Source organism: Flavobacterium magnesitis, from assembly GCF_041729735.1.
Classification (GTDB): Bacteria; Bacteroidota; Bacteroidia; order Flavobacteriales; family Flavobacteriaceae; genus Flavobacterium; species Flavobacterium magnesitis.
In genome coordinates, this window is sequence record NZ_JBCFQK010000012.1 from 1 (window position 1) to 57,671 (window position 57,671).

Genomic DNA, 57,671 nt, shown 5'->3' on the forward strand with positions numbered 1-57,671 from the left:
AAAACAGGCCACAGACCTGTCTGCCGACGGGCAGGTAACACTAATCTAACAGATAAAAACGGATTTCTCATAGCTCTTTGTAAATCACAATCTGCGATAATCCGTTAAAATCAGTTTCATCGGTGTGGCATTGGATCAATGCTAAATGTTGTGGAGAAACATAAAAATCGCTCTAATTATTTTTTACCGCAGAGAGTGCAAAGATTTTCATCTAAGAATGCGCTTCTAAAAGCACAAAGTTCGCAAAGCTAAGACAATACAAAACTTTGCAAACTTTGGCTTATTATAAAAGCTAAGGCTAAAAAACTTAGCGCTCTCTGCGGTAATTTTTTTTCCTACTCCACAGTTTTTTATATTAATCCGTGCCATTCTCAATAATTGTTATAAGAAACGGATAGTCATAAAAAGTAAATCTCACTAACTTCAAATAATTAGTGAGATTTACCAAAACAGCTATTGCTAGCTTAATTAATTTGCAATAATTTCAAAACTGTTATCCGCTACCTTAATCATGTGGAGCGCTTTTGAATAATTCAAAAGAAAAGAAACAACTTCTTTTTTAGGTTTCATCGTTGTGGTAACTAGATTTTTTTTAGAGTAAATTTTTGCCATGTTCTATTTCTAAATTTATGTGTTAGAATACAACGGGACAAGTATTTAAATATTGTTTAATTGGTCAAAATAATTTGATGTTTATCAATTACTTTCCTCAAATTCATCAAAGCATAACGCATTCTGCCTAAAGAGGTATTGATGCTTACACCTGTTATTTCTGAGATTTCTTTAAAACTCATGTCTTTGTACATTCGCATAATCAAAACTTCTTTTTGATCTTCTGGAAGTTCTTCAATCAATTTTTGAATGTCTAATTCCACCTGATTGGCAATCAATTGATTTTCGATTGTTAGTGAATCATCCGTCATAATCGAAAACACCGAAAACTCCTCGGTTTCCCGATACATCGGCATTTTTTTATTTTTTCTAAAATAATCAATGACCAGATTGTGGGAAATTCGCATGACCCAAGGAAGAAATTTTCCCTCTTCGTTATACGAATTGGATTTTAAAGTTTTAATTACTTTTATAAAAGTATCCTGAAAAATATCGTTAGAAACATCTCTATCGGAAACTTTTGAATATATAAAACCGTAAATTTTAGATTCGTGTCTTTTAATTAAAGTAGCTAAGGCTTCTTCTTTGCCCGCTATATAATCCTGTACCAACAAAGCGTCGGAAATTTGAATATCAGCTATCATAGTAATACTTTTTAGTATGAGTTAATTAGGGTATTTTTTCTAAAAAGTAGTTTTATACTATAGGCGCTTTTATATTTAAGTCTAATATTGATTTTCCAAATTTAACAAATAATTGTTTCGACAAACAAATAAAAACAACAAAAATTACATAAAAACAGTTATTTATTAAATTTTAAATCATTTACCATCAACTATCCATACCAATATTTCTATATTAAAAAACTAAAATGGTATTGAAATTTATGATTTAATCGAACTCTATTCTCATTTATAAAATGATTACTTTTGTAAAAATCCATTATTTTCTATGAAAGTTGACTTTTCTAAAATAGATCCAAAGAAAAATATAATAATAAAAGGGGCTCAGGTACACAATCTAAAAAACGTTGATGTTGTCATTCCCCGCAATAAATTAGTAGTAATTACAGGGCTTTCGGGTTCTGGAAAATCCAGTTTAGCTTTTGATACTTTGTATGCCGAAGGACAACGTCGCTATGTAGAAAGTTTATCTTCTTATGCAAGACAATTCCTGGGAAGATTAGACAAACCAAAGGTAGAATACATCAAAGGAATTGCTCCTGCCATTGCCATTGAACAAAAAGTAAATACCACAAATGCGCGTTCTACCGTAGGAACTTCGACGGAGATTTACGATTACATGAAATTATTATATGCCCGAATAGGAAGAACATTTTCTCCAGTTTCGGGTCGTGAAGTCAAAAAAAATACGGTTTCCGATGTAGTTTCCGATGTAAAAAATCTAGAACTTAGTAGTAAATGGTTGCTTCTTGCTCCTATCCATCTGGAAGAAGGAAGACAACTAGAAGACAAACTAAAAGTATTGCTTCAGCAAGGTTTTTCCCGAATATTAGTCAATAATGAAACTGTTCGTTTAGACGAAATTGACCAACATTCATTAGACAATAAAGACATTACTTTAATTGTGGATCGAATTGTAGTTAAAGATGATGAAGAATTCTACAATCGTCTTGCCGATGCGGTACAAACTGCATTTTACGAAGGAAAAGGAATCTGTTATTTACAAGAATTAAATTCAGACAAGCGATTTGATTATTCGAATAATTTTGAGATGGACGGAATTAGCTTCTTAGAACCGAATGTCCATTTGTTTAGTTTCAACAATCCTTATGGCGCTTGTCCAAGCTGTGAAGGTTACGGAAATATCATTGGCATTGATGCCGAACTGGTAGTTCCAAACACCAGTTTATCAGTTTTTGAAAACGCCATTTTCCCTTGGCGTGGAGAAAGCATGAGTTGGTTTCGAGACGAATTAGTCAACAAAGCCTATAAATTTGATTTTCCTATTCACAAACCTTTCTTTCAATTAACCGAAGAACAAAAAGAATTAATTTGGACTGGAAATTCTTATTTTCAAGGACTGAATGATTTTTTCAAAGAGTTAGAAGAGAAAAATTATAAGATCCAAAATCGCGTCATGTTGTCGCGTTACCGAGGAAAAACCAAATGTCAAACCTGCAAAGGAAAACGCCTGCGTGTAGAAGCTTCTTACGTTAAAATAAATAACAAAACCGTTTCGGATTTAGTTGATTTACCAATTAAACATTTAGTTGATTTCTTTAAAAATTTAGAATTAGACGAATATGAAAAACAAATTGCCAAAAGACTTTTAGTCGAAATCAACAATCGTTTGTCATTTTTAACTGAAGTGGGTTTGGATTATTTGACGTTGAATCGAAATTCGTCAACACTTTCCGGAGGAGAATCGCAACGTATTAACTTAGCGACTTCATTGGGTAGTAGTTTGGTAGGTTCGATGTATATTCTGGACGAACCGAGTATTGGTTTACACCCAAAAGACAGCGAACGCTTGATAAAAGTATTGTTGTCGCTACGGGATTTAGGCAATACTGTAATCGTTGTTGAACATGACGAAGACATCATGAAAGCCGCCGATATGATTATCGATATTGGTCCTGAAGCAGGAAGTTTTGGAGGGGAATTAGTGGCTCAGGGAAATTTTGACCAAATACTAAAATCGACATCATTAACAGCAAAATATTTAAACGGAGACTTAGAAATTGCGGTTCCCAAAAAACGTCGCCCTTTTAAAAATTTTATCGAAATAAAAGGAGCCCGAGAAAATAACCTTCAAAATATTGATGTCACCTTTCCTCTTGATGTCTTAACCGTGATTACTGGAGTTTCTGGAAGTGGAAAAAGTACGTTGATCAAGAAAATTCTGTTTCCTGCTATGCAGAAGAAACTGGACAATGCTGGAGAAAAAGCAGGTCAATTTACTGAAATATCAGGTTCTTTTTCTCACATCAAACACATTGAATATGTAGATCAAAATCCGATAGGCAGAAGTTCACGTTCTAATCCCGTAACTTATATAAAAGCTTATGATGACATCAGAGATTTATTTGCAAAAGAAAAACTATCCAAAATAAGAGGCTATCAACCCAAACATTTTTCTTTCAATGTAGATGGTGGTCGTTGTGAAACATGTAGTGGTGAAGGAACCATCAATGTAGAAATGGTTTTTATGGCTGATGTCCAATTGCCATGCGAAACCTGTAATGGAAAACGCTTTAAAAAAGAAGTGCTCGAAGTCACTTTTGAAGGCAAAAACATCAATGATATTTTAACAATGACTATTGACGATGCCGTACACTTTTTTGAAACCAACAAGCAAACTAAAATTACTCAAAAACTAAAACCGCTACAAGATGTTGGTTTGGGTTATGTACAATTAGGACAATCTTCTTCTACTCTTTCTGGTGGAGAAGCACAACGTATCAAACTGGCTTCTTTTCTGGTAAAAGGGGCAACCAAAGAAAAAGCTCTATTTGTTTTTGACGAACCTACCACAGGTTTGCATTTTCATGATATCAAAAAATTATTAGCTTCCTTTGATGCTTTGATAGAAAAAGGACATTCTTTATTAGTAATTGAACACAATCTGGACTTGATTAAATGTGCCGATTGGATTATTGATTTAGGTCCAGAAGGAGGAGAAAACGGAGGTCAATTATTAGCCGTAGGAACACCCGAAGAAATTGTAAAAAACAAGAAATCAATTACTGCAAAATACTTAAAAGAAAAGCTGTAAAAAACAGAAAACTCCGTTTAAAGACGGAGTTTTTTTTTTATTATTTTCTTCACTAATTAACCATAACATTTTTCTTCAAAAGGCATTCCGTCTTCATCGATAGCAATTATAATTTTCTTTTCTTTTTTTGATTGATAATATTGAACCATCCACGGTATTGACCACAAGCCGAAAGTAGCACAAGAAATCCAAAAATTTAAATTATGATTAATTTTTGCTGGTTTTTTGGATAAAACTACAAAAGGTAATTTATCATTTACCTCTTCCACAACAAAACCCTTTTTGACTTTCTGGGCTAAAACACGAGATAATTTCTTTGAATTCTCATTGTTAATTAAAGGTACGTTTTTCATATTTGAGGGTATCTAAATTAATCTTTAACTAAAAGATAAAACTTGCCACAAATTTAATACCACAATTCAGAGTGTACAATACCCACTTTTAGTGATTAACACTACCAAAAAAGAGATAATTATAAAATCTATCTTACAATATTGAACTTTTTCAATAAACCGTCTATAACTTCATTGATTTGGAGAGAAATAACAAACTTATAATTCAAGTACACATAAGCTATGGTGACTAAAATAGATTTTAACCCAATAGCAATTATGGGGTGGAAAGGAAAATCCCAAAAGTAGAACACTAAAAATAAAATAGCAGTGAGATAAATTGAATATAATGTTTGCTTGGTAAATGGATACAAATGCAAGCGTTTAACAACAAAAAGCAACTTAGCCACACTGTATAAAGTAATAGACAATAAAGTAGCAAATGCCGACCCAATAATTCCATAAATAGGAATAAAAATCATGTTTAGAACTACTGTCAAGAATACTAAAAGAACTCCCAAAAACAATACTGCACGATAATACTTTGTATTAAAAATAATGGCATTATTATTCCCTAAAATCAAATCAAAATATTTAGAGAGACCAATCATAAAAACAACCGTTATTCCACTAAGATACAATTCTTTTTCGGCAGGATCTTTCAATCCCGCTATGATGATTTCGTATAACATATTGATATTGACAAAAATTCCCAACATTACTAAACCACCTACTACTTGCAAATTAATAGATGTTTTTTTATACAAGGAATTCATTTCGTCATGATTGTTTTCGTGCATTAATCTTGCCGTAATTGGATAGACAATTTGATGCATGGCACGACTTGGTACAGAAATTACCAAAGCAATATAAGTTGCTACCGAATAGAAAGCGATGTTATCAATAATCATGTATTGGTTCAGAATCATTTTATCTCCATCGAGCAGTAAATTAGCAACGCTTCCGGACAAAATAATATAAAAAGAATACACTAAAATATCTTTAGCATTGTCAGGAATGGTTAATTGAAAACTTGGCGGCTGAATACTAAAAGCATAAAACATAGTTACCAAAAGCGCCAAAAAATACACAATAGCCGTAGCATAAACGAATCCTTCTACTGACATCCAGCCATAATAAACGGCAATCAATAAAAATAATGAAGCCAATCGTAATGCTACTTCTTTAATAAAATTACCAAAAACCGAATGCATGTGAACACGCAACCAGGCATAGAAAATTTCGAAATAAGCCATACTCACTCCAATAAATGGAACAAGCCAAATGTAATTTTTAACAATCAGATTCTTTTTCGATAAAAAGAAAACAATATCATCAAAAAAAATAAATCCAATTAAACACAACGGAATAATAAAAAGTAACGGAAAAAGAACCGTAAAAGATAAAAATCGGGAACGTTCTTCGTGAGTTTTATATTGTGAATAGAATTTTACCAGCGTATTTTGCATTCCAATGGCAAATAATGGCATAATAACATTGGCACTCGAAACAATATAATTGGTTAAACCATAATAGGCTGCGCCAAGAAAAACGGGATACAAATAAATGGTATTAAAGCCTCCAATAGCAAAACCAATGTAAGTTATTATAGTATTCTTTAAAGACTGATTTAAAACGATTCCCATTTATGAAATTAGAGGTTTAGAAGTTGTACCAATTGCTCGGTCAAATTTTTTCTTGAATATTTTTGCAAACCTACACCATGAGATTGTAATTCTCCTTCCAGGTATTGATTATAAAAGTCCAAAATTAACTTTTTAAGTTTTACTTTTTCAGAATAATCAAAAAATACTCCTGTATTCGTTTCAGTAATAATTTCGGCAAAATCCGAACCGTTTGGACCAATAGCAATTATGGGTCTATTGGAAACCATATATTCAAATAATTTACCCGGAATAATACTTTTCGTTTCTTCCGAATCAATTTCGATAAGTAATAATACTTGCGATCTTCTTTGATGCACTATAGCTTCTTCATGCGAAACATAACCTAAATTATTCAAATAATCAGTCAAGCCAAAAGAAGTAATCGAATCTAAAACTTCCTGACTAACGGCTCCTATTAATTTAATTTCCAAATGCAATTTAAAATCAGGAATTTCAGCTATTAATTCGATCAAAGATTCCCATAAAAATTGAGGATTTCTAGCCGAAAGAAAAGAACCAATATGCGCCAAAGAAAATTTAGAATCCAGCGGTTGTTTATCTACTTTTTCCACATCAAAACCATTTGTAATTACAGCTATCGGTTTTTGGGTCAACACTTCAAATTCTGATTTTGTAGTTTTGCTGGTAACAATAATCGTATCGGCAGCATTTAAAACTTTGGATTCTAATTCTTTGTGTTTTTGAGCGGCATTATCCGATAAAAGTAACGCTTTATGATAACCAATGGTTGTCCAGGGATCTCTAAAATCAGCAAACCATTTTATATTTAATTTCTGCTTTAATTCCAAACCAATAAGGTGTAAACTATGTGGTGGTCCTGAGGTAACAATGGTATCAATGTTATTTTCAACAATGTATTTTTCTAAATAAGAAACAGAAGGTTTTACCCAAAAAAATCGAGCGTCAGGAATAAATAAATTCCCGCGAATCCATAAAAAGACCTTGTCTAAAAACGATTGTTTCTTTTGGTTAGGAATAATCCCTGAATTCATTTTCTTGGTTTTATTCTTCGATAAAAAAGAAGCCAATTGATACGGTTCGAATATTTTTTGCTTTAAAATTATAGCCTTATCCGAAACTTCTTTAAATAAGTTTTCATCAACAATAGGATAAGTTGGATTTTCAGGAACATAAACCACTGGCTGAACACCAAAATCAGGTAAATATTTAACAAATTTCAACCAACGTTGTACCCCTGGTCCTCCAGCTGGCGGCCAATAATAGGTAATTATTAAAAGTTTTTTTTGTTTCAAGTTTAAGATTTTGTGATATTGAATTATAAATCTCTATTTAATTTTTCAAGTTCTTCAATATCTAAAAGATCCTTGGGTCTGTTGGCTGCTTTTTTTGCAATTATTAGATTTTTATAATCAATAAAGAACACTGGAATTCCATCTATATCAATAACATTTGCTTTTTCTAATAAGGTTGAAAAAGACTGATTTTCTAAGCCTTTGACAGAAGTCATAATATCTAATCTAAAATTAAAATTTAGAGTAAAATCTGTCCAGCCTGGAATAAATTGCATTGTACTAATACTTTCATAATCACCTAAACCCATTTGTTTGATGGCATTTCTTAAATTCTCACGATTAACAATTGTATCTTCTATAAAAATGTCAATATCTCCGGTATTTCTTCCATAACCATAAATATTTACTGCAAATCCACCTATGGTTAGATAATTTACATTATTTTCTGATAAATATTTCCAAACATCTATTATTTGCTCATTCATATTCATTTCAAATTATTTTGATTTTGAATATTTTTTTGCATTTTTCAACATATAAGAAAGTTCGATTATTGCTATCAGCTTTTCAAAACGTTGTTGATAGGTCAATCGTCTCGTCTCTTCTATGTATCTCGCTTCCATTAATTTTGGATGTGCGTGATTTAATTTGACTTTGCCCATTTCATTTAAAAATTAGATTTTTTCTAAATTTATCTTTATCAAATTTACAAATAAATATTATATGTGGGGCGTCCCTTTTTTTCTTTCAAAATAAACTCCTCCTATCAACAACAACAACAGCATTCCTACTCCACTAATAAGCGTAATGGTACTTCCTGTTTTGATAACTTCTGGTTCAAATTTAAATTCAACGGTATGTACACCTTTTGGCAACATCATCGCTCTTAAAACATAATTTACAGGAAAATGGTCTGTTTTTACACCGTCAACATAAGCATTCCATCCGTTTGGATAATAAATTTCAGAAAAAACAGCCAAACCTTCATTTTTACTATCTGAAATGTATTTGATATAATTAGGCTTATGTGTACGCAATTGAATCGATCCTGTGGTATCCATATTGCGTTTTAAACGTGCGTTTTTAAATTTGTCACTATATAAGTTGATATTGAATACTGCTATTTTTTTAGTGTTTATCCTGTCTAGCGCTTTCATTTCGTCATTGGCTTTGTTGACCAATTTTACTTCGTTAACAAACCAGGCATTTCCGTTCGCATCTGGATTGACAACAGGAAATTCTTTTCCTTCTTTATCCGTTTGAATAACATACTTTACATTTAGCATATTCAAAATCTCCAGATTGTTTTTAGCAATTTGGTAATCAAATAATTGTTGCATTCTGCGAGGTTTAGCAGCATGATATCCACCAATTGATTTGTGGAAATAAGAAGTTCTTGCACTAGAGAAATTTCCGCTTACTTCAAAAACACGGTAATCGCTTGTATCTCTTAAAATTTGAGCATCAGCAGGCGTTTCCTGAAAAGGAACTGCAACTTCTCTTCCGCTTACAAAATCTTTAGCCGAAACGTATTTTTTGTCTACCAAAAACAAATCAGAAACCATAAACAAACCAACTAAAATGATGGCTGTGGTTTGAGCTATTCTATTTTTAATAAGCAACCATAAAACGCCAGCTGTCAAAATAACAAAGAAAGCCGAACGCAATAAATCTGCACTATACAGGGTTTTTCTATCTTTTTTAAGGGCATCCACAAAACTAGGCCCGTAACTTTCGTTAAAATAACTATCGCTTGCTCCTGAGAAACTGAACATACTTTTACATAAAAACAAAATCACAATAGTTCCTAAAACAATAGCTCCCGATTGCCATAATCCTTCCCATTGTTTATTTTTATCTGCTTTAAAAAAGGATTGTAATCCCATAACAGCCAAAACAGGAAAACACAATTCTAATATCACTTGAATAGAAGAAACGGCTCTAAACTTATTGTACATCGGCACATAATCAATAAAGAAATCCGTTAAAAGTGCGAAGTTTTTACCCCAGGAAAGTAATAAAGCTACAATTGCTCCCGAGAGAAATACATATTTTATTTTTCTGTCGTCTATAATTAAAGCTAAAATCCCTAAAAAGAAAACCACCACGCCTATGTAAGCTGGAGCAGCAACAATAGGCTGATCGCCCCAATAGGTTGGCATTCCAGTAACAAAATCAGCAGCTTGACCAGCAGGAACTCCTTGGCTAATCATAAAATCATACATGCTACTATCCGTACCTAAGGTTTCGCTGTTAGAACCACCAAAAAGCCTTGGAGCAATCAAATTGAAACTTTCGGCAACACCATAACTATACTCGGTAATATAATCACGAGTCATCGCACTGGTACTGGTACTTCTAGAACCATCTGGGTTAAAAGTCAATTCGCTTTTTCCACGGGTACTAAAATCAGCATATTCGGCTGTGGCCAATAAATTAGTAGCATTCGCTCCAATTGCAAAAATTCCAGCAACAGCTAACACACCAAAAGAAATGAACAGCGATTTAATTTCCTTGTTCTTAAAACTTAAATAACTGTAATACCCTGAAAGAATCAATAAGAAAATCAGCAAATAATAGGTCATTTGAAAGTGATTGGCATTAATTTCTAATGCCGTCGCCAACATGGTTAACAAACCTCCAACAACATATTTTTTATTGTAAACCAATATAAAACCTGCAATAACCATGGGCATATAAGCTATGGCATGTGCCTTAGCATTATGTCCAACTCCCAAAATAATAATGAGATAGGTTGAAAAGCCAAAGGCAACCGCTCCAAAAAATGCTTTTAATGGATCTACTTTTAAAACCAAAAGCAAACCATAAAAACCTAGAAAATAGAGAAATAAATAATCGGCTGGACGAGGTAAAAAACGCAATACATCATCTATTGCTCCAATAAAATCATACGGATATTTAGCGCCTAATTGATACGTTGGCATTCCTCCAAAAGCGGAATTGGTCCAGTAAGGCTCAACATGTTGTGTTGCTCTAAAATCGTTTTGCTCCTTCGCCATTCCGGTATATTGAGCAATATCCGATTGGAAAATTTGTTTTCCCTGAAGTACGGGATAAAAATAAATGAGTGAAACTAATACAAAACCAAAAATGGCAATAGCGTGCGGATATAACTTATTTATTATTTTCAATTTCTGAGAATTTTATTAAATATTGGATTACTATTGTGGCAAATTTAATCTATTTCTTCGTAATCCACATAATCTCCTACTTTTTTGGTTTCTCGAGGTTTCTTATCCTTGGGTGTATTGAAAATTATAGTTTCATCCTTTTGATTGTTTTGCCAAGAATCCTGATAGTGACGTTGTTGTTGCTGATGCATGTTTTGACCCGCTTTTTCCACTACTTTTTTAATTAATAGTGGTAAAAACAACTTAGCCAAAAACCTGAAAATATAATAAAAAGCTATAATGTAAAATAGTGTTTTTATAAATCCTGTAAAAGAAGCAACTTGCATAATCGAAATGTTTTTTAGCAAAATTAACAAATACTAACTTCAAAATTAGAATATCATTCTTAAATAAATAATAAAATATAGTACATTTGGAAAGCCTATTACTTTTAAAATCCAAAACAACATGTCTCAATTTAAAGTTTTATTAGTCTTAGCAATAAGTCTTTTAGCAAATTACAACTACGGACAACATACTGATGAAATCAATTCCAATCGTCCCGGCGAGACCATGTCAGCTTATGCTGTTGGGAAGTCGGTAATTCAAGTAGAAACAGGAATTTATGGTATTCAGGAAAACCATCGTTTATTAGGTTATGATGCTAATGGATATGGTGCCGACCTTACTTTGCGTTACGGTTTTTTACTGGAAAGACTAGAAATCATTGCCGACATTCAATATCAAAATCAAGATTTTGTAAATGGTTTTGACAAATACACTAAATCCAATTTAAAACAGACAGTTTTAGGAGCAAAATACCTCATCTACGATCCTTATAAAAATTACGAAAAAAAAATAAACATTTACAGCTGGAAAGCCAATCATTCCTTTGACTGGCATCAATTAATTCCTGCTGTTTCTGTTTTTGCAGGAGCAAATTTCACAGCAAAAGACAATCCCTATGCTTTTTCTCCTGAGGCTATGATTTCGCCAAAAGTGATGTTAATTACCCAAAATCACTTAGGAGACGGCTCTTGGGTTTTTGTAACCAATATTATTGCCGATTACATCACCACCGACTATCCAAGTTACGGCTACGTTCTGACTTTAACCAAAGGTTTCAGCCGAAAATGGTCTGGTTTTGTAGAAAATCAAGGATACAAAAGCGATTTTTACAGCGATGCCATCGTGCGTGGAGGAGCCGCTTTTTTACTCAATAAAAACATGCAGATAGATGCTTCTGTAAGCCATAATTTAAAAGACACACCTACTATTTTTTATGGTGGTATTGGTTTTTCATGGCGGTATGACAACAATTATAAAGAAGTCCGAATCAACATAGACGATGCTCCTTCTCAACCTAAATCGGTACGAAAAGTAGCCAAAAAAGATCAAAAACGAAAAGACGCAATAGAATAAAGAAACAAAAACATGATTACAGTAAAAGAAGCAAAAACAAAAAAAGAACTGACCGAATATATTAAATTTCCTTTTTCCTTATACAAAGACAATGAGTTTTGGGTTCCACCATTGATTGCTGAAGAATTAGAAACTTTTGACAAAACTAAAAATCCCGCTTTCGAAAATGCCGAAGCTTATTTTTATATAGCTTACAAAGACAATGAAATTGCAGGTAGAATTACAGCCATTATCAATTGGGCAGAAGTAAACGGACAACAAAAGAAAAAAGTGCGTTTTGGTTGGTTTGATGTTATCAATGACATCAATGTAACCGAAGCTTTACTGGAAAAAGTATACGAATTAGGCCGAAAAAACAATTTGGAATATGTTGAAGGTCCAATGGGATTTTCAAACCTGGACAAAGTGGGTGTTTTAACCGAAGGCTTTGATCAACTAGGAACTATGGTTACCTGGTACAACCATCCGTATTATGCTACTCATTTTGAGCAATTAGACTATGTTGTAGAAAAAGAATATGTAGAGAGTAAATTTCCGTTTTCAAACGTAAAACCAGAATTTTTCCAGAAAGCAAATGAGCTGGTCAAAAAAAGATACCAATTGAAACCGCTCAACTTTAAATCCACTAAGGAAGTAATGCCTCATGTAGATAAAATGTTTGATTTATTCAATACTTCTTATGCTAATTTATCTTCATTTGTAGCTATTTCTGATGTTCAAAAGGAGTATTTCAAGAAAAAATACATCAGTTTCATCAATCCTGAATATATTAAATTTGTAGAAGACAAAGACCATAATATTGTGGCTTTTAGTATTGTAATGCCCTCTTTTTCCAGAGCCTTACAAAAAGCCAAAGGAAAGCTTTTCCCTTTTGGATTATTCCATTTGCTTAAAGCAAAAAAACAAAGCAAAGACATGCTTTTCTACTTAATTGGCGTTCATCCTGATTACCAAAACAAAGCGGTAACCGCTATTATTTTTAACGAATATTACGAAACTTTTAAAGAAAAAGGAATCGAAAACTGTTTTAGAACTCCTGAATTAGCAGACAACGTAGCCATTCACAACCTTTGGAAACATTTTGACCCAAAAGTACATTGTCGCAGAAAAACATACCGAAAAGAACTTTAATTCAATGATTTTTGAATGTAGATTAACGATTCTTGATTTTAGATTGGAATTAGCAAATATTTTTTTTGCAAAATAAAAATCTAAAATCAAGAATCGTTAATCAAAAATCTGCAATCCTATTTTTTTGAATTAATTAGGGTTTGCAATCTATTTTAGTATAAACGATGTTTCCATCAAATTTAATTTTGCTTTTATCTTTAAAAGACATTTTATCATTAGTTTCTACCATTTCTCCATAACCTTCAACATAAGTATTGGCATCTTTTTTTAGGAAAGCTAATTCTCGAATAGAGGTTTTTCCTTCTGATTCAAATTTATAATCGGCAAAAATGGTATCTCCTTTTACATTGCCTAAAAGTGTACCAAAGCTTTTATCTTTCTCATAATAAGAATAATCTAATTCACCTGTAAATTCGTTTACACTATTCACATCCACAGACAATGTCAGGGTATCTTTTTCAATTACAGCCTGATAACATTCTTTTTGAGGTGTTTCCAGAGGAGATTTTACTTCAAGAGGCGGAACAACGACCTCCTTTTTTTTACTATCCACACAAGAAAATAAAATTGCAATCAAAACAACATTACTAAGTAAATATACTGCTTTCATAATCATTTAAGGTTTTGGGTTATTCTTGTAAAGGTATTTTAAAGCAAAAAAAATCCACTCATATACTGAATGGATTTTTTTTATATAATTCCCACTAGAGAATTTGATTTTATAAGCTTATGCGTCTAAATCTACTGTAGTTTTAGCAGCAATTTCTTTGTAAGTTCCGTTTACTAATTTCTCACGAATAGCTTCAAAAGCAGTCAATGTTTCATCAATATCAGCCAAAGTATGGGGAGCCGTAGGAATAACACGCAATAGGATCATTCCTTTTGGAATAACAGGATAAATTACAATCGACAAGAAAATACCATAATTCTCTCTTAAGTCATTTACCATTACCATTGCTTCAGGCACACTTCCTTCTAAATAAACTGGCGTAACACACGTATTAGTATCACCTATGTTGAATCCTTTAGCTTTTAAACCACTTTGCAAAGCATTTACATTTTCCCATAATTTATTTTTCAATCCTGGGTTATCACGCAATAATTGCAAACGTTTCAAAGAACCAATAGTTTGAATCATTGGCAATGCTTTGGCAAACATTTGAGAACGTAAGTTGTATTTTAAATAATCAATAACATCTTTGTCAGCGGCTACAAATGCACCAATGTTAGCCATCGATTTTGCAAAAGTCGAAAAGTAAACATCAATTCCGTCCTGACAACCTTGCTCCTCACCTGCTCCGGCACCTGTTTTACCAAGAGTACCAAAACCGTGTGCATCATCAACTAACAAACGGAAATTGTATTTCTTTTTCATTGCTACAATTTCTTTCAACTTTCCTTGTTGCCCACGCATCCCGAAAACACCTTCCGTAATAAAAAGAATTCCTCCACCTGTTTCTTCGGCTAATTTTGTAGCACGTTGCAGGTTTTTCTCCATACTTTCAATGTCGTTGTGTTTGTATGTAAAACGTTTTCCGCTATGCAAACGAACTCCATCAATAATACAAGCATGACCATCAACATCATAAACAATAACATCATTTCTGGTTACTAAAGCATCAATAATAGACACCATTCCCTGGTAACCAAAATTCAACAAGTAAGCTGATTCTTTCATTACAAAAGCAGCCAATTCCTGCTCTAATTGTTCGTGATATTTAGTATGACCACTCATCATACGAGCTCCCATTGGGGCAGCTGCACCAAATTCTAACGCTGCATCCGCATCTGCTTTACGCACTTCTGGATGATTCGCCAGACCTAAATAGTCATTCAAACTCCAGTTCAAAACCTCTTTTCCTTGAAATTTCATTCTTGGACCTAAATCTCCCTCTAATTTTGGAAATACAAAATAACCTTCTGCTTGCGAAGCCCATTTTCCTAAAGGTCCTTTATTGCTCTGAATTCTTTCGAATAAATCTTTTACCATACTATCGTGATGTAATAACATTAATTTTTAACAGTTTGCAAAAATAATTATTTAAATTTTATTAGGGGCTTTTAAGCAAAATTTATTTTTAGGAGCTATTTACGCCAGTTGATCCATTCACTTTTTCACCCGCTGTCCGCTCTATCTCTTGTATCTCGTTAAAGAAACGAGCCACAAGAGGATGCCGCTACCATCGGGGCTAAGAAACAAGAATAGTTTTCCAATTCAACTAATGAGCTGAATGTTTGTAAGAAAAAATGAATATATTTGGAAAACAATATAGCGACGCAAACCTTTTCCAATCTAGCCTATTGTGGGAGTATATAAACTGTGTACAAAAAGAATAATGAATAAAAATATTAAAACCACAAAAAAATCATTAAAAGAGAAAATTTGTATTTTCTTGGTTTTACTTGTATCGATGAGCGGAATATATTTTATAGCAACAGGTTTAGCTGAAAAGAGGGATCAAGAAATTGAATTTATAAATCAAGATTACGTAATTATTCGTGGAATAGTCACCAAAAAATCCACATACAAAGGTAATTCAATTCGAGTGAAATATAATGTAGATGGAAAATATTTCGAAGATAGTGACGGTTTTAATATAAACGACAAAGTTAAAGAAGGCGACAGTATTTTTATAAAATATTCAAAATCGAAACCCGAATTAATGATTACTGAATTTAACGACGAATTTAGTAACTAAATAAGGTAAGCCTATAATAGCTCCCCCGCTGCCGTACGAATCCTTTCGTGTGGCTCGTTTCTAAATCAATAAAGAGTTAAACTTCTCGTAACCCTGTTAGAGTTTAAAACTCTGACAGGGTTCATAAAACCATAAAAGCTAACATGACATTAGAACAACTAAAATATCCAATAGGACAATTCGAGTCGCCAGCAAAAATTACTAAAGACATTTTATCACAATGGATTGCTGCCATTTCATCTTTTCCAACAAGACTAAAAAACGAAGTCAATCATCTAACTAACGAACAGCTAGACACTCCGTACAGAGCTAATGGTTGGACCATTAGACAAGTTATTCATCATTGTGCCGACAGCCACATGAACAGTTTAACTCGTTTCAAGCTCGCACTAACCGAAGACCAACCTACAATAAAACCGTATTACGAAGAACGATGGGCTGAACTTTTAGACAGTAAAAATATGCCAATCGCTCCTTCTTTAAAAATATTAGAAGGCATTCACGAAAGATGGACTGTACTATTAAATCATCTAACAGAAGAACAAAACGGAAGAATATTTATCCATCCCGAACACGGAAAAACCTTTAGATTAGACGAAAATATTGGAGTCTATGCCTGGCATTGCAAGCATCATTTGGCACACATAACCGAAACTAAAAAGCGCAACAACTGGAAATAAAAACAGCCGACTACAAAGTTAAAACTGACAACTAAAATCTTCCAGATGACAACTGCAATGTTGCAAATCTCTTTGAAAAAGTTGCATAAGTCTTTGGAGAAATTACAAATGCCTCTGGAAAAGTTACAAATACCTTTGGAGAAGTTGCAGAAGCCTTTGGAAAAGTTGCAGAAGTCTTTGGAGAAGTTGCAAATGTCTCTGGAAAAGTTACAAATACCTTTGGAGAAGTTGCAAAAGCCTTTGGAAATATTGTAAATACCTTTGGAAAAGTTACAGAAACCAAATTACAATTGAATGAGATATGAATACTTCCGGAATGCATAAAAAAATGATTATCAGAAAAGCAACTTTAAAAGATGCCGGAAATATTGCTACACTACTGTTATTAAGTATGGAGGATATTATTTTCAATTTTATCAATCAAAAGGATTATGATACAGCAAGAGCCTTTTTGCTGCATTTTGTAAAACAAGAAAACAACCAGTATTCTTATCAAAATTGCTTGGTTGCTGAAGAAGAAAACCAAATTATAGCCGCAGTTAATTTGTACGATGGTTCAAAATTAACCGAATTAAGAAATCCGATTATTCAATATGTAAGATTCCATTTTAACCAAAATTTTAATCCTGAAGACGAAACCCAATCGGGAGAGATTTACATTGATTCTTTAGGAGTTGATCCTAACCAACAAGGTAGAGGAATTGGCACAAAACTACTTCGCTTTTTAATCCATGAATATGCAATCCAAAATCAACAAATCTTAGGTTTACTGGTTGAAGAAGGAAATCCTCAAGCAAAAAAATTATATTTAAAACTAGGCTTTAAACCTGTAGGAAAGAAAACTTTGGCTGGAAAAAACTTGGAACATCTTCAATTCAGCAATTCTAAATAATACCACTTGATTACGTTAATATTTCTTTCCCACACTCCTGGTTTACTCTTTTTAGAAGTGGTTGGAATTTATTAAAAAATCAAATCATGTAATAATTCCGTGAAAATCTGTAACATACCGAAGTATAGAAATGATAATTTTGAAGAAACAAATAGAAATTATGATAGCTATACTACCAAATATCCCAAACAATGTTGCCGCTTTTGAAGCAAGTGGAACTGTAACAGAAACTGATTTTGAAAACGTGGTGTTCCCTACTGTAAAACAAAAAGTAAAAGTTTATAAAGAATTAAATTACCTTTTGTATTTAAATACAGGAATAGAAGATTTTACTTTTAAAGCCTGGTTGCAAGATCTACTCCTCGGAATAAAAAACCTCACAAAATGGAACCGTTGCGCTATTGTCACTGACAATAATAAAGTACAAAATTTCACTGAAATATTTAGTGTCTTGATGCCAGGAGAATTTAAATCATTTCCAAAAGATAAGTTGGAAAGTGCTATTTCTTGGTGTGCTAATGGAGAAGAAAAAAATATTTAACTTAAAAAAAACAAGAAGATGTCAATAGAAAATCTAACACAGAAAAAAGCAATAGAGAAATTAAAAGAATTATCAGAAAGTGCCAGAATTTGTATGTTTTGCACTAATTTAACTGAGCTTCCAATGAATTCCCGCCCAATGAGCCTTCAGGAATGCGATCAGGATGGAAATCTTTGGTTTATAAGCAGTGCCGAAAGCAACAAAAATTTTGAAATAGAAGAAGAGAACAAAGTGCAATTGTATTTCATGAACAATGGAAGTGCGGAGTATCTGTCTATTTATGGAAAAGCATTTATTTACAAAGACAAAAACACCATAGAAGAACAATGGAGCTCATTAGCTAACGCATGGTTTGAAGAAGGAAAAGAGGATCCTAAAGTAACCATAATTAGAGTAACTCCCGAAGAAACCTATTATTGGGATACCAAAGCAGGGAAATTTATATCTATGCTAAGTTTTATGGCTGCTGCAATAACTGGAACAAAAACAGACAATAGCGATGGAATTGAAGGAAATTTAAACATTCAATAGTACTTTAGTTACTGATACTTCATAAGAATTTCACTAAATAAAATAAGTTTTAGAAAGTAACTAAAAATCAAACAAAGGAGAAGTTTTTAACTTCTCCTTTTCTATTAAAAAAAAGGAGGCTAAATGAAATAATAATATTTAGAATAAAAACTAAATGAAAATAATTATCTTTAGCTCACTTAAAAAAATACAATGCCACAAAATACAAAAGAACTCAAATTAGCCGTATTGATTGATGCCGACAATGTTCCGTACAGTAATGTAAAAGGAATGATGGAAGAAATCACAAAGTATGGAACACCTACTACCAAACGTATTTATGCCGATTGGACTAAACCTAATGCCAATGGTTGGAAAGCCGTTTTATTAGAACACGCCATTACTCCTATCCAACAATACAGTTACACTACAGGCAAAAATTCTTCTGATTCCGCTTTGATTATAGATGCAATGGATTTATTGTATTCTGGAAAACTAGATGGTTTTTGCATTGTTTCCAGCGATAGCGATTTTACTCGTTTAGCGATTCGTTTAAGAGAATCAGGAATGAAAGTCATTGGAATTGGCGAACAAAAAACACCAAAACCGTTTATTAGCGCCTGTGATAGGTTTATTTTTATCGAAGTTTTAGATGGAGCAATCAACAAGAAAAAAGTAACTAAAGTAGTTGTAGATTCTAAAAAACCAGTTGAAAAAACAACAACAATTACTAAAATTACTGAAAAACCCACACAAAAACCGCTCAATAAAATTGACGAACCTACTATAGAATTAATAGAATCTACTATTGAAGATTTAGGCGATGATGACGGCTGGGCTTTCCTTGGCGATGTAGGAAACCTGATTGTAAAGAAAAAACCAGAATTTGACCCAAGAAATTACGGTTTTTCAAAACTGACTCCTATGCTAAAGTCACTAACTGACATTCTTGAAATTGACGAAAGAGACTCAGATAAAAAGGGAATTAAACATGTTTATGTTCGTTTGTGTTACAGTTAGTCACATCGAAATATTTATCTTTTCGAATAGTACTTTTTTAAACCATATTATCAAATGAGAAAACAAATTTTCATTGTTGGGATTTCATTATTAGCCATTTCATTATTTTTCAACTATTACATGGAAACATCCTATTTGTTTTCTGTAATAATGATTGCTTTTATAAGCATCGGATTTTATAATAGCATTCAAAAAAAACATGCCATCCTACGAAACTTTCCAATTATTGGTTATTTCAGGTATATTTTTGAAAGTATTTCGCCAGAAATTCAACAGTATTTTATCGAACGTTCCACTGACGGAAAACCTTTTTCAAGAAACCAGCGTTCCCTTGTCTATCAAAGAGCTAAAAACATTAGTTCTAATACCCCTTTTGGAACACAATTAGACTTAAACCACAGTAATTACGAAGGAATTAAACATTCTGTGTTTCCTACCAAAGTAAATGAAGAATTATCACGAGTTTTAGTGGGAGGAAAAGATTGCAAACAACCTTATTCGGCTTCCTTATTGAATATTTCAGCAATGAGTTTTGGCTCTTTGAGTGAAAATGCAATTATTGCACTGAACAAAGGAGCTCAAAGAGGTCATTTCTATCACAACACAGGCGAAGGTGGATTGACTGAATTTCATCAAAATGGTGGCGATATTACTTGGCAAATTGGAACGGGATATTTTGGCTGTCGAGATGACCGAGGAGGTTTTGACGGGGTTCGATTTGCCGAAAAAGCAAATCTTCCTGAAGTAAAAATGATTGAAATAAAACTATCACAAGGAGCTAAACCAGGTCACGGTGGTGTTTTACCCGCTGCAAAAAACACGGAGCAAATTGCTAAAATAAGAGGGGTAATCCCGCATACTTTAATTTTATCACCACCAAGTCACAGTGCTTTTTCTAACGCCAAAGAATTGGTAGAATTTATAGATCGTTTGCGTCAATTATCAAACGGAAAGCCTATTGGATTTAAACTCTGCATTGGTCAAACCAGTGAGTTCGAAGCCATTTGTCACGAAATGATTGCTGCCGATTGTTATCCTGATTTTATTACTGTTGATGGTGCCGAAGGTGGAACAGGTGCTGCCCCTTTGGAATTTTCAGATGGTGTTGGAATGCCTTTTGAACCTGCCTTAATTTTTGTCAATAAAACATTAATCAATTTGAATATTCGGGATAAAATACGAATCATTGGCAGTGGAAAAATTATTTCTGGATACTCTATTTTACACGCCATTGCATTAGGTGCAGATATATGTAACAGCGCCAGAGGTTTTATGTTTTCGTTAGGGTGTATTCAGGCTTTACGTTGTCATAATAATCAATGTCCAACTGGAGTTGCTACTCAGGACAAAATGCTGATGAAAGGTCTAGTTGTGACCGATAAATCTGAACGGGTATATCATTTTCATAAAAACACATTGCACGCTGCTAACGAGTTATTGGCGGCAGCAGGAAAATCAAGTTATGAAGAAGTAGATGGCTCTATATTTATGCGTGGGGATGAATTCACTCATCTTTCGGATTTATATTTTCCTAATAATTTAGGCAACATTACCACACACCTCAAAAAAAAGGAGGGCTTTTAAAGCCCTCCAAAATTTGGTTTTGATTTACTATTTTCAACTTATAATTAACTAAATGTACTGATTGTTGTGTTTTTATTCTTCTTCCCAAATTAACATACACAACTAATGAATCAAAACCACAATATAAAGATACAAAGCATTATCTAAAAACACACAACCAATACCATTATTTAATATTTAATTAACTCAAAAACAACAGTTTACAAAAATTAAGTTAAAAAAAACACTCTAATCATTCCAATTTAAATCATAGAAAATGCAACTTGTATTCGCTTCCAATAATAAAAACAAAATCAAAGAAATCCAGCAATTACTTCCAAGTACTATAGAAATTTTAAGTCTGGAATCCATTGGCTGCTACGAAGAAATTCCTGAAACAGCTGATACCATTGAAGGAAATGCTATTCTTAAAGCCAATTATGTAACTGAAAAATACGGTTACAATTGTTTTGCCGATGATACTGGACTAGAAGTAACTGCATTGAATGGAGCACCAGGAGTGTATTCAGCTCGATATGCGGGAGGACAACGCAATGCCGAAGACAACATGAATCTTTTATTAGACAATCTAATCGAAAAAACAGATCGTACGGCTCAATTCAAAACCGTAATTGCACTAAATCTTAACGGACAACAACATTTATTTACTGGAATTGCCAAAGGAAAAATTACAAAGGAAAAATCAGGAAATCAGGGTTTTGGGTACGACCCTATTTTTCAACTCGAAGACTTTGAAGAAACTTTCGCCGAATTATCATTGGAAATTAAAAATAAAATTAGCCATAGAGGAAAAGCAACTCAATTGTTAATTGCTTTTTTAAGTAAAACAAAATAATTGTTTAAAATCCAACATATTTATTCATTTTTATTATAAAGATTTTCATTATTTACTGTAAAAATTCAAAAATTAGAAGCTCCCATTTTAGTTTAAAAAGATAACTTTCTGATAATCAAAAGATATTAAATCATTAAAACTTGGAATAGCATTAGTTTATATCGAATATTAACAGTAATTTTGCACCCTATTTTAAAAATACATAATGAATAAATTTGAACAATTAGGATTGAGTGAATCGTTACTGAAGGCGATTAAAGATCTAGGATTTGAAAATCCGTCAGAAGTACAGGAGAAGGCGATTCCCCTATTATTGGAAAAAGATACAGATATGGTTGCGTTGGCTCAGACTGGGACAGGGAAAACGGCAGCTTTTGGTTTTCCAGTTATCCAAAAAATTGATGCTGACAACAGAAATACGCAGGCGTTAATTTTATCTCCAACACGCGAGCTTTGCTTACAGATTACCAACGAACTTAAAAACTACTCTAAATACGAAAAAGGTATTAATGTGGTAGCAGTTTACGGTGGGGCTAGTATTACCGAACAAGCGAGAGACATTAAGAGAGGAGCACAAATTATTGTGGCTACTCCAGGTAGAATGCAAGACATGATTAACAGAGGATTGGTAAACATTACTCAAATTAATTATTGTATTCTTGACGAAGCAGACGAAATGTTGAACATGGGATTCTACGAAGATATCGTAAACATCCTTTCAACAACCCCAGACGAAAAAAACACATGGTTGTTTTCTGCTACTATGCCAGCAGAGGTTGCAAGAATTGGAAAACAATTCATGACTAATCCTCAGGAAATTACTGTTGGTACTAAAAATTCAGGTTCAGCAACGGTTTCTCATGAATTTTACTTAGTAAATGCTCGTGACCGTTACGAAGCTTTAAAACGTTTAGCTGATGCTAATCCAGACATTTTCTCTGTAGTTTTTTGTAGAACAAAACGTGATACACAAGCTATTGCTGAAAAATTAGTTGAAGATGGATACAGTGCTGCTGCTTTGCACGGAGATTTATCTCAGGCGCAACGTGATGGTGTAATGAAATCCTTTAGAGGTCGTCAAATTCAAATGCTTGTAGCTACTGACGTTGCTGCTCGTGGAATTGACGTTGACAACATTACTCACGTAGTAAACTACCAATTACCAGACGAAATTGAAACCTACAACCACCGTTCAGGTCGTACAGGTCGTGCAGGTAAATTAGGAACTTCTATCGTGATTGTAACTAAAAGTGAATTGCGTAAAATTTCTTCTATCGAAAGAATCATCAAACAAAAATTTGAAGAAAAAACAATTCCTTCTGGAATCGAAATCTGCGAAATTCAATTACTACACTTAGCTACTAAAATTAAAGATACTGAAGTTGATCACGAAATTGACAACTATTTACCAGCTATCAATAATGTATTAGAAGGTTTAACTAAAGAAGAATTGATTAAGAAAATGGTTTCAGTTGAATTTAACCGTTTTATCAATTACTACAAGAAAACCAGAGATATTTCGGCTCAATCTGGAGACAGACGTGAGCGCGGAGACGATCGTGCTCCAAGAGAAAACAACAATGGTGGCGCTACAAGATATTTTGTGAACATTGGTTCAAGAGATAACTTTGACTGGATGACATTGAAAGATTACCTGAAAGAAACATTAGACCTAGGTCGTGATGACGTTTTCAAAGTAGATGTAAAAGAAGGTTTCTCTTTCTTTAATACTGATCCAGAACATACTGATAAAGTAATGGAAGTATTAAACAACGTACAATTAGAAGGACGTCGTATTAATGTTGAAATTTCTAAAAATGATGGTGGCGGAAGACGTGACCATAACGGTAGAAATTCTGGTGGTGGATTTGGTGGAAGAAGTTCTGCTCCAAGAAGAGAAGGAAACTTTGCTCCAAGACGTGAAGGTTCTGGTGGTGGTTTTAGAAGCGACAGAAACTCAGCTCCAAGAGAAGGTGGTTTCAGAAGCGAAAAAAGCAGCGCTGCTCCAAGACGTGAAGGTGGCTCATCAGAAAGACCAGCAAGACGCTCTGAAAGCTTTGGTGATTCACCAAGACCAAGAAGACCAAGAAGAGACTAACACTCTATTGTTAATTTTCTTATAATTAAAAAAGGAAACTACAAAATATTTAAAGCCGATTTATTACTTTTAAAGTCTTAAACCAGTTTATGAAATATTTTGTAGTTTTCTTTTTTTTAATACTATCTGTATCTGCTTTTGCACAAGAAGCATCTTCTTCTCAAAAGGTAACAGGCTATGTCTACAACGACAACGGCAAAACCCCTCTATCTGGAGTTAACATCATCAATATTAATAAAGTAAGAGGTTCAAAAACAGATTCTACCGGATATTTTGAAATTGATGTGCACCCTACTGACACCTTACATTTTTCTCTTTTAGGATTTCAATCGCTAAGAGTGAAAGTAACCAACGACTGGATAAAAAATAAAATGGCGAAAATTTTCCTTACCGAAAGAGCTATTGCCTTAGAAGAAGTAATCATTCGTCCATTTAATTTAACTGGTTATCTTGAAGTAGATTCTAAAACCATCCCTACCAATCAAAATTACCGTTACAGCATTTCAGGCCTAAACAATGGTTATGAAGCAGGAGAATATTCGCCTGGCGCTTTTGGAAAAGTATTGGGTTCTATTTTCAATCCAGCTGATATGTTGTACAATGTATTTGGCAGAAAAGGAAATGAACTCAAAAAAATAAAAGAGATGAAGAAAGACGATACCGTTCGAACACTTCTGGAATCTAAATTTGACAGAGAAACCATTGCTGTTTTATTAGGAATAGACAAAAATGAAATCCCAGAAATATTACAACGTTGCAATTATTCGGAATCTTTTATCCAAACTGCAAACGATTTACAAATTATGGATGCCATAAGTGGATGTTATGAACAGTACAAAGTCCTAAAGAAAAAATAAACTAATAATTTAGATAGTAGATAAGTCCTCAATTACAAAAGTAGTTGGGGATTTTTTTTGAATAAATGACAAAGCAAACACAATAAAATTTACATTTACTGAAACAAAACCATAAAAACCTATTATCATGGCAAAAAGTCAAGACGCTAAAAAAACGGCTAAAAAAGAACCGCTGAAAACAGCAAAAGAGAAGAAAGAAGAAAAGAGAGAAAAGAAAAACAGTCCTAAAAGAGACTAAATTTAAGTCATCAGTATTCAGTTTTTAGTGATCAGCAAAACTGAATACTAAAAACTGTACACTGAACACTTTTTTTATTTTACTGGAATATTCGCCAAAATTTCAACTAAGAATTTCCAGAATTTTTGAGAAGAAGTAATACTCGCTCTTTCATCTGGAGAATGTGCTCCCTGAATGGTTGGCCCAAAAGAAATCATATCTATATCAGGATAATTAGCTCCTAGAATTCCGCATTCTAAACCAGCATGACAAGCCACTACTTTTGGTTTTTCTCCATTTAATTTTTCATAAATTGGAACCAAAACCTCTAAAATCTCCGATTCCGGATTTGGTGTCCAACCTGGATAAGAACCTGAAATTTCTACTTCGCAGCCCATTAGTTCAAAAGCAGAACGCAACTCATTAGCCAAATCAAACTTAGCCGATTCTACAGAAGAACGCGTTAAACATTGCACCGATAATTTTCCTTTTCCAAGAATCACTTTTGCAATATTATTAGAAGTTTCGACCAAATTATCAAAATCGGCACTCATTCTATGCACTCCATTTGCTGCTGTTGCCATTGCTCTTACAAAATAATACTGGGCTATAGATGGCATTACTGTAGCTGGCGTTTGTTTTAATTTTTCGAAAACAATTTCTAAATCAGGTTCAGTTGTTTTTAATTCATTTTTAATTTCGGCAACAATTTGCTGCATATCAAAAACAAAAGCTTCGTCATAAACGGAAGCAATAATTACCTTTGCTACACTCTCACGTGGAATAGCATTACGCAAACTTCCACCTTGAATTTCCGAAATTTGCAAACCAAAATTATCAAAACCATCATACAACAATCGGTTCATGATTTTATTGGCATTTCCTAAACCTTTATGAATATCAATTCCAGAATGCCCTCCTTTAAGACCTTTTACTGTAATGCTATAACCTACTGAATAATCCGGAGTTTCTTCCTCATCAAACTCTGCTTCTGCAGTAACATCAATTCCTCCAGCGCAACCGATGTCAATTTCGTCATCTTCCTCGGTATCCAAATTCAACAGAATTTGTCCTTGAAGTAAACCACCATTTAAGTTCATAGCTCCCGTCATTCCTGTTTCTTCATCAACAGTAAACAAGGCTTCAATAGCTGGATGAGCAAGAGTTTTACTTTCTAAAACAGCCATAATTGCGGCTACTCCTAAACCATTATCTGCTCCTAAAGTCGTTCCTTTAGCACGTACCCAATCGCCATCAACATACATTTCAATTCCTTGTGTATCGAAATCAAAAACAGTATCTGCATTCTTTTGGTGTACCATGTCCAAATGTCCTTGCAAGACAATTGGTTTGCGATTTTCCATTCCTGCCGTGGCTGGTTTCCGGATGATTATATTATGAACTTCATCTTCAAAAACTTCCAAACCTAAGTTTTTACCAAAGTTTTTTATAAAGGCTACCACACGTTCTTCTTTTTTAGAAGGTCGAGGCACAGCATTCAAATTGGCAAAATTATTCCACAACTCCTTAGGTTCTAAATTCCGTATCTCTTGACTCATATTTTGTGTTGTATTTTCGGTTTTAAAAACTCAAAGTTACAAAGTTTAAAATCCTTTTCTAGTATAAAATTGATTATTGTAATTATATTTACGCTAAAAAAAACATCATTTTGAAAAGGAAATATGTACTCCCTTTATTGCTCGTTATTCAAATTTTAATTCTTAAAATAATTCCGTTTTTTCCTGAATCTGTGGAACGTTTTTACAGCAACGGATTGTATTTATTTATTTCTAATTTTCTCAGAATTGTTTTGGGATGGATTCCAGTTTCCATGGGCGATGTGCTTTATTTTATTTTGATTTTACTAGTCATAAAATGGTTTTGGAACAATCGGAAAAATTGGAAGACCAACTGGAAAAAACAACTATTATCCATTTTGAGTATCGTTTCTGTTTTTCATTTCTTCTTTTATTTTCTTTGGGCAATCAACTATTATAGAGTTCCTCTTTTCGAAAAAATGAATATTGAACGCGATTATTCGGATGCTGATTTATTGGATTTTACAAAAAAAATTATTGCTAAAACCAATGAAATTCAAATCAAAATAACTCAGAATGATAGTCTAAAAGTAGTCTTTCCTTACTCACAAGAAGAAACTTTTGCTAAAAACTTGAATGGCTATAAAAACCTCGCCACTCAGTTTCCGTTTTTTACTTATTCGAATTTGAGTGTCAAAAAATCCTTGTTTAGCTTACCGCTTACTTACATGGGATTTAGTGGTTATTTGAATCCTTTTTCCAATGAAGCGCAGCTTAATTATTTGATGCCAATGTACAATTTACCGACCACAAGTTGTCACGAAATGGCGCATCAAATGGGATATGCTAGTGAAAGCGAATGCAATTTCATCGGTTTTTTAGCTTCGGTACAAAATGATGATTTATACTTTAAATATTCAGGTTATAGCTTTGCTTTGCGTTATTGTTTGAACAATTGGCAAATTCGAAACGAAAAAACATATCTCCAATTAGTAAAAACAGTACACCCAGGTATTATCAAAAACTATATTGAAAGTCAAAATTTCTGGATGCAATATCAAACGCCTATAGAAAAAGGTTTTCATGCTTTTTATGACCAGTATCTTAAGTTAAATCAACAAAAAGAAGGTATGGATAGTTACAGTAAATTTATCAATTTAACGGTGAATTATTATAAAAACAAACCTTTATAATTTGCTAAAATTATATTTCATCACTAGTAAAAGAAGTAAAATTTCTCTTTTTATAAGGTCGGATAATCAAACGGCCTTCACGATCAAAACGAATGTAATTATAAGCCCAACTCAAAAAAACAACTGCTTTGTTTTTGAAACCAATTAGAGAAAACAAATGGACAACCATCCAAACAAACCAGGCAAAAACGCCGTGAAAATGGCAGTTTGGTAAATCGACAACAGCCTTATTTCTTCCAATAGTTGCCATCGAGCCTTTGTCTTTATATTCAAAAGCTTGCATTTCTTGCTTTTTTATGTAGCGAATAATATTTTTTCCCAATAATTTCCCTTGTTGCAACGCGGGCTGAGCCATCATAGGATGACCATTTGGAAAAGTTTCGGTTTCCATAGAAGCAATATCACCAATTGCAAAAATAGTATCGTATCCTTTTACCTGATTGTATTGATTGACTCGAATGCGTTCTACCCTTTCCACCAAAGAATCAGCTTTTAAGCCAGAGACGACAGCGCCTTGCACACCAGCTGTCCAAATAACGGTGGCAGTATCAAAACTTAAATCGGAATTTGTTGTTATTGTATGACCGTCATAACTAGTTACTCTTACGTTTTTCCAAATATTTACACCAAGTCCCAGAAGAAATTTTTCGGCTGCAGCTGAGGATTTTTCACTCATTGTGTTAAGGATTCTATCGCCACTTTGAATCAAATTGATTTCCATCTTATCAAGATTCAAATCAGGATAGTCTTTATGCAAAATACCCTTTTTCATTTCAGCCAAAGCTCCTGCTAATTCAACTCCTGTGGGTCCACCGCCAACTATCACAAAATTCATCAGATTTTTTCGTTCTAATGTGTCTTTTACCAATACGGCTTGTTCAAAATTTTCGAGTATTAAACTTCGTATATTAAGGGATTGCGGTATGGTTTTCATTGCCATACTGTTTCGCTTCATTTCTTTATTACCAAAATAATTTGTTTTAGAACCTGTTGCAATAATCAAATAATCATAATGCAAATCTCCTATTTCGGCTATCACTTTTTTATTTTCGGTATCGATTTCCTGAACTGAAGTCAATCTAAAATAGAAATCTTTGTGCTCCTGAATTACTTTTCGAATAGGAAATGCGATAGAACCCGCTTCGAGTCCTCCAGTTGCTACTTGGTATAATAAAGGTTGAAAAGTATTGTAATTGTGTTTATCTAAAAGGACTACCTGAACTTTTTTATTTCTTAATTCTTTGGCTAATGCTATTCCGGCAAAACCGCCTCCAATAATTACAATTCTCGGTAAATGGGTATGGGGAATGTTCATATTTATTGACTTTGTTAAAAATCCCTAATATACAAAGTATAAAGTTTAAAAGAAAATGAATAAAAAAAGAGAGCTATTTTGCTCTCTATCTATTCTATTTCCCATTGACGCAATTTATTCAATTGTTCTTGTTCCTCTAGCTCTTCTACTGGGATTACCTTTAAAAAAGAAGGGTGTTGCTCAATGGCAAATTCTATTTTTTCAACAATTTCGTCAATTGTATCATTATCATAATCAATTTCGAGTGGTTCTTTAATGATAAATGATTGTAGAATTCCTTTCTTTTTCATTCGGATTCCTTTTCTATCAAAAGAACGACGAAATCCATCAATCACAATAGGAACTACAATTGGGCGATGCTGTTTGATAATATGTGCTGTTCCTTTTCGTACGGGCTTAAAAGAACGCGTTGTTCCTTGCGGAAAAGTAATTACCCAGCCATCATTTAATGCTTTTTTAATGTTTTCGGTATCATTAGGATTTACGGCTTTTTTTTCGGCGACATCTACGCCTTCTGAACGCCAGGTTCTTTCCACAGGAATGGCTCCAGCATAAGACAATATTTTAGGTAACAATCCCGAACGCATGGTCTCTTTGGCCGCCACATAATAAATATTCATCTTCGGTTGCCACAAGTATCCAATGTTTTTTATCGAATCGATTCGTCCGCTTAAACTAGCATTAAAAACATGAAACATAGCCACAACATCAGCAAAATAGGTTTGATGATTTGAGATAAAAAGCACGTTGGTTTCGGGTAAATTTCGAATAATTTCCGAACCTTCAATTTGCAAATCATTAAAACCGCGATAGCGCCTATGAGTACAACTTCCAAAAAAACGAATCAACCATTTTTTTAGAAATAAGATATGTCCAAAAGGATTTCTTTTAATAAGTCCCATAAACTCTGATTTGTTTTTAAAATTTGGATTGCAAAATTACAAAAATTTTATTTGAAGAATCTAATAGGTTATATTCGAATTAATTGTTTTCATCTACCAGAATTGCATTTAAAACATCTCTCAATTCACTCAACATCATTGCTGTAGCTCCCCATACAATATGATCGTCAATTTTAAAAGCTGGAACTTCAATAAAAGAGGCATAAGAAGTCGATAAATTTTCGATCGTTAAAATGGAATCATTTCTAAAAACAGCCAAGGGCAATTCGATGACTGAAGCCACTTCTATAGCATCAGGAATAAAATCAATTTCCTCCTTACAAATACCTAAAAAAGGATAGACCATAAAATTACTCGGTGGAATAAACACGGAACTAAATGCTTTTACAATTTTAATTTTATCTCGACTCACCCCTATTTCTTCCTCAGTTTCACGCAATGCCGTTGCACTATAATCCGCATCTTCAGCTTCAATTTTTCCTCCTGGAAAAGCAATTTGAGCCGAATGAATCCCATTGTATGAATTTCGAACAATAAGAACCAAATGCGTTTCATTATTTTTAGGATAAAACAGCATGGTCACCGCTGCTTCTCTTGGTATGTTGTCTTTCAAATTCATTTTTGCCAAAAGCTCCTTTCGCTCTAAAGGCATCATTTTTTCATGAGACACCTCTGCTGAAAGTGGAGCTTGAACCAAATCAGGTATAAATTTTAAAAAATATTGAAAATCCATAATCAAAGTCTATTTTTGCAAATAAAAACATAAATATACTTTAGAAAACAAGTTTGCACAAATTTTCTAAAGCTCAAAGTATCTAAAATGTATAGTAAAGAAGAAACGCAACGATTAAAACGAGAATTCTGGGTAACATTTGCCGAAAAACACCCACGAAAATGGGTCTTATACGATACAAAGATTAAGGATTTCTCTTTTAAGTTTTATGTAGATAATAAAAAAGCCCAAGTTCTTATTGACATTGAGCATCGCAGCAACGAGAAAAGAATAGCTTACTTTGAAAAATTAGAAGCTTTAAAAAACATCTTAGAAGAAGAATTCATCTCTAATTTAGTTTTCGAAAGAGAATATGTTTTAGAAAACGGAAAAACTATTAGCCGTATTTGGGTAGAAAAATTAGGTGTTGGCTTTAGTAACCGTAATTACTGGGATACTATTTTTGATTTTTTTTATGAAAAAATGGATGCTCTGGAGCGTTTTTATCTGGAATATGATGAGTTTATAAAGGATATTGAAAACGAATAAGTTCAACTATTACATCGAAAATATATTATACACAATCACATGGTCACCGTAAGTAATGTATAATTGCTTACGGTTTTGTTGTTTTTTTCGGGTAATAATAGAAACGGTACAATCAATTCCATCATTATCTTTACAGGTAAAAGAATAAACTAAATCATTTTCTGATTCTGATTCTGGTTGATACACTACTATTTGATACAACTGAATATTTTGACAATAAACAACCAACCTATTTTTATCGGTATCTAGGGAAACAAGGATATTCACCAAACTTAAATCAGACCATTTTCCCCATTTTCCATTTTCGTTTTTTTCCAAAACACTAACGCCCGAAGTACGGAATTTATAAGTCTGACTATAGGATTGCTGGATGCCAATTCCTAAAAACAGTAAGCTGATGTAAAAGCATTTTATTTTTGTCATTTTAAGCTCTATTATTATAAAAAATGGGCAACTGCTTTTTTAGCTAACTGATATTCTTCCATCATGTCTGAAATAATCGATGCAGCAGATTTTATTTCATGAATTAATCCTGCAATCTGACCTATTTCTAATTCTCCTTCGGTTATATCTCCTTCAAAAATACCTTTTTTAGCACGAGCTCTTCCTAGTAATTTTGACAGATCCTCTTTTGTTGGACATTGGGTATACAATTCTTGAATGTCTTCAAAAAATTTATTTTTTATTAAGCGTACCGGCGTTAACTCTTTTAATGTTAACTGCGTCCCGCCTTCTTTTGTATTTAAAATTTCTTGTTTAAAATTCTCATGTGCCGAAGATTCTATTGAAGCAGCAAATCGGCTTCCTACCTGAACTCCATCAGCACCAAGAATCATAGCGGCAAGCATTCCGTTTCCATTAGCAATACCACCGGCTGCAATAATAGGAATTTTTATTTGTTCTTTTACCATCGGAATCAAAGTAAAAGTTGTCGTCTCGTCCCGGCCGTTATGACCACCTGCTTCAAAACCTTCAGCAACAATAGCATCTACACCTGCTTGTTGTGCTTTTAAAGCAAATTTGGTACTACTTACAACATGCACTACTGTAATTCCATTTTCTTTCAAATAAGGCGTCCAAGTCATTGGATTTCCAGCAGATGTAAAAACAATTTTTACTTTTTCATCTACAATAATTTGCATGATTTCTTCTATATTGGGATACAACATCGGAATATTGACTCCAAAAGGTTTAGAAGTTGCTTTTTTGCATTTCTGAATGTGTTCTCTCAAAACTTCTGGATACATTGAACCCGCTCCTATCAAGCCCAAACCTCCAGCATTGCTCACTGCACTAGCTAATTTATAACCGCTAACCCAAACCATTCCAGCCTGAATTATAGGATACTTAATATTGAAAAGTGTTGTTATAGTATTCATTACAAACTAATTTTTGATGATTTTTCCATATTTCGAAAAAACATCCGATTCCTTTTTATAAAAATAAAGTCCTTTACTTAATGATTTTAATGAAAAATTCTCTTGTAAATCTTCTGTTTTTTGCCCCGAAAAACTATTAAAAAAAATTGTTCCTGAATTAGAATTAGCAGGAAAATATTCCTTAATAAAATGAGAAGTAGGATACTGAAAAACATCCCTTTTTAACGAATTTCCATTGCTTAACGCCAAATTAAAATCGGGAATTCCATAACCGTATTCGTTGTCTGGTGCAGTATTTTTATTTGATGACTGAAGCAATAATGTTCTTATTTCCTGATTGGTTTTATCCGGATAAGCCTGCCACAAACAAGCCAACAATCCAGAAATTATTGGCGCAGAAAAAGAACTTCCGCTCAAATAAATGTTGCTCCCTTTTTCATCTGAAACAATTGTATTTTGTCCCAAAGCCATCACCTCAGGTTTTATTCGTCCATCAGCTGTAGGCCCAATCGAACTAAAACCAGCTCTATTTTTGTCATCATTAACCGCACCAACTGAAATAACCGACGGAGCATCTGCTGGCACTCCAATATATGGATTCTTAGTAGTTCCTTCATTCCCTGCCGCAACCACTACAAGCATACCGCGACTAAAAGCAATTTCGGCTCCTTTTGAAATAAAAGCGTTCATTCCGTTTCTTTCAGTATAATTATAATTGTAATTTGGATTATCAAAATCAGAATAGCCCAAAGAACTACTAATAATATCCACACCCAAACTATCGGCTTTTTCAGCAGCTTCTACCCACAACGATTCCTCAACAGGATTTTCTACAGTAACATCTTCGGTAACAAATAAATAATAAGACGCATCGATTGCTGTTCCTTTCAACGAATTTTTGCCATAAGCAGCCATTGTAGAAAGTACATTTGTTCCATGATTATCATCGGCATAGCAACTGGTATTTCTTTTTACAAAATTATAACCATCTAAAATTTGGTTATTCTCTCTTAGTCTTTTAAAAGCAGTAGAAGTATCAACTCCTAAAAAACCCGAATCCAAAACTGCAATTATTTTTCCCGAACCCGTATAATTTTGTTGGTGCAAAAACTGTCCGTTTAGTATTTCTATTTGTGTAGCAAACCCTTCAGAAATAGGAACTAATTTTTCCTTTTTAGAATTATTTTTTCGTGGAGAAATTCTTTTATAAGCAGAAACCAAACTAGTTGTTTGATTTAAATTTTTATTAGCAAAATGAACTCTATCAACAAAATCAAAGTTTTTTAAAGAATTTATCCGACTCTGACTTCCTCTAATATGAATAGCATTAAGCCATTTCGACTTTGCCATCACTTTTATTCCTGAAACAGAGCTAATGCTATTAATATATTCCTGATTAATGGGAACATCCTTGAAATCCAAAGGGATATTTTGAGTATTTCGTCTCTCTAAAGCACGTTGCGATAGCATTTGCAAAGGATTTTCATAATAATAGTGCTCGTTTGCTTTGGCATTGAAATATACCCAGGCTTCTTCTTGCGAAAAAACAAAAAGTGGAAAGAATATAAAAAATAGCAAGCAATACTTTTTCATAAAATGAATGTATAAAAAAAGTGATTAACTCCTAAAAGAATTAATCACTTAAATATATTGTTTTTTCTCGAAAATCCAACTACGAAATTACACCTGAACCAACTAATTCGTCATCCAAATGCCAGGCTACAAATTGTCCTTCGGTAATAGCTGATTGCGGTTCTTCAAAAGAAACATACATTCCCGATTCAAATTGATGTAAAGTTGCTTCTTGCAAAGGTTGTCTGTAGCGAATTCTAGCCATTACTTTCATCGTTTCTCCATTGGCTAAAGCCAAATCTTTACGAATCCAATGCACTTCTGATTTTTCTACAAACAAAGCTTTTCTAAACAATCCAGGATGATGGCTTCCCATTCCTGTATAAATGATATTCGAATCTACATCTGTTGCAATTACAAATAACCCTTCGGCTGTACCACCTACATTTAATCCTTTTCGTTGTCCAATAGTAAAATAATGTGCGCCTTGATGTTTCCCAACTGTCTTACCCATATCAGGCGTGTACTGAATAGGACTTGCAGCTAAAGACAAGGTTTCTTCTGTTGACAATCCTTTTGGAATACCAATATTATAAACCGAATTATTTTTGTCAATTTGTACAATAATACCTGGTTTGGGCTGCAATTTTTGTTGCAAAAACTCAGGAAGACGTACTTTTCCAATAAAACACAATCCTTGAGAATCTTTCTTTTCGGCTGTAACCAATTCCATTTCGGCGGCAATTTCACGAACTTGTGGTTTTGTCAATTCACCGATTGGAAAAAGTGATTTTGATAATTGTTCTTGTGATAATTGACACAGAAAATAAGATTGATCTTTATTGTTATCTACTCCAGAAAGCAATTGATAAACCGGCTTTCCGTTAACTTCAATTTCGTTTTTTCTACAATAATGTCCCGTTGCCACATAATCGGCACCAAGACTTAAAGCAATTTTCATAAAAACATCAAATTTTATCTCGCGATTACAAAGCACATCAGGATTTGGAGTTCTCCCTTTTTCATATTCGTTGAACATATAATCAACGATTTTTTCTTTGTATTGTTCACTTAAATCAACGGTTTGAAACGGAATACCTAACTTTTCGGCAACTAATAAAGCGTCGTTACTATCTTCTAACCACGGGCAATCATTCGAAATAGTAACCGAATCATCGTGCCAGTTTTTCATAAAAAGACCAATAACTTCATAGCCTTGTTGTTGCAACAAATAAGCAGCAACACTTGAATCAACACCTCCCGAAAGTCCAACTACAACACGTTTCATTCTAAAATTTATTTTAATGTGTGCAAAGGTACAAAGTTTTAAAACGATTTCTCTCCCTAAGCTTTGTTAATTACAATCTTGGTCTACAGTAGAATATTTTATAAAACTGAGATTACTTGTTTTTTACTGCATTATTATTTTTAGAATTACTCATATTCAATTCTTCTATCAATTTTCCATTTTCGAAAAATTGCCAGATTCCTGTTTTTTTTCCATTAACGAATTTTCCTTTTGAAACAATTTTACCATCTACATCTCTAAAAATAGCTTCTCCATCATATTGATTGTTCTTAAAATTAGCTTCTTCCAAAATGATTCCTCTTTCAGAATATTTTTTAGAACTTCCATTCTTTAAATTATTTGCATAATTAGTTTCTTCCGCAATTTTCCCACTTGGAAAAAACACAGAACGCAAACCCTCTAATTTTCCGTTTTTGTAATTCTCAGTCGTCATTATAGTTGTTGCGCCCAAATGGTAATATTTCCATTGGCCTTCAAACAATTTATTGATTACCTTTCCTTCGCTCACTTTGTTCTTTCTTTGATCATAAAAAACAGTGTAAGCCACATTATCGTTTGGATTGAATGTTCTTGTGGCAATAACACTTCCTGCTTTGGTATCGTCAAAAAACTTAAATTCTCCTATTTCTTTTCCATGAGAAAATGTTCCTTCGTATCGCGGTCTTTTTGATTCAGGATAAACACCTTTCCATAATCCGTCTTTTTTTCCATTGGCATCTAAATTGTTAATCTCTATTTGAGCTATTAAGCCTGCGCATTGTAAGAAGAAAAACAAAAACAAGATATTTTTTATCATATTGGTCAAATTTAATTATTGGTAAGTTAAGTCTTTTAATCCACTTTGTAGTAATACATAATTTTCAATCTCGATTTATGCGTTCGAAATCTAATACAAAACTTTTTTATCTACTAAAATATATAAACTAATTGTTAACCCAAATTTACTAAACCCCATCTTGTAAACAAGAATAAATAGATTAAGATTTTGTTTAACAAAAACAATTATTGAATTAAACAAAAAACCTTGTTTTATGGGAAAAAATAGAATTTAAATGACTAAACAATTACTAATCAAAATATAAAATCAAATTTTGTTTAACTTTTATTAATTAACTTTAAACAAATTAACAATAACTAATTAAATAAAAAACTATGAAAATTGTATCTAAAATTAAAATTGTATTTGCTTGTGTTGCATTATTATCTTTTATGGTATCCTGTAATGAAGATGACGGAAAACCAGCAGAACCTATGAACACAAGTATCGCTGCCATTGCATCAGCAAATCCTGATTTTACAACATTGGTGACCGCATTAAACAGAACTGGCTTAACAGCGACTCTAAACGAATCAGGAGAATTTACTGTTTTTGCTCCTACAAATGATGCATTCAACAGATTTTTCACATCATTAGGGAACAACGTAACTGTAAACAACGTAAACGTAGATGTATTGAGAAATGTGTTACTCAATCATGTTATTGCAACAGAAATTAAAAGTTCAGCTATTCCAGCATCTACTTATGTTTCTACATTATCTCCAATAAACAATACAACAAATGCGCCTACGATAAGCATGTTTGTACAAAAATCAGGGGCGGTAGTAACATTAAACGGCGGCATTGAAAATGCAGGAGCTGTTGTAACCACTGCAGACATTGACGCAAGTAATGGAGTTATCCACGTTGTGAACAGAGTAATCGCAATACCAACTATTAAAAATCATGCTGTTGCTAATCCTAATTTAAGTACAGTAACCAGCTTACTGGTTGCCCAAAATTTAGCTGCAACTTTAGACGGAACAGACGGAGCTCCATTTACTGTATTTGCTCCAGTTAATACTGCATTTGACCAAGCTACATTGGATTTATATGGTGGTTTAAGTTCTGGTCTAAAAACAGAAGTTCTATTGTATCATGTAGTTGGAGGTCTAAATGTACGTTCTAATGCAATTCCTTCAGGAAACATTCCAACATTACAAGGGGAATCTTTCACTATCACAGGAACTGCAATAAATGATGCCGGAACAGACGTGAATAAAAACATCATTCTAACTGATGTACAATGTTCAAATGGAATTGTACATGCTATTGACAAAGTTTTAATACCAGCTTTTGACTAAATTAAAAATCAAATAAGTTTTAAGAAAATAAGCCTCAAAGCAAACATTAGCTTTGAGGCTTATTTATTATATGTCTCGTCCTGAAAAAGGTTGACTCGGTAAAATTATTTTATTTCTTTTTCTTTTGCGCTTTCATCGCTTCTTGTTGTGCCATAGCTTCTTGTAGCTTTTGTTGAAACTTACTTTGTTTCTTAGGCTCTTTCTTTTTGTTTTCTTGAATTTGAGCGTGAATCTTATCGCTATCAATAATGTAATTTTTGATCACTAACATGATTCCGATTGTAATGGTATTTGAAATAAAGTAATACAAACTCAATCCTGACGCATAACTATTAAAGAATAACAACATCATTAATGGCGAAATATACACCATTATTTTCATCATTTTTGCCATATCTGGCATACCTTCTTGTTGTGGTGTTGCCATTTGTTGGTCTCCCGTTGTCATTTTCATATAAAAGAAAATCGCAATAGAAGCTAAAATTGGGAACAAACTAATGTGATCTCCATAAGCTGGAATATGAAAAGGTAGTTTATAAACGGAATCAAATGATGATAAATCGTCTGCCCATAAAAATCCTTTTTGTCTCAACTCAATTGCCGACGGGAAGAATTGAAATAAGGCGTAGAAAACAGGCATTTGCAATAAACCAGGAACACAACCAGCCATAGGATTCACTCCCGCTTTGTTGTACAATTTCATGGTTTCTTGTTGTTTTTTCATTGGTTCATCCTTGAATTTTTCACTAATTTCAGTGATTTCAGGACGCAACACTTTCATTTTAGCCTGGGACAAAAATGACTTATAAGTAATAGGCGACATTAGTAATTTTACTAAAATAGTAAACAATACAATAGCCCAACCTTGAGAAATAAACATACTCAAGAATCCGTACATTGGAATAAATAAATGACGGTTAATCCATCCGAAAATCCCCCATCCAAGAGCTACAATGTCTTCTAAGTTTCTGTCGTACGATTTTAATAATTTGTAATCGGTAGGTCCGTAGTACCAATTCATTTTTTGGTCAATCTCTCCGTTTTTGAAAGCCAACGGTATTACTGCCTTGAATTGCTTTGTAAAAGTAGTATCAACCTTTTCATCATTCACTAAATTATTAGAATACAATTCGGCGGTTTGAAATGGCGTTGAAGACAATAAAATAGAAGAAAAGAAATGCTGTTTGTAAGCCACATAACTCACCTCTTCGGCTGTTTCTGTTTTGTCGTTTCCTTGACCTAAATAGTCGCTTTTTCCATCTTCATATTCGAAATAAATTTCAGAATAACGATTTTCGTAAGAAATACTTTTCTCGTTAGTATAGGTTTTTAAATCCCACTCTAATTGTATTGGCTTAGCCGTTTTTAAAACGGTATTTAATCCTTGTGTTTGGATATCAAAATCCAACATATAATCGTCTGCTTTCAATACATATTTATATTCTAAATAGGCATTTGCAGCAGCTTTCAATCGCATGGTCAAAATTTGGTCTTCACCATTTTTTGTCAAAGTAGGTTCGAAATAAAGGTCTTTCGTATTTAAAGTATGATTATCAACAGTGGCTAATTGTAAATTAAACTGAGCATTGTTGTCTTTAATCAATTGAACTAAATCGCCTGAACCTTTTTTAGTTCGCTCATAATTCTTTAATGTCGCTTCAGTAATATACCCCCCTTTGTTCGCTATTGTAAGTTTTACTAGTTTGTTTTCAATAGTAGTAAATCCTTCTTTAGCACTAGCCAAAGTAGCTGAGTAAGCAAAACTTCCTAAGGTTTTTTGCAATTTTGCTAATTGCAAAGTATCATTTGTTGCAACTGGAACGGCTGCTAATTTTGCAGCATTTTCCTGAATTTGAGCATCTTTAACAACCAATTCTTTTTTGGCTTTATCTGCAGCAAGTTCTGCTTCAGAAGGCTTGTTTTGATACATTATCCAAAGTAATATACCGAAAATCAATACAAAACCAATTAACGAATTGGGGTCAAACTTTTTTTCTTCCATTTTAATACGAATTATTTTTCTCGACTTATTCAGTCCAATTATTGGGTTCTATTTTTAGAAATAGATTACTATTTTTTCTTTGCTTTTACAGCCGCTGCCACAAAATTCACAAAAAGTGGATGTGGATTAACTACCGTACTTTTATATTCTGGATGGTATTGTACACCAATAAAAAATGGATGATCTTCTATTTCTACAATTTCTACCAAACCTGTATCTGGATTTACACCTGAAGCTTTCAAACCTGCTTTTTGAAGCGCATCTAAATATTCATTATTGTACTCATAACGGTGACGGTGACGCTCTGAAATAGTAGTTTGACCATAAATTCTATGTGCCAAAGTATCTGGTTTGATTTCGCATTTCCAGGCTCCAAGACGCATAGTTCCTCCTTTGTCCGTAACATTTTTTTGACTTTCCATCAAATTAACAACTGGATTTGGAGTTTCAGGATTCATTTCAGTCGAATTGGCTTCTGCTAATCCTAATACGTTTCTTGAATATTCGATAACTGACATTTGCATTCCTAAACAAATACCAAAGAATGGTATTTTGTTTTCACGGGCATAACGTACTGCAGCAATTTTCCCTTCAATTCCTCTTTCTCCAAAACCTGGAGCAACAAGAACGGCATCTAAATCTTTGAATTTTTCTGCTACACACTCTTCGTCAATATATTCAGAGTGAATTGAAATTACATTTACCTTAGTCTCATTAGCCGCTCCTGAATGAATAAAAGCTTCTAAAATTGACTTGTAACAGTCTTGCATTTCAACATATTTTCCAATCAAACCAATATTTACGGTATGCTTTGGAGATTTTATTCTTTTTAAGAAAGTGTTCCAGTGTTTTAAATCTGGAGCAGCTTTTTTAGGTAAGTCTAATTTCTTTAAAGCCACAACATCTAATCCTTCTTCAAGCATTAAATTAGGCACTTCATAGATAGTAGAAGCATCAATAGATTGAATAACTGCTTCTCTTTTTACATTACAAAATAAGGCTAGTTTACTACGAATATCATTCGAAATTTCGTGCTCTGTTCTACAAACTAAAATATCTGCTTTAATACCGCTTTCCATTAGGGTTTTAACAGAGTGCTGAGTAGGTTTTGTTTTCAATTCGCCCGCTGCAGCTAAGTAAGGAACTAAAGTTAAGTGAATTACAATTGCATTATTTTCGCCCAAATCCCAAACTAATTGACGAACAGATTCGATATATGGTAATGATTCAATATCACCTACAGTTCCTCCAATTTCAGTAATAATAATATCATAATCACCTGATTTACCAAGCAATTGCATTCTATCTTTAATTTCATTGGTAATATGAGGAACAACTTGAACCGTTTTTCCAAGAAACTCTCCTCTTCTTTCTTTTTCAATAACAGAAAGGTAAATTCTACCTGTAGTAACATTATTTGCCTGAGAAGTAGGAACATCTAAGAAACGTTCGTAGTGACCTAAATCTAAATCGGTTTCAGCTCCATCATCAGTTACATAACATTCGCCGTGTTCATAAGGGTTTAATGTCCCTGGATCAACATTTAAATAAGGGTCAAACTTTTGAATTGTTGTTCTATATCCTCTGGCTTGTAACAATTTTGCTAATGATGCTGCGATGATTCCTTTTCCTAATGAAGAAGTCACACCACCAGTAACAAAAATATATTTCGTTTGATTCATTCTGTTATGATTTGTATTGTAATTGTATAAAAAACGATGCAAAAATACGATTATAAATTGGGATTATGCTAATTTGGAAATGAGATAATTTCTAAAATTGACTTTTGTTAATCCCAAAATAAAAACCTCATTAATTTCTTAAATCAATGAGGTTTTGGGTATCTTTTTTTAATATTTCGTATCAGTTCTTCTAATCCATTCAATTTTAATTCGTAAATCAGTTTTAACTGTTCGCCTAATTCTCCTTTTGGAAATCCTTTGTTGTGGTACCAAACCACATAATACTCGGGTAAATCAATAAGAAACCTACCTTCATATTTTCCAAAAGGCATTTTGGCATAGGCTAATTTTACTAATTGTTTTTGATTATCATCCATCTAAAGCAAGAAGTTTAGTTAGCTACTTTTACAGTCAGATCGCTATCGTAATATAAAATATACACTCCTTTGTTCGCATTTCCTACACCGTCTTTTTTATGATACTCAAATTTGTTTTTAAATTGTTGAGTCGAAATGGTATTCGCTGTTTCTTCAAAAGATTTATTTTGCATTAAGCGCATTATAGCATCAAACGTAACATCAAATCCTCTTATGGCATAATCACTTGGAGAAATAGAATTAATCTTTCTAAATTTATTTTCGAAAACAACTCCTTCAACCGAGCTATCTTCCCTACTTACAGAAGGATACATTAATTTTAATTTTACCAAATTAGAAAAATTAATCTCATCACTATCTAACGTTTCATTAGGTTCTAATACCACTAATTGTACCTGATAATTAGACATTGCACTAACCATAGAAGTAATAGTAGTTTTTATCATCCAAGTATTTGCGGTTTCTAAAACCACATAATTCATTCGACCTGAAACCAACATGTTTTTAAGATTTTCAGCCGAAACAGTTCCATTATCATTCAAAGGAACTAATTTCACATCAGGTTGATTTTTAGACAAATACTGAATTACCGAACCTTTCTTTTTATCTACAACAGCAAGCATATTACCATTTTTAGATCGCATGAAATCGAACATTTTAGTTTTCAAAACATCATTAGTTGGAACAGCCTGATATAAATTAGTTATCGGAGTTCCTTCATCTTTAGACAATGGCGAAATTACCGGAACATTATAACTACTTAACAAACGTGCTGTTACTTCGGCATTATTTTGATAAAAAGGACCAATAACAACATCTGAATTTTGCAATTTATTATTGTTTAAAATGGCCGCAATATTCGAATTGTATTTTGTTTCCTGCGAATCATAAATACTAACATCAATTGGCAATCCTAATGCTTTAGCAGAATCTATTGCCATCAAAGCACCAGCATAAAAATCCAAAGTCATGTTTAAAAACTTATCTTTTTTAAGTTGGGCTACAATTGAATTCGTATCATCTCCTTCTAAACTAGAAACATTAAACGGCAAAAGCATTGCTATTTTTTTACGATCTCCAGAATTATTTTTTGCAGTTAAATCAGTATAAACTTTATTCTCCGAAACATTTGAAAACATTCCGTTTGTAGGAACTTTTAAAAGCATTCCAATTTCAACTCCATTTTTAAGTTCAGGATTCAATGCAACCAATTCATCCTGAGATAAATTAAACTTTTTTGATAAACTGTACAACGTTTCTTTGGGCTTCACCTCATAAGAAACATATTTTTTAGCCGCATCAGTTGCATTTTGTTTAATCTCTGTATTTTGAACTACTTCATTATTTTTAGCAGGGTTTCCTTTAATTAACAAACGATAACCAATTGTTAGATTAGGAATGATTTCAGGATTTTTCTTTTCTAATTCGGCAATGGTAATTCCGTATTTCTTAGCAATGGAATATTTAGTTTCTTTAGGAAGCACATCATGATAAACCGCTTTTTCAGAAGATTTTATTTTGTTTTTAGATGGAATTGTTAATTCCTGACCAATTTGCAAACCATCAGTTTCTAAAAAAGGATTTGCTTTTTTCAAATCAGCATCCGAAACATTGTATTTTTTTTCAATCCCGTACAAAGTTTCTTTAGGCAAAACCTTATGTGTAATTTCCGCCTGACTAGATGCAACCCTAATTCCCGACTTAGAAGGAATTAAAAGCAGACTTCTAGGCTTCAATTTATCTTGTGCATCCGGATTTAACTTGTAAATATCATACGGAGTTACTTTATACATTTTAGCGATTTCAGTTATCGTCTCTCCTCGCTCTACTTTATGAGTGATGGTTTCTTGCGAAAAAATCACATTGGTAAATAACAAAACAGGAATCCAAATTGCGAAAAAATACTTCATTCGATTATTTTATTTAAAAAAATTATTGCACTAAAGATAAGAAAACGGTACCAAATTTTATTCCAAAATCTGATACCGTTTTCATAATAACTAAGAAAGATCAACTAAGAAATTTCTATTATTCCCACTCAATTGTTGCTGGTGGTTTTGAACTAATATCATACACTACTCTGTTCACCCCTTTTACCTTGTTGATAATATCATTAGATACTTTCATCAAAAAATCATACGGTAAGTGAACCCAGTCAGCAGTCATACCATCGGTAGATTCTACAGCACGAAGCGCCACTACTTTTTCATAAGTACGCTCATCACCCATTACACCCACACTATTTACAGGAAGTAAAATAGCTCCTGCCTGCCAAACTTTATCATACAATCCCCAAGATTTCAATCCGTCAATAAAAACTTTATCTACATCTTGTAAAATTTGTACTTTTTCTAAAGTAATATCTCCTAAAATTCTGATTGACAATCCTGGTCCTGGGAAAGGATGTCTTCCTAATAATTCTGGATCAATTCCTAAAGTTGCTCCCACTCTGCGTACTTCATCTTTAAAAAGCATACGCAAAGGTTCCACCACTTTCAATTTCATATAATCTGGCAAACCACCCACGTTGTGGTGTGATTTAATAGTTGCCGACGGTCCTTTTACAGAAACCGATTCGATAACATCAGGATATATTGTTCCTTGGGCTAACCAGGTAACATCTTCAATTTGATGTGACTCATCATCAAAAACTTCGATAAAAGCATTTCCGATAGCTTTTCTTTTCAATTCAGGATCAGTAACTCCAGCTAAGGCATCATAAAAACGCTGAGAAGCATCTACTCCTTTTACATTCAAACCCATTCCTTCATATTGATCTAAAACACTTTGGAATTCATTTTTACGTAACAAACCATTGTTTACAAAAATACAATACAGGTTTTTCCCAATTGCTTTATTCAATAAAACCGCCGCTACAGTTGAATCTACACCTCCTGAAAGACCTAAAACAACTTTATCGTTTCCGATTTTTTCTTGCATTTCAGCCACGATTTCTTCAACGAAAGCATTTGGCGTGAAATTTTGAGGAACCTGAGCAATTTTTACTAAAAAATTCTCTAACATTTGTTTCCCTTCAGTAGAATGATATACTTCTGGGTGGTATTGAATTGCATAAGTGGTTTCACCTTCAATTTTGTAAGCTGCAAATTCCACATCATGTGTACTTGCTAATTTTACACCATTGGTTGGCAACGTCTTAATACTATCACTATGACTCATCCAAACTTGACTGTTTGGAGAAACTCCTTCAAAGAAAACTTCATCTTCCTTAATATAAGACAAATTAGCTCTACCGTATTCTCTAGTGTTAGATGCTGCAACTTCACCTCCACTAAAGTGAGACAAATATTGCGCTCCGTAACATACGGCAAGCATTGGCAATTTCCCTCTAATTTGAGATAAATCCGGATGTGGCGCATCTTCTCCGCGAACAGAAAAAGGGCTTCCTCCTAAAATTACGGCTTTATAACTTGATAAATCCGATGGAAAATTATTATATGGAAAAATTTCGCAGAATATATTTAATTCGCGAACTCTACGCGCAATCAGCTGAGTGTATTGCGACCCGAAATCTAAAATAAGTACGTTGTGTTGCATGGCGCAAAATTACTTTTAAAATTTGGAATGGTAAAATGGATTTTTGAAATTTTTTGTTTTTTTTATTTTCCAATTTCAGTCCAAATTCTTTTTCAAAAAACAACATACGCAGCCTATTCGTTTTTTACTCTTTTACAATAACAAATTTTCCTTTGACTCCCTTATCCCAGTTATCCCAAAATTCCGAACGAACTAAAACTCCTTTATCATCATAAATTTTAAACTCACAAGTATTTCCTCCAGAAGTTCCTTTACTGTAAGCTTCCAGCTCAAAAGTGTTGATTCCATCTTTTAAATCAAAAATAAACTGACCATAACTAGAATACAATTCCATTATACCCCCTATCATTTGATTGTTGAGTGTTGCCTTAATCAAATCACCATCGACATAAATAAAATCACGATATTTAACTACAAAATATTTAGATTTGGTTCTAATTTCTCCAAAGTTTTTATCAATTTTTACCAAAAGGCGATCATCTTCTCTCAATCCTTCTCTAACCAAGGTTTTATCTAAATCTTTGGTCATTTTATCTCTAATTCGATCTCCTGGATTAATAAAATCATTGGTTTGTTCCATCGAAAAAGATTTTGTTTCCCCAATTTGATATTTAGAACTAGAAGGCAAACTAACATCAGGCTTTTTAAAAAGATCTGGAGCTTTAATAACTGGAGCATCAGTTGATGAAGGCGTAACTTTCTTAGGAGCAACTTTATTCGTATTTAATGGTGCAATTGGTGTGAATTTAGCACCTCCAAACTCATTTTGAGCATAGCTACTAAATGCAAAACACATCATTACAAACAACAAAAACTGCTTCATATTAATCTTATTTTGTTTCATTAATAATCCTAAGTATCAACAAATATACCAAGCTTTCATTTTATAAAACAAAACACAAACTCAACATTAAAGAAACTTTAACCAAAAGACAAAAAAACGTCTTAAAACTATTCTTTTTCTAATATAATGGTAGCTTTATATCCTTGAGCAATATTCCATTGATTAGTAGAAATAACAGCTCCCTGATCATCATAAATTTTAAATTCAGCTGTATTTGGTGCAGCAAAACCTTCGTTTAACGCTTCAAAATCAATACGATTCAAGCCTGGCTTCAAATCAATATCAAAACCTTGTTCTTCAGCATTTAAAAGTACTTCTGGCTGAATAATTACATAATTTAAATATACTCTTACCTTATCGCCATCAACATAAGCTGCATCACGATACCGCACTTTAGCAGTTCCTGAACTGGTTTTTACAACCCCTAAATCCTGATCTCTTTTAGCTAATTTTTCAGCATCATATTCTTCTTTTTCAGGAACTTTATACTCGTTTTTATCTAATCCCTGAACTTCATAAGATTTTATCTTATTAAAATCTTCGTTAGAAAACTTCACATCTTTTACCTTAGTTTCCTTAACTTCTTTCTTTTTTACTGGAGCTGCTTTAACTTTAAAGTCACCCCCAAATCCCTCTTGAGAATAGGCTGTTGACAGCACTCCGAACATTAAACCCAAAATAAATATTTGACCTTTAAAACTAAAATATTGATTCATCTTTATATCTTTTTAATTAAAAAACTATATTCAAAAAAACAACTTTTCTGAACTTATTCCTAATAGATAACAATAAAATTTTGATTTTATTGTAAAAAAGTCTTGCCCAAAAATCAAAAAAATACAATTTGAGTTTATCTAAATCCGTGTTTTTTATTTTAGTATTTTTTATAAATTGCAAAAAATATTCTAAACTTTAAACAGAGGGTCATTCCTCTATAAAACAATTAATTACATCAAAATGAAAAGAGAAAACATCTTAACCGGATCGCCATGGGAAGACAAAATGGGATATTGTCGTGCTGTCCGTATTGGAAATATTATTGAAGTTTCAGGAACTGTTGCAATCATTGACGGTGATAAAGTAAAAGCAGATGATGCTCATGCTCAAACCTTAAATATTTTAGAAAGAGTTGAAAAAGTACTTGAAAATTTGAATGCAGGAATGAAAGATGTTATCCGTACCCGTATTTTTACTACTGATGTAACTACATTTGAAGCAGTAGCAACGGCTCACGCTCAGTTTTTTAAAGACATCAAACCAACAACTGGTTTTTACGGAATCAACCAATTAGTAGCTCCTGAATACCTTGTTGAAATTGAGTTGACAGCAGTTATTGCAGAATAATTGAAATTCCAAAATTACTTTTCGAGCGCAACTAGAGCAATTGACCAATTAAAACTGCTTTTGTTGCGCTCAAATATTACAAAACAATTGTAAAAATGAATTTAAAAAAAACAATACTGCTTTCATGTAAATGGATTTTGATTTGTGCTTTAATAGGATTCTTTTCTGGCTCGGCTTCTGCTTTTTTATTAGTCGCTTTAGAATGGGCAGCACAACTTAGGACCCAAAACATTTGGCTGCTATGGTTTTTACCCATCGGAGGTTTATTAATAGGTTTGTTGTATCATTATTATGGTAATGACGTAGTTAAAGGGAATAATCTTTTATTAGACGAATACAAAACACCTCAAAAAACAATTCCGCTAAAAATGGCTCCTTTTGTTCTTTTAGGAACAATTATTACACATCTTTTTGGAGGTTCAGCAGGTCGAGAAGGAACGGCAGTGCAAATGGGTGGTGCAATTTCCGACCAATTCACAAAAATATTCAAACTGGATACTACGGACAGAAAAACGCTAATTATTTTAGGAATTAGTGCTGGATTTGCTTCTGTTTTTGGAACACCACTTGCTGGAGCTATTTTTACTTTAGAAGTATTGTATTGTTGTAAAATCAGTTTAAAGAGCAGTATTCTTTCTTTTGTTGTTGCCTTTTTTGCCTATTACACGGTTGAAATTTGGGGAGTTCATCACACCCATTATAGTATTGCTGATGTACCTGATCTGAATCTTGAAAACTTTCTATGGATTATCCCATCTAGTATTTTATTTGGTTTAGCTGCTATGCTCTTTTCCAGAAGCACTCATTTTTGGGGTTCTTTATTCAAAAAAACAATTTCCTATCCACCGCTGCGCCCTTTTGTAGGCGGAATTATTTTTGCTTTAGTGGTTTATTACTTTAATGCCACCCAATTTATGGGATTAGGAATCCCTTCGATAGTGGAGGCCTTTAATAAACCTAATGAATATTATGATTTTTTACTCAAAATAGTATTTACAGGATTTACTTTGGGAGCAGGTTTTAAAGGCGGAGAAGTAACCCCATTATTCTTTGTGGGCGCCACATTAGGAAGTGCTTTATCCGTTTTTATTCCTCTACCTATTGCACTTTTGGCTGGAATGGGATTTGTAGCTGTATTTTCAGGAGCCACTCACACACCTGTCGCTTGTACTGTTATGGGAATGGAGCTTTTTGGTATTGAAAGTGCCATTTTTATTGGTATTTCTTGCTTTATTGCTTATCTGGCTTCGGGTTCTGTTGGAATTTATAATTCGCAAACCGTTAAAGGAGTGAAATATCATTTGTACGAAAAAATAAGAGCAACAAGACTCAAGTATTTATAAGTTAGACTCTACTTGTATTTATGTAAAACATAAAACATTTAAACCATTTAGACATTTAAGAGAATTAAGGTTTGCAGTATTCTTAACTTTCTTAACTCGCTTAATGGTTAAAAAAAGAATGTTAACAATATTTCCACTAGAACATTAAGTTGCAAAAAAGAAGTTAATTTTTAAATGATTTCATAGTTTACACTAAAAAAATGTAAATTCGCAAACTATGAAAATACAAGACATACAAGCGATACAATCCTTATTGGCTACGCCAAAAAAAATTGCTATTATTCCGCACAGAAATCCTGATGGTGATGCTATGGGCTCAACTTTAGGACTATACCATTTTTTAAGAAAAAACAATCATGAAGCGACTGTAATTTCGCCAAACGAATTTCCTGATTTTTTAGCATGGCTTCCAGGTTCAGAAACGGTTCAAGTATTCGAAAAAGACAAAGAAAATTGCACTAAAATATTAGAAGAAGCGGACATTGTTTTTACTCTTGATTTCAATGCTTTTCACCGTGTAGGCGAAATGGAAAAAGTACTAGAAGTTCTTAAAGCCACTTACATTATGATTGATCATCATCAAAAACCAGATGATTATGCAGCTTATATGTATTCGAATACTTCCATTGGTTCTACTTGCGAAATGGTGTACAACTTTATTTCATTTTTAGACCAGAAAAACCAAATCGATAAAACTATTGGAACTTGTATTTACACTGGAATTTTAACCGATTCAGGTTCTTTTAGATTCCCAAATACAACGGGAAACACACACCGAATTGTTGCCGAATTAATTGATCTTGGCGTAGAAAACACTGAAATTCCGAATTTGCTTTTTGATAACAGTTCTTATAACAGATTACAATTATTAGGCAAAGCATTGCAAAATTTAAAAGTTTTGCCAGAGCATAAAACTTCATACATTACGCTTACGCAAGAAGAACTAAATACATTTAATTATGTAAAAGGAGACACTGAAGGCATTGTAAATTATGGTTTAAGCATTAAAGGAATTCAGTTTACAGCTATTTTTATCGAAAATAAAGACGAAAAAATCATTAAAATTTCTTTCCGTTCTCAAGGTGGTTTTGATGTAAATGAATTTGCAAGAGCACATTTTAACGGTGGCGGACATCGGAATGCTGCTGGAGGAAGATCAGAAGTTTCAATGGAAGAAACCATAGAAAAATTTGAAAATTTAGTCAAAAATCTAACGCTATAAAACCATGAAAGCTATTCAATTTGTTGTTATAAGTTGTTTCTTTTGCTTGATTTTCACAGCTTGCAAACAACATCAAGATGCCCGTCGTCCTGTTTCTAGTGCTTCAGGTGTTTTTATGAAAAAATCAGTAGAGAGAAACAAAAAACTAAATGCTTCTGATGAGGATTTAATCAAAGCTTTGATGAAAAAAAATCCTAACATTAGCTATTTTGCTTCAACAAAAGGCTATTGGTATTCGTATGAAACAAAAAACAATGCCGATACCTTAACTCCTAAAAAAGGGGATGTCGCCTTTTTTAATTATGAGTTAAAAGATCTCAACGGCACGATTATTTACACGGAAGTAGAATTAAGATCTCAGGTATATCGGGTAGACAAACAAGAAATCATGACAGGAATTCGAGAAGGTATCAAATTGATGCGCAAGAACGAAAAAGTAAATTTCTATTTTCCTTCGCACATCGCTTATGGCTATCATGGTGACAACAAAAAAATTGGCCCTAACCAACCTTTAATTTGCACAATTACGTTAAACGATTTTAAGCCTGAATCAGTTTATAAAAAAGAGCTGGAACAAAATGCGGAACTTAACAGAACTCCTTATCAAGACAGTATAAAAAGACCAAAAAAAGTGATTTCAAAACCTAAAAAAACAACTCAAGATACCTTACAATAAGTTTAATATTAATCAACCATGAAAAAAAACATTTTATTTGTATTGCTTCTCATCACTACATTGTATTCTTGCAAAGAAGGAAACAGCAACTTAGCTGATGGTTTATATGCTAAAATTGAAACCAATAAAGGAGATATTTTTTTAGAACTAGACTACACTAAAGCGCCAATTACAGTGGCCAACTTTGTAACATTAGCCGAAGGAAAAAATGATTTTGTTACCAATGAACATCTAAAAGGTCGCCCATTTTATGATGGTCTAAAATTTCACCGTGTGATTAAAGAATTTATGATACAAGCTGGAGATCCGTTAGGGACAGGTTCTGGAGATGCTGGTTACAAATTTAAAGATGAATTTAGCGATTTGATTTTCGATAAAGAAGGTCTTTTGGCCATGGCCAATAACGGTCCAGCCACCAATAGCAGTCAATTTTTCATTACACACGTTCCTACGCCTTGGTTAGATAACAAACATACTATTTTTGGTCGCGTAGTTGACAAAGGAATGGAAGTCGTAAATAAAATTGAACAAAACGACATAATTGAATCCATAACCATTATTCGCAAAGGAGAGGCCGCTAAAAAATTCAATGCTGTAAAAATATTCTATGATTATTTCTCTATTGAGTCTAAAAGACAAAAAGAGCAAATGAACATTAAAGCACAAAATGAAAAAGAATATGAGACAAAATACGGAAAAATAATTGAAGAAAAAGTAGCCTATTTTGAAGCTTTAAAAAGCAAAGCATCTAAAACTGCTTCTGGATTAAAGTACAACATCATCCATAAAGGAGATGGTAAAAAACCAGCCAAAGGAACCGATGTACACATTAATTATGCAGGTTTTCTTGAAGACGGACAACTTTTTGATACCAGTATTGAAAATGTGGCACAAACTTTTGGAAAATATGATCCAAACCGAGCGGCACAAGGTGGTTACCAACCTATTCCTTTTCAAGCAGGAAGAAAAGACGGTTTAATTCCTGGATTTATAGAAGGTCTTGAAAAAATGTCTTTTGGAGACAAAGCCATTTTATTTATCCCTTCACATTTAGCTTATGGAGCTGGCGGAGCTGGAAATATAATTCCACCTTATGCCAACATTATATTCGAAATCGAATTAGTTCAAGCAAAATAATTATTAAAAAAAACAATCATAGAATATCCTTAATCAATGAAATTCAAACTATTAATTTTAGCCTTTGTTACTTTAATTAGCGCTCAGGCACAGGAAACTTCAAAAAAACTAGTCAAAAGTCCAGCAAAAAAAACAGCTACAATAAAACAAGACGGAATTTTTGCAACTATCAACACTAATAAGGGAGCAATTGTTCTGGAATTGGATTTCCAAAAAACCCCAATTACTGTTGCCAATTTTATTAGTCTTGCTCAAGGCAAAAATGAATTTGTAACCGACAAAAAACTAAAAGGAAAACCATTTTTTGATGGTTTAAAATTCCACCGGGTTATTAGTGAATTTATGATTCAGGGTGGTGATCCACAAGGAACAGGTACTGGAGGACCAGGTTATGCTTTTAAAGATGAATTTATTCCTGAGTTAAAATTTGATAAAGGAGGGATTTTAGCAATGGCCAATTCTGGTCCAAAAACTAATGGAAGTCAATTTTTTATTACGCACAAAGAAACACCTTGGTTAAACGGAAAACATACTATTTTTGGTCATGTAATTGAAGGAATGAATGTAGTTGATAGCATTGCTCAGGACGATGTAATTAAAAATATCATTATTACTCAAAAAGGGGCATTGGCAAAAAAATTCAAGGCCGAAAAAGTATTTGCTAACTATTACAACAACAAAGCCGAAGAAGAAAAAAAAGAAGCGGAAGCTAAAGCAGAAGCAGAAAAAGTCCAAAAAGAAAAAATGGCTGCGTTAGTTACTGAAAAGGTGGCTTATTTGAATACCCAAAAAGCTACTGCAACCACTACTCCTTCTGGATTAGCATATAAAATAATTCAAAAAGGAACGGGTACAAAACCAGCTGCAGGAACTACAATTTATTTTCATTACAGCGGTTTTCTGGAAGATGGAAACTTATTTGACAGCAGCCGTGAAGAAGTGGCCAAGTCTTACAATAAACACAATGAAATGCGAGCGATGCAAGGCGGTTACAATCCTTTTCCATTCGAAATTGGTAAAAAAGATGGTATGATTCCGGGATTTATTGAGGCTATTGATTTACTTTCTTTTGGAGATAAAATAATTGCTTTCATTCCTGCTAAATTAGCTTATGGTGAAAGTGGTGCTGGCGGAGTAATTCCTCCAAATGCTACTTTGATTTTCGAAATAGAAATTTTCGAGAAACAAACAGAAACCAAATAATATCAAAATCCGATTTGCAACAAACAAATCGGATTTTTTTATTTAAGAACTCACTAAAACCTATTATCGTACTTTCAATTATTTTCCTTACATTAGAGAAACTAAAAAAATTAAAAAACCATGAATCTATCAAAAATTATTGGAATCGTATTAATCGTAGTTAGTTTAGGAATAGGATATTTAGGATTGAACAAAGTACAGGAAAACACTTCAGAAGTTAATGTACTTGGGATAAAAATTGAAGCTTCTGATGAGTCTGGAAAACAAGAAGGTTATATGTATATAGGATTTGCAGTGCTTCTTTTTGTTGGAGGACTTTACACAGTGAATAAATCAAAATAAATAATAAAGAGAAACCCTTTCGCTAATTATTATAACGAAAGGGTTTTTGAATTTTATAAATAAGAGTTCTTATTTTTTACCAAATTTCCACTCAAATTCATCTTTATCATTGATAATTGCTCCTACTTCAAGTTTTACAACTTCGTCAAATTCAGTTTGAAACAATAACCAATTGTCTTCGTTAAAATAATTTTCAAAAGTATCAAATTCTTCCTGAGTGAATTTTGTAATGCTTTTTTGAGCCAAATCTTTTTTAACGTCTTTGATGCTTCTGCCAATCATTTTATTGCCAAATAATTCCAAATCAACACTAGAAGCTACAATATAACCCATTTTAAAATCTTCGTCTTTGTAAAAAGTCAAACGCATTTTGAATTTATTGTAAACAAAAATGACATTCTCATCTTCATCTTTATAATTTCTATCAGGTTTTCCATAAACGGCTTCAACATCTTTTTGTTTCATCCCGAAAATGAGCTTATCAATTCCGTTTTTAAGATTTATTTTCATAGTAAATAATTTTGCTCAAAGTTCGTAAACTTTTTCACATCTCGAACCATTTTAGAATTTATAATCTTAAGATTTTACTAAAGTTAAGCTCGATAAGGTACTTTTTTAGTAAATTAGTACATAATGGTAATGCTAGTACCAACAGCAATTTTGCTCAAAAAATTCGAGAAAATATCCTATTTAATCATTTTTTTCGAATAAAACCATCATCCTCATGAACTTACCTTTCAAAGATAAAAAATTTCTTTTTTTACTCCTATCGGTCAGTATTGTAGTTGCTTTAGAAATCCTATCACTAGTAGGAATTCATCTCCCCATGCCTTATGCTCCGTTTATTTTCTGTTTATTCATCATCGGAATTGGTCATGAAGTTATCCTTAACGGACTCCAATCGCTTATTAAACTCAATTTTAGCAGCATCAATTTATTAATGACCATTGCGGTTATTGCAGCCTTATATTTAGGTCAATATCCCGAAGCCGCTGTGGTTATTGTACTTTATGTTTTAGGCGAAAGACTAGAGGACATTGGGCTGGAAAATTCAAAATCGGCATTGGATCAATTAATTCAAAGCGTACCCAAAACAGCATTTGTAAAATCAGAACAACAAAATGTTGCCATCGACAACATCAAAATTGGAACTATTATCCAAATCAAAGCGGGAGATATTATTCCGCTCGACGGAAAAATTTCTTTTGGCGAAAGTATGATTGACGAGTCAGCCATTACGGGTGAACCTATTGCTAAGGAAAAACAAATAGGCGATTCCGTTTTCGCAGGCACCATCAACACCAATGGTTTTCTCGAAATAACAACAACTAAACTTTCTACTGATACTACTTTTGCAAAAATAATCCAACTTACTTTTGAAGCGGGAGCTGCCAAAAGTGAAACTCAAAAGTTCATTCAGCGGTTTTCAAGATTATACACTCCTATTATTATTGTTTTAGCCATTTTAATTTTTACCGTTCCCGTTTTTGTAATGGGGCAGGATTTTGATCATTGGTTAAAACAGGCAGTTACACTGTTAGTAATTGCTTGTCCCTGTGCTTTAGTTATCTCAACTCCCGTGGCCATTTATGCTGCTATAGGTAACGCTTCCGCAAAAGGCGCTTTGATAAAAGGCGGAAAATACATTGAAGCCTTAGCTCAAATTCAAGCGATTGCGGTTGACAAAACCAGAACCATTACTTATGGAACTCCAGTAGTTTCAGATGTTTTTCCGCTAATAGGAACCAGCCGAAAAGAATTGCTTTCCTGTACTGCTGGCGCCGAAATATATTCGGAACATCCCTTGGCGCAAGCCATAGTTTTAGCAAGTGAAGCCGAAGGTTTTGAACCTCATCCTGTAAAGGAATTTAAAAGTATTATGGGAAAAGGGGCTACGGCAAAATGTAGTATTTCAAACTTAGACACTATAATGGTAGGTAAATTAGAATTCATTAGAGAATACCATGAAATATCTCCTGAAGTTGAAAAAATTGTGGCACAATTATCTACCGAAGGAAAAACAAGTGTCGTTGTCAGTTTTGGTAGAGGTGTAGCTGGAATTATTGGTTTAACAGACAAGATTAAACCTGATAGCCGTTCAGCGATACAGCAATTGCAAGAACAAAATATTGATGTAATTATGCTAACGGGTGATAGCGAAAAAGCTGCTCATTTTGTAGCAAGACAAGTGGGAATTACAAAAGTTTTTGGCGGTTTACTTCCAGAACAAAAATCAGAAGAAATGAAAGCACTTTTACAGCAATATGACAAAGTAGCTATGGTAGGAGACGGAATCAACGACGCTCCAGCTCTGGCAATAAGCACCGTAGGAATTGCAATGGGAGCTGCTGGAAGTGATACAGCTATAGAAACCGCTAATATTGCATTGATGAACGACCAACTTTCATTAATCCCTTTTTTGATTCGATTGAGTAAAAAGACCATAAAACAAATCAAGATCAACACCTTTGGAGCAATTGCTACTAAATTGGTGTTTATTCTGTTAGCTATTTTTGGATACAGCAATCTAGCCTTGGCCATTGCTGCGGATGTAGGTGTTACGCTAATCGTAATTTTATTTAGTTTGAATTTAATGCGATTTGAAAAAGTGAAAGTTTAAAGGCTATTTCTCAACATCTTCAAAACAAAAAAGACGATTTATAATTAAAATCAGAAAGCTATGAATATCTCTTTTGAAAAAAAAATATTTCTAGGATTTATCATCAATATTTTTGTTGTGGTAGCAGCGGCATGGATTTTTTTAACACGTGTAAATTCTGAGCGAGATACAACAATGGACGCTAGATTAGATCTAATCGAAGTAGCTTTATTTGGACTTTCTATTATTCTATTAATTGTAGTTTATTTTATCATAAGAACCCAATTTCGAGCTAAAGAAAGCGCTTTAAAACTTTTAGAAGAAAACAAACAGCTACTCCAATCTATAATTGACAATACTTCCAATCCTATTTTTATAAAAAAATTAAATGGTGAATATTTATTAATCAATAAAAATTATGGAGAATTATTTGGAACTACAAACGAACGAATTATCGGTAAAACAGATCTTGATTTTTTACCCCAAGAAATCGCCCAAACCTATAGAAATTCTGATTTAGAAGTCGCTAAGAAGTTAGTCGAAATAAAATCAGAAGAAATTATTCAACAAAATGATGGACCTCATACTTACATTGCGGTTAAATTCCCATTGTATGATACCACAGGAAGAATTTATGCCATTGGAGGCATATCCACCGACATTACCGAAAGAAAAAAATTAGAAGATTCCCTAAAAGCAACCGATGCTTTCTTTAATATGTCTTTTGATATTTTTACTGTAGCTAGAAAAGACCATTTTATAAAAATCAATACTGCTTTTACCTATACCTTAGGCTATATACAAAAAGATATGGATGAAATAAAATTCATGAGTCTTGTCCACCCAGATGATTATAGCACTTCTGTAGAAGTATTGGCTCATATTCTTAAAGGCAATACTATTATTAGTTATAAAAACAGAGTACGCCATAAAGACGGTTCTTACCGGTGGTTCGACTGGAATAGTAGTATCGATTTGAAAGAAGGAATTATTTATTCTGTTGCCCGTGATATTACCGATAAAGTACAATTAGAATCAGAACAACAAAAAGCAATTGATGAACTTTATGAAAATGAAGAAAAATTACGTGTTATTGTAGAAAATATTGGAGAAGGAGTTATAGTAGCAAATGCCGACAAAAAAGTGGTTCTTGCTAATTATATGGCTAATGATATCTTTGGAATCGAAGAAGATGACAAAATATCAACCGATTTAACTGCTCATTTCGAACTTTATTTCCCAGATGAGAAAACTATATTTCCTGCGCAAAACCTACCCATGGAACGTGCTTTTAATGGCGAAGTAACCGATGATGTAGATGTGGTACTTTGGGATCCTATTTCGAAAGAAAAAAGAAGAGTGCTTATTAGCGGTCGTCCTTTAATTGACCATGATAATAATATCGTGGCTGCAGTTATAACCATTAAAGATATTAGCAAATACAAAAAAATGGAAGAAGAACTCGAAGAAACGGAAATCAAATACCGTAAACTCATTGGTTTCAAAAACGAA

Annotated in this window: 54 protein-coding genes (1 of these 54 running past the window's edge); 25 read left to right on the forward strand and 29 right to left on the reverse strand. The window is 33.1% G+C overall.

Annotation, left to right across the window (positions count from 1 at the left end; genetic code table 11):
• Positions 1-468 precede the first annotated feature (468 nt).
• Both AAGV33_RS09330 and AAGV33_RS09335 read right to left on the reverse strand, forming a co-directional pair.
• A complete protein-coding gene (locus AAGV33_RS09330) occupies positions 469-612 on the reverse strand; it encodes a hypothetical protein (protein WP_373391707.1) in 144 nt (47 codons plus the stop codon).
• 56 nt (positions 613-668) lie between these two features.
• Positions 669-1,253, reverse strand: a complete 585-nt coding sequence (locus tag AAGV33_RS09335) for an RNA polymerase sigma factor (RefSeq protein WP_373391831.1) — start codon at positions 1,251-1,253, stop codon at positions 669-671.
• Positions 1,254-1,563: 310 nt separating this feature from the next.
• Here AAGV33_RS09335 and uvrA point away from each other — a divergent pair, with 310 nt between their 5' ends.
• Positions 1,564-4,350: an excinuclease ABC subunit UvrA gene (uvrA, locus tag AAGV33_RS09340; protein WP_373391708.1), complete on the forward strand. Its 2,787-nt coding sequence runs from the start codon at positions 1,564-1,566 to the stop codon at positions 4,348-4,350.
• Positions 4,351-4,406: 56 nt separating this feature from the next.
• Here the strand turns inward: uvrA and AAGV33_RS09345 are convergent, their stop codons facing one another.
• The 7 genes from AAGV33_RS09345 to AAGV33_RS09375 form a co-directional block, all read right to left on the reverse strand.
• Positions 4,407-4,703, reverse strand: a complete 297-nt coding sequence (locus AAGV33_RS09345; RefSeq protein WP_373391709.1) for a hypothetical protein — start codon at positions 4,701-4,703, stop codon at positions 4,407-4,409.
• Positions 4,704-4,831: 128 nt separating this feature from the next.
• On the reverse strand, positions 4,832-6,328 hold the full coding sequence (locus tag AAGV33_RS09350; RefSeq protein WP_373391710.1) for a lipopolysaccharide biosynthesis protein: 1,497 nt from the start codon (positions 6,326-6,328) through the stop codon (positions 4,832-4,834).
• Positions 6,329-6,336: 8 nt separating this feature from the next.
• Complete coding sequence (locus AAGV33_RS09355) at positions 6,337-7,623, reverse strand: glycosyltransferase family 4 protein (protein ID WP_373391711.1); 1,287 nt, start codon at positions 7,621-7,623, stop codon at positions 6,337-6,339.
• Between the two features lie 23 nt (positions 7,624-7,646).
• Positions 7,647-8,108 carry a nucleotidyltransferase gene (locus AAGV33_RS09360; RefSeq protein WP_373391712.1) on the reverse strand — a complete coding sequence of 154 codons (462 nt, stop codon included), beginning with the start codon at positions 8,106-8,108 and terminating at the stop codon, positions 7,647-7,649.
• A 12-nt stretch (positions 8,109-8,120) separates the two neighbouring features.
• Positions 8,121-8,285, reverse strand: a complete 165-nt coding sequence (locus AAGV33_RS09365) for a hypothetical protein (RefSeq protein WP_373391713.1) — start codon at positions 8,283-8,285, stop codon at positions 8,121-8,123.
• 57 nt (positions 8,286-8,342) lie between these two features.
• Positions 8,343-10,775, reverse strand: a complete 2,433-nt coding sequence (locus tag AAGV33_RS09370) for a YfhO family protein (RefSeq protein ID WP_373391714.1) — start codon at positions 10,773-10,775, stop codon at positions 8,343-8,345.
• Between the two features lie 44 nt (positions 10,776-10,819).
• Positions 10,820-11,101, reverse strand: coding sequence for a DUF4834 family protein (locus tag AAGV33_RS09375; RefSeq protein WP_373391715.1), 282 nt, complete (start codon positions 11,099-11,101; stop codon positions 10,820-10,822).
• Positions 11,102-11,222: 121 nt separating this feature from the next.
• Between AAGV33_RS09375 and AAGV33_RS09380 the strand changes: the two genes are divergently transcribed.
• Positions 11,223-12,176, forward strand: a complete 954-nt coding sequence (locus tag AAGV33_RS09380; RefSeq protein ID WP_373391716.1) for a transporter — start codon at positions 11,223-11,225, stop codon at positions 12,174-12,176.
• A gap of 12 nt (positions 12,177-12,188) precedes the next feature.
• A complete protein-coding gene (locus AAGV33_RS09385; protein ID WP_373391717.1) occupies positions 12,189-13,307 on the forward strand; it encodes a GTP cyclohydrolase in 1,119 nt (372 codons plus the stop codon).
• Between the two features lie 133 nt (positions 13,308-13,440).
• Here the strand turns inward: AAGV33_RS09385 and AAGV33_RS09390 are convergent, their stop codons facing one another.
• Positions 13,441-13,917: a hypothetical protein gene (locus tag AAGV33_RS09390; protein WP_373391718.1), complete on the reverse strand. Its 477-nt coding sequence runs from the start codon at positions 13,915-13,917 to the stop codon at positions 13,441-13,443.
• Between the two features lie 117 nt (positions 13,918-14,034).
• Positions 14,035-15,297: an aminotransferase class I/II-fold pyridoxal phosphate-dependent enzyme gene (locus AAGV33_RS09395; protein WP_373391832.1), complete on the reverse strand. Its 1,263-nt coding sequence runs from the start codon at positions 15,295-15,297 to the stop codon at positions 14,035-14,037.
• Between the two features lie 346 nt (positions 15,298-15,643).
• On the opposite strand from AAGV33_RS09395, the gene AAGV33_RS09400 reads away from it, so the two are divergent.
• Positions 15,644-16,006, forward strand: a complete 363-nt coding sequence (locus tag AAGV33_RS09400) for a hypothetical protein (RefSeq protein WP_373391719.1) — start codon at positions 15,644-15,646, stop codon at positions 16,004-16,006.
• 143 nt (positions 16,007-16,149) lie between these two features.
• Positions 16,150-16,686: a YfiT family bacillithiol transferase gene (locus AAGV33_RS09405; RefSeq protein WP_373391720.1), complete on the forward strand. Its 537-nt coding sequence runs from the start codon at positions 16,150-16,152 to the stop codon at positions 16,684-16,686.
• A gap of 31 nt (positions 16,687-16,717) precedes the next feature.
• On the opposite strand, the gene AAGV33_RS09410 is transcribed toward AAGV33_RS09405, so the two are convergent.
• Entirely contained in the window at positions 16,718-17,008 is a 291-nt protein-coding gene (locus AAGV33_RS09410) for a hypothetical protein (protein ID WP_373391721.1), read from the reverse strand.
• A gap of 6 nt (positions 17,009-17,014) precedes the next feature.
• Between AAGV33_RS09410 and AAGV33_RS09415 the strand changes: the two genes are divergently transcribed.
• The 8 genes from AAGV33_RS09415 to AAGV33_RS09450 all read left to right on the forward strand — a co-directional run bounded on the left by AAGV33_RS09415 (position 17,015) and on the right by AAGV33_RS09450 (position 25,023).
• A complete protein-coding gene (locus AAGV33_RS09415; protein WP_373391722.1) occupies positions 17,015-17,578 on the forward strand; it encodes a GNAT family N-acetyltransferase in 564 nt (187 codons plus the stop codon).
• 160 nt (positions 17,579-17,738) lie between these two features.
• Positions 17,739-18,119 (forward strand): SpoIIAA family protein, encoded by a 381-nt coding sequence (locus AAGV33_RS09420; protein ID WP_373391723.1) that lies wholly within the window; start codon positions 17,739-17,741, stop codon positions 18,117-18,119.
• An 18-nt stretch (positions 18,120-18,137) separates the two neighbouring features.
• Positions 18,138-18,650, forward strand: coding sequence for a pyridoxamine 5'-phosphate oxidase family protein (locus AAGV33_RS09425; RefSeq protein ID WP_373391724.1), 513 nt, complete (start codon positions 18,138-18,140; stop codon positions 18,648-18,650).
• A 192-nt stretch (positions 18,651-18,842) separates the two neighbouring features.
• Positions 18,843-19,649: an NYN domain-containing protein gene (locus AAGV33_RS09430; RefSeq protein ID WP_373391725.1), complete on the forward strand. Its 807-nt coding sequence runs from the start codon at positions 18,843-18,845 to the stop codon at positions 19,647-19,649.
• Between the two features lie 54 nt (positions 19,650-19,703).
• Positions 19,704-21,233, forward strand: coding sequence for an FMN-binding glutamate synthase family protein (locus tag AAGV33_RS09435; protein WP_373391726.1), 1,530 nt, complete (start codon positions 19,704-19,706; stop codon positions 21,231-21,233).
• Between the two features lie 256 nt (positions 21,234-21,489).
• Positions 21,490-22,068 (forward strand): non-canonical purine NTP diphosphatase, encoded by a 579-nt coding sequence (locus AAGV33_RS09440; protein WP_373391727.1) that lies wholly within the window; start codon positions 21,490-21,492, stop codon positions 22,066-22,068.
• 205 nt (positions 22,069-22,273) lie between these two features.
• On the forward strand, positions 22,274-24,166 hold the full coding sequence (locus AAGV33_RS09445) for a DEAD/DEAH box helicase (RefSeq protein ID WP_373391728.1): 1,893 nt from the start codon (positions 22,274-22,276) through the stop codon (positions 24,164-24,166).
• Between the two features lie 89 nt (positions 24,167-24,255).
• The gene (locus AAGV33_RS09450; protein ID WP_373391729.1) at positions 24,256-25,023 is read left to right on the forward strand and encodes a carboxypeptidase-like regulatory domain-containing protein; all 768 of its coding nucleotides are present in this window, start codon (positions 24,256-24,258) and stop codon (positions 25,021-25,023) included.
• Between the two features lie 312 nt (positions 25,024-25,335).
• Here AAGV33_RS09450 and AAGV33_RS09455 read toward each other — a convergent pair whose 3' ends face one another.
• Positions 25,336-26,799, reverse strand: coding sequence for an aminoacyl-histidine dipeptidase (locus AAGV33_RS09455; protein ID WP_373391730.1), 1,464 nt, complete (start codon positions 26,797-26,799; stop codon positions 25,336-25,338).
• Between the two features lie 110 nt (positions 26,800-26,909).
• On the opposite strand from AAGV33_RS09455, the gene AAGV33_RS09460 reads away from it, so the two are divergent.
• Complete coding sequence (locus tag AAGV33_RS09460) at positions 26,910-27,971, forward strand: DUF3810 domain-containing protein (RefSeq protein ID WP_373391731.1); 1,062 nt, start codon at positions 26,910-26,912, stop codon at positions 27,969-27,971.
• 10 nt (positions 27,972-27,981) lie between these two features.
• On the opposite strand, the gene AAGV33_RS09465 is transcribed toward AAGV33_RS09460, so the two are convergent.
• The 3 genes from AAGV33_RS09465 to AAGV33_RS09475 form a co-directional block, all read right to left on the reverse strand.
• Complete coding sequence (locus AAGV33_RS09465; RefSeq protein WP_373391732.1) at positions 27,982-29,286, reverse strand: NAD(P)/FAD-dependent oxidoreductase; 1,305 nt, start codon at positions 29,284-29,286, stop codon at positions 27,982-27,984.
• 89 nt (positions 29,287-29,375) lie between these two features.
• Positions 29,376-30,188, reverse strand: a complete 813-nt coding sequence (locus AAGV33_RS09470) for a lysophospholipid acyltransferase family protein (protein WP_373391733.1) — start codon at positions 30,186-30,188, stop codon at positions 29,376-29,378.
• A gap of 79 nt (positions 30,189-30,267) precedes the next feature.
• Positions 30,268-30,921 (reverse strand): NUDIX hydrolase, encoded by a 654-nt coding sequence (locus tag AAGV33_RS09475; protein WP_373391734.1) that lies wholly within the window; start codon positions 30,919-30,921, stop codon positions 30,268-30,270.
• Between the two features lie 87 nt (positions 30,922-31,008).
• Between AAGV33_RS09475 and AAGV33_RS09480 the strand changes: the two genes are divergently transcribed.
• Complete coding sequence (locus AAGV33_RS09480) at positions 31,009-31,449, forward strand: DUF4268 domain-containing protein (protein ID WP_373391735.1); 441 nt, start codon at positions 31,009-31,011, stop codon at positions 31,447-31,449.
• 9 nt (positions 31,450-31,458) lie between these two features.
• Here AAGV33_RS09480 and AAGV33_RS09485 read toward each other — a convergent pair whose 3' ends face one another.
• From AAGV33_RS09485 to AAGV33_RS09505, 5 genes are all read right to left on the reverse strand, one after another.
• Complete coding sequence (locus AAGV33_RS09485; protein ID WP_373391736.1) at positions 31,459-31,872, reverse strand: hypothetical protein; 414 nt, start codon at positions 31,870-31,872, stop codon at positions 31,459-31,461.
• 14 nt (positions 31,873-31,886) lie between these two features.
• Positions 31,887-32,828 (reverse strand): NAD(P)H-dependent flavin oxidoreductase, encoded by a 942-nt coding sequence (locus AAGV33_RS09490; protein ID WP_373391737.1) that lies wholly within the window; start codon positions 32,826-32,828, stop codon positions 31,887-31,889.
• A 6-nt stretch (positions 32,829-32,834) separates the two neighbouring features.
• Positions 32,835-34,421, reverse strand: coding sequence for a S8 family peptidase (locus AAGV33_RS09495; protein WP_373391738.1), 1,587 nt, complete (start codon positions 34,419-34,421; stop codon positions 32,835-32,837).
• Between the two features lie 79 nt (positions 34,422-34,500).
• Complete coding sequence (gene mnmA, locus AAGV33_RS09500) at positions 34,501-35,688, reverse strand: tRNA 2-thiouridine(34) synthase MnmA (protein WP_373391739.1); 1,188 nt, start codon at positions 35,686-35,688, stop codon at positions 34,501-34,503.
• A 112-nt stretch (positions 35,689-35,800) separates the two neighbouring features.
• Positions 35,801-36,505, reverse strand: a complete 705-nt coding sequence (locus tag AAGV33_RS09505; RefSeq protein ID WP_373391740.1) for a toxin-antitoxin system YwqK family antitoxin — start codon at positions 36,503-36,505, stop codon at positions 35,801-35,803.
• A 356-nt stretch (positions 36,506-36,861) separates the two neighbouring features.
• Here AAGV33_RS09505 and AAGV33_RS09510 point away from each other — a divergent pair, with 356 nt between their 5' ends.
• Positions 36,862-37,830: a fasciclin domain-containing protein gene (locus AAGV33_RS09510; protein WP_373391741.1), complete on the forward strand. Its 969-nt coding sequence runs from the start codon at positions 36,862-36,864 to the stop codon at positions 37,828-37,830.
• Between the two features lie 109 nt (positions 37,831-37,939).
• On the opposite strand, the gene yidC is transcribed toward AAGV33_RS09510, so the two are convergent.
• The 7 genes from yidC to AAGV33_RS09545 form a co-directional block, all read right to left on the reverse strand.
• A complete protein-coding gene (yidC, locus tag AAGV33_RS09515) occupies positions 37,940-39,832 on the reverse strand; it encodes a membrane protein insertase YidC (protein ID WP_373391742.1) in 1,893 nt (630 codons plus the stop codon).
• 68 nt (positions 39,833-39,900) lie between these two features.
• Positions 39,901-41,514, reverse strand: coding sequence for a CTP synthase (locus AAGV33_RS09520; protein WP_373391743.1), 1,614 nt, complete (start codon positions 41,512-41,514; stop codon positions 39,901-39,903).
• A 143-nt stretch (positions 41,515-41,657) separates the two neighbouring features.
• Positions 41,658-41,891: a DUF3820 family protein gene (locus AAGV33_RS09525; protein WP_373391744.1), complete on the reverse strand. Its 234-nt coding sequence runs from the start codon at positions 41,889-41,891 to the stop codon at positions 41,658-41,660.
• Positions 41,892-41,905: 14 nt separating this feature from the next.
• Entirely contained in the window at positions 41,906-43,801 is a 1,896-nt protein-coding gene (locus AAGV33_RS09530) for a PBP1 and LysM peptidoglycan-binding domain-containing protein (RefSeq protein ID WP_373391745.1), read from the reverse strand.
• Between the two features lie 118 nt (positions 43,802-43,919).
• A complete protein-coding gene (guaA, locus tag AAGV33_RS09535; RefSeq protein WP_373391746.1) occupies positions 43,920-45,449 on the reverse strand; it encodes a glutamine-hydrolyzing GMP synthase in 1,530 nt (509 codons plus the stop codon).
• Between the two features lie 124 nt (positions 45,450-45,573).
• Positions 45,574-46,272, reverse strand: coding sequence for a hypothetical protein (locus tag AAGV33_RS09540; RefSeq protein WP_373391747.1), 699 nt, complete (start codon positions 46,270-46,272; stop codon positions 45,574-45,576).
• Between the two features lie 128 nt (positions 46,273-46,400).
• Complete coding sequence (locus AAGV33_RS09545) at positions 46,401-47,009, reverse strand: hypothetical protein (protein WP_373391748.1); 609 nt, start codon at positions 47,007-47,009, stop codon at positions 46,401-46,403.
• Between the two features lie 241 nt (positions 47,010-47,250).
• Here AAGV33_RS09545 and AAGV33_RS09550 point away from each other — a divergent pair, with 241 nt between their 5' ends.
• The 7 genes from AAGV33_RS09550 (at position 47,251) to AAGV33_RS09580 (ending at position 53,560) form a co-directional block, all read left to right on the forward strand.
• A complete protein-coding gene (locus AAGV33_RS09550) occupies positions 47,251-47,637 on the forward strand; it encodes a RidA family protein (RefSeq protein WP_373391749.1) in 387 nt (128 codons plus the stop codon).
• Between the two features lie 95 nt (positions 47,638-47,732).
• Complete coding sequence (locus AAGV33_RS09555) at positions 47,733-48,980, forward strand: voltage-gated chloride channel family protein (RefSeq protein ID WP_373391750.1); 1,248 nt, start codon at positions 47,733-47,735, stop codon at positions 48,978-48,980.
• Positions 48,981-49,197: 217 nt separating this feature from the next.
• Positions 49,198-50,202, forward strand: a complete 1,005-nt coding sequence (locus AAGV33_RS09560; protein ID WP_373391751.1) for a DHH family phosphoesterase — start codon at positions 49,198-49,200, stop codon at positions 50,200-50,202.
• Between the two features lie 4 nt (positions 50,203-50,206).
• Positions 50,207-50,878, forward strand: a complete 672-nt coding sequence (gene gldI / locus AAGV33_RS09565) for a gliding motility-associated peptidyl-prolyl isomerase GldI (protein ID WP_373391752.1) — start codon at positions 50,207-50,209, stop codon at positions 50,876-50,878.
• Positions 50,879-50,896: 18 nt separating this feature from the next.
• Complete coding sequence (locus tag AAGV33_RS09570) at positions 50,897-52,015, forward strand: peptidylprolyl isomerase (RefSeq protein WP_373391753.1); 1,119 nt, start codon at positions 50,897-50,899, stop codon at positions 52,013-52,015.
• 36 nt (positions 52,016-52,051) lie between these two features.
• Complete coding sequence (locus AAGV33_RS09575) at positions 52,052-53,218, forward strand: peptidylprolyl isomerase (protein WP_373391754.1); 1,167 nt, start codon at positions 52,052-52,054, stop codon at positions 53,216-53,218.
• 120 nt (positions 53,219-53,338) lie between these two features.
• Positions 53,339-53,560 carry a hypothetical protein gene (locus tag AAGV33_RS09580; RefSeq protein WP_373391755.1) on the forward strand — a complete coding sequence of 74 codons (222 nt, stop codon included), beginning with the start codon at positions 53,339-53,341 and terminating at the stop codon, positions 53,558-53,560.
• A 69-nt stretch (positions 53,561-53,629) separates the two neighbouring features.
• Here the strand turns inward: AAGV33_RS09580 and AAGV33_RS09585 are convergent, their stop codons facing one another.
• On the reverse strand, positions 53,630-54,070 hold the full coding sequence (locus tag AAGV33_RS09585; protein WP_373391756.1) for a hypothetical protein: 441 nt from the start codon (positions 54,068-54,070) through the stop codon (positions 53,630-53,632).
• 214 nt (positions 54,071-54,284) lie between these two features.
• On the opposite strand from AAGV33_RS09585, the gene AAGV33_RS09590 reads away from it, so the two are divergent.
• Both AAGV33_RS09590 and AAGV33_RS09595 read left to right on the forward strand, forming a co-directional pair.
• Positions 54,285-56,180, forward strand: coding sequence for a heavy metal translocating P-type ATPase (locus AAGV33_RS09590; protein WP_373391758.1), 1,896 nt, complete (start codon positions 54,285-54,287; stop codon positions 56,178-56,180).
• A gap of 60 nt (positions 56,181-56,240) precedes the next feature.
• On the forward strand, positions 56,241-57,671 hold the 5' portion of the coding sequence (locus tag AAGV33_RS09595; RefSeq protein ID WP_373391759.1) for a PAS domain-containing protein. It continues 39 nt past the right edge of the window; 1,431 of the gene's 1,470 nt are visible here — the first part of the coding sequence; it begins with the start codon at positions 56,241-56,243; its stop codon lies off the right edge, out of view.

What these genes read in the sequence shown, in the direction of transcription:
- AAGV33_RS09540 (WP_373391747.1), bottom strand. Translation starts at nt 46,272, where the DNA reads ATGAAGCAGTTTTTGTTGTTTGTAATGATGTGTTTTGCATTTAGTAGC.
- AAGV33_RS09490 (WP_373391737.1), bottom strand. Translation starts at nt 32,828, where the DNA reads ATGAATACTATAACAACACTTTTCAATATTAAGTATCCTATAATTCAG.
- AAGV33_RS09480 (WP_373391735.1), top strand. Translation starts at nt 31,009, where the DNA reads ATGTATAGTAAAGAAGAAACGCAACGATTAAAACGAGAATTCTGGGTA.
- AAGV33_RS09555 (WP_373391750.1), top strand. Translation starts at nt 47,733, where the DNA reads ATGAATTTAAAAAAAACAATACTGCTTTCATGTAAATGGATTTTGATT.
- AAGV33_RS09550 (WP_373391749.1), top strand. Translation starts at nt 47,251, where the DNA reads ATGAAAAGAGAAAACATCTTAACCGGATCGCCATGGGAAGACAAAATG.
- AAGV33_RS09400 (WP_373391719.1), top strand. Translation starts at nt 15,644, where the DNA reads ATGAATAAAAATATTAAAACCACAAAAAAATCATTAAAAGAGAAAATT.
- AAGV33_RS09405 (WP_373391720.1), top strand. Translation starts at nt 16,150, where the DNA reads ATGACATTAGAACAACTAAAATATCCAATAGGACAATTCGAGTCGCCA.
- AAGV33_RS09495 (WP_373391738.1), bottom strand. Translation starts at nt 34,421, where the DNA reads ATGAAAAAGTATTGCTTGCTATTTTTTATATTCTTTCCACTTTTTGTT.
- AAGV33_RS09510 (WP_373391741.1), top strand. Translation starts at nt 36,862, where the DNA reads ATGAAAATTGTATCTAAAATTAAAATTGTATTTGCTTGTGTTGCATTA.
- AAGV33_RS09525 (WP_373391744.1), bottom strand. Translation starts at nt 41,891, where the DNA reads ATGGATGATAATCAAAAACAATTAGTAAAATTAGCCTATGCCAAAATG.
- AAGV33_RS09440 (WP_373391727.1), top strand. Translation starts at nt 21,490, where the DNA reads ATGCAACTTGTATTCGCTTCCAATAATAAAAACAAAATCAAAGAAATC.
- AAGV33_RS09430 (WP_373391725.1), top strand. Translation starts at nt 18,843, where the DNA reads ATGCCACAAAATACAAAAGAACTCAAATTAGCCGTATTGATTGATGCC.
- AAGV33_RS09350 (WP_373391710.1), bottom strand. Translation starts at nt 6,328, where the DNA reads ATGGGAATCGTTTTAAATCAGTCTTTAAAGAATACTATAATAACTTAC.
- AAGV33_RS09380 (WP_373391716.1), top strand. Translation starts at nt 11,223, where the DNA reads ATGTCTCAATTTAAAGTTTTATTAGTCTTAGCAATAAGTCTTTTAGCA.
- AAGV33_RS09560 (WP_373391751.1), top strand. Translation starts at nt 49,198, where the DNA reads ATGAAAATACAAGACATACAAGCGATACAATCCTTATTGGCTACGCCA.
- uvrA (WP_373391708.1), top strand. Translation starts at nt 1,564, where the DNA reads ATGAAAGTTGACTTTTCTAAAATAGATCCAAAGAAAAATATAATAATA.
- AAGV33_RS09485 (WP_373391736.1), bottom strand. Translation starts at nt 31,872, where the DNA reads ATGACAAAAATAAAATGCTTTTACATCAGCTTACTGTTTTTAGGAATT.
- gldI (WP_373391752.1), top strand. Translation starts at nt 50,207, where the DNA reads ATGAAAGCTATTCAATTTGTTGTTATAAGTTGTTTCTTTTGCTTGATT.
- AAGV33_RS09455 (WP_373391730.1), bottom strand. Translation starts at nt 26,799, where the DNA reads ATGAGTCAAGAGATACGGAATTTAGAACCTAAGGAGTTGTGGAATAAT.
- AAGV33_RS09470 (WP_373391733.1), bottom strand. Translation starts at nt 30,188, where the DNA reads ATGGGACTTATTAAAAGAAATCCTTTTGGACATATCTTATTTCTAAAA.
- AAGV33_RS09420 (WP_373391723.1), top strand. Translation starts at nt 17,739, where the DNA reads ATGATAGCTATACTACCAAATATCCCAAACAATGTTGCCGCTTTTGAA.
- AAGV33_RS09410 (WP_373391721.1), bottom strand. Translation starts at nt 17,008, where the DNA reads ATGCATTCCGGAAGTATTCATATCTCATTCAATTGTAATTTGGTTTCT.
- mnmA (WP_373391739.1), bottom strand. Translation starts at nt 35,688, where the DNA reads ATGAAACGTGTTGTAGTTGGACTTTCGGGAGGTGTTGATTCAAGTGTT.
- AAGV33_RS09505 (WP_373391740.1), bottom strand. Translation starts at nt 36,505, where the DNA reads ATGATAAAAAATATCTTGTTTTTGTTTTTCTTCTTACAATGCGCAGGC.
- AAGV33_RS09435 (WP_373391726.1), top strand. Translation starts at nt 19,704, where the DNA reads ATGAGAAAACAAATTTTCATTGTTGGGATTTCATTATTAGCCATTTCA.
- AAGV33_RS09375 (WP_373391715.1), bottom strand. Translation starts at nt 11,101, where the DNA reads ATGCAAGTTGCTTCTTTTACAGGATTTATAAAAACACTATTTTACATT.
- AAGV33_RS09395 (WP_373391832.1), bottom strand. Translation starts at nt 15,297, where the DNA reads ATGGTAAAAGATTTATTCGAAAGAATTCAGAGCAATAAAGGACCTTTA.
- AAGV33_RS09475 (WP_373391734.1), bottom strand. Translation starts at nt 30,921, where the DNA reads ATGGATTTTCAATATTTTTTAAAATTTATACCTGATTTGGTTCAAGCT.
- AAGV33_RS09390 (WP_373391718.1), bottom strand. Translation starts at nt 13,917, where the DNA reads ATGAAAGCAGTATATTTACTTAGTAATGTTGTTTTGATTGCAATTTTA.
- AAGV33_RS09580 (WP_373391755.1), top strand. Translation starts at nt 53,339, where the DNA reads ATGAATCTATCAAAAATTATTGGAATCGTATTAATCGTAGTTAGTTTA.
- AAGV33_RS09465 (WP_373391732.1), bottom strand. Translation starts at nt 29,286, where the DNA reads ATGAACATTCCCCATACCCATTTACCGAGAATTGTAATTATTGGAGGC.
- AAGV33_RS09570 (WP_373391753.1), top strand. Translation starts at nt 50,897, where the DNA reads ATGAAAAAAAACATTTTATTTGTATTGCTTCTCATCACTACATTGTAT.
- AAGV33_RS09585 (WP_373391756.1), bottom strand. Translation starts at nt 54,070, where the DNA reads ATGAAAATAAATCTTAAAAACGGAATTGATAAGCTCATTTTCGGGATG.
- AAGV33_RS09365 (WP_373391713.1), bottom strand. Translation starts at nt 8,285, where the DNA reads ATGGGCAAAGTCAAATTAAATCACGCACATCCAAAATTAATGGAAGCG.
- AAGV33_RS09450 (WP_373391729.1), top strand. Translation starts at nt 24,256, where the DNA reads ATGAAATATTTTGTAGTTTTCTTTTTTTTAATACTATCTGTATCTGCT.
- AAGV33_RS09345 (WP_373391709.1), bottom strand. Translation starts at nt 4,703, where the DNA reads ATGAAAAACGTACCTTTAATTAACAATGAGAATTCAAAGAAATTATCT.
- AAGV33_RS09590 (WP_373391758.1), top strand. Translation starts at nt 54,285, where the DNA reads ATGAACTTACCTTTCAAAGATAAAAAATTTCTTTTTTTACTCCTATCG.
- AAGV33_RS09330 (WP_373391707.1), bottom strand. Translation starts at nt 612, where the DNA reads ATGGCAAAAATTTACTCTAAAAAAAATCTAGTTACCACAACGATGAAA.
- AAGV33_RS09445 (WP_373391728.1), top strand. Translation starts at nt 22,274, where the DNA reads ATGAATAAATTTGAACAATTAGGATTGAGTGAATCGTTACTGAAGGCG.
- AAGV33_RS09520 (WP_373391743.1), bottom strand. Translation starts at nt 41,514, where the DNA reads ATGAATCAAACGAAATATATTTTTGTTACTGGTGGTGTGACTTCTTCA.
- AAGV33_RS09530 (WP_373391745.1), bottom strand. Translation starts at nt 43,801, where the DNA reads ATGAAGTATTTTTTCGCAATTTGGATTCCTGTTTTGTTATTTACCAAT.
- AAGV33_RS09575 (WP_373391754.1), top strand. Translation starts at nt 52,052, where the DNA reads ATGAAATTCAAACTATTAATTTTAGCCTTTGTTACTTTAATTAGCGCT.
- AAGV33_RS09415 (WP_373391722.1), top strand. Translation starts at nt 17,015, where the DNA reads ATGATTATCAGAAAAGCAACTTTAAAAGATGCCGGAAATATTGCTACA.
- yidC (WP_373391742.1), bottom strand. Translation starts at nt 39,832, where the DNA reads ATGGAAGAAAAAAAGTTTGACCCCAATTCGTTAATTGGTTTTGTATTG.
- AAGV33_RS09425 (WP_373391724.1), top strand. Translation starts at nt 18,138, where the DNA reads ATGTCAATAGAAAATCTAACACAGAAAAAAGCAATAGAGAAATTAAAA.
- AAGV33_RS09360 (WP_373391712.1), bottom strand. Translation starts at nt 8,108, where the DNA reads ATGAATGAGCAAATAATAGATGTTTGGAAATATTTATCAGAAAATAAT.
- guaA (WP_373391746.1), bottom strand. Translation starts at nt 45,449, where the DNA reads ATGCAACACAACGTACTTATTTTAGATTTCGGGTCGCAATACACTCAG.
- AAGV33_RS09545 (WP_373391748.1), bottom strand. Translation starts at nt 47,009, where the DNA reads ATGAATCAATATTTTAGTTTTAAAGGTCAAATATTTATTTTGGGTTTA.
- AAGV33_RS09385 (WP_373391717.1), top strand. Translation starts at nt 12,189, where the DNA reads ATGATTACAGTAAAAGAAGCAAAAACAAAAAAAGAACTGACCGAATAT.